Annotated in this window: 54 protein-coding genes, 1 tRNA gene and 2 riboswitches (2 of these 57 running past the window's edge); of the genes, 23 read left to right on the top strand and 32 right to left on the bottom strand. The window is 58.6% G+C overall.

Going from position 1 to position 56,413, the window contains the following annotated elements:
• Positions 1-17: the 3' portion of a FecCD family ABC transporter permease gene (locus tag YBN1229_RS12620; protein ID WP_046479011.1), read on the top strand. Its footprint begins 1,030 nt before the window's first position; only the last 17 of its 1,047 coding nucleotides appear in the window; its start codon lies beyond the left edge, outside the window; the stop codon is at positions 15-17.
• Positions 14-826: an ABC transporter ATP-binding protein gene (locus YBN1229_RS12615; protein ID WP_046480613.1), complete on the top strand. Its 813-nt coding sequence runs from the start codon at positions 14-16 to the stop codon at positions 824-826. Before YBN1229_RS12620 ends, YBN1229_RS12615 begins: the two co-directional genes overlap by 4 nt.
• A 39-nt stretch (positions 827-865) precedes the next feature.
• Here the strand turns inward: YBN1229_RS12615 and YBN1229_RS12610 are convergent, their stop codons facing one another.
• From YBN1229_RS12610 to YBN1229_RS12565, 10 genes are all read right to left on the bottom strand, one after another.
• Positions 866-1,078: a TOBE domain-containing protein gene (locus YBN1229_RS12610; RefSeq protein WP_046479012.1), complete on the bottom strand. Its 213-nt coding sequence runs from the start codon at positions 1,076-1,078 to the stop codon at positions 866-868.
• A gap of 167 nt (positions 1,079-1,245) precedes the next feature.
• Positions 1,246-2,772 carry a PepSY domain-containing protein gene (locus tag YBN1229_RS12605; RefSeq protein WP_082101127.1) on the bottom strand — a complete coding sequence of 509 codons (1,527 nt, stop codon included), beginning with the start codon at positions 2,770-2,772 and terminating at the stop codon, positions 1,246-1,248.
• Between the two features lies 1 nt (position 2,773).
• On the bottom strand, positions 2,774-5,038 hold the full coding sequence (locus tag YBN1229_RS12600; protein ID WP_046479013.1) for a TonB-dependent receptor: 2,265 nt from the start codon (positions 5,036-5,038) through the stop codon (positions 2,774-2,776).
• 241 nt (positions 5,039-5,279) lie between these two features.
• A riboswitch (cobalamin riboswitch) is annotated at positions 5,280-5,503 on the bottom strand.
• 80 nt (positions 5,504-5,583) lie between these two features.
• Complete coding sequence (gene cobF, locus YBN1229_RS12595) at positions 5,584-6,351, bottom strand: precorrin-6A synthase (deacetylating) (protein ID WP_046479014.1); 768 nt, start codon at positions 6,349-6,351, stop codon at positions 5,584-5,586.
• A gap of 60 nt (positions 6,352-6,411) precedes the next feature.
• Entirely contained in the window at positions 6,412-7,089 is a 678-nt protein-coding gene (locus tag YBN1229_RS12590; protein WP_046479015.1) for an energy-coupling factor ABC transporter permease, read from the bottom strand.
• Positions 7,090-7,209: 120 nt separating this feature from the next.
• Positions 7,210-7,968, bottom strand: coding sequence for a uroporphyrinogen-III C-methyltransferase (cobA, locus tag YBN1229_RS12585; RefSeq protein WP_046479016.1), 759 nt, complete (start codon positions 7,966-7,968; stop codon positions 7,210-7,212).
• Positions 7,965-9,296 carry a cobyrinate a,c-diamide synthase gene (locus tag YBN1229_RS12580; protein WP_046479017.1) on the bottom strand — a complete coding sequence of 444 codons (1,332 nt, stop codon included), beginning with the start codon at positions 9,294-9,296 and terminating at the stop codon, positions 7,965-7,967. The genes cobA and YBN1229_RS12580 overlap by 4 nt, the downstream gene beginning before the upstream one ends.
• Positions 9,296-10,078: a precorrin-4 C(11)-methyltransferase gene (gene cobM / locus YBN1229_RS12575; RefSeq protein WP_046479018.1), complete on the bottom strand. Its 783-nt coding sequence runs from the start codon at positions 10,076-10,078 to the stop codon at positions 9,296-9,298. Before cobM ends, YBN1229_RS12580 begins: the two co-directional genes overlap by 1 nt.
• Complete coding sequence (locus tag YBN1229_RS12570; protein ID WP_046479019.1) at positions 10,075-10,452, bottom strand: cobalamin biosynthesis protein; 378 nt, start codon at positions 10,450-10,452, stop codon at positions 10,075-10,077. Before YBN1229_RS12570 ends, cobM begins: the two co-directional genes overlap by 4 nt.
• Positions 10,449-11,630 (bottom strand): bifunctional cobalt-precorrin-7 (C(5))-methyltransferase/cobalt-precorrin-6B (C(15))-methyltransferase, encoded by a 1,182-nt coding sequence (locus tag YBN1229_RS12565; RefSeq protein WP_046479020.1) that lies wholly within the window; start codon positions 11,628-11,630, stop codon positions 10,449-10,451. The genes YBN1229_RS12570 and YBN1229_RS12565 overlap by 4 nt, the downstream gene beginning before the upstream one ends.
• Here YBN1229_RS12565 and YBN1229_RS12560 point away from each other — a divergent pair.
• On the top strand, positions 11,629-12,375 hold the full coding sequence (locus tag YBN1229_RS12560; RefSeq protein ID WP_046479021.1) for a cobalt-precorrin-6A reductase: 747 nt from the start codon (positions 11,629-11,631) through the stop codon (positions 12,373-12,375). The two genes, YBN1229_RS12565 and YBN1229_RS12560, sit on opposite strands and share 2 nt — an antisense overlap.
• Here the strand turns inward: YBN1229_RS12560 and cobJ are convergent.
• From cobJ to YBN1229_RS12525, 7 genes are read right to left on the bottom strand one after another with little or no spacing between them, the layout of a single operon-like run.
• Positions 12,351-13,100 (bottom strand): precorrin-3B C(17)-methyltransferase, encoded by a 750-nt coding sequence (gene cobJ / locus YBN1229_RS12555; protein ID WP_046479022.1) that lies wholly within the window; start codon positions 13,098-13,100, stop codon positions 12,351-12,353. The two genes, YBN1229_RS12560 and cobJ, sit on opposite strands and share 25 nt — an antisense overlap.
• Positions 13,097-13,822: a precorrin-2 C(20)-methyltransferase gene (gene cobI / locus YBN1229_RS12550; RefSeq protein ID WP_046479023.1), complete on the bottom strand. Its 726-nt coding sequence runs from the start codon at positions 13,820-13,822 to the stop codon at positions 13,097-13,099. The genes cobJ and cobI overlap by 4 nt, the downstream gene beginning before the upstream one ends.
• Positions 13,823-13,827: 5 nt before the next feature.
• Positions 13,828-14,457 carry a precorrin-8X methylmutase gene (locus YBN1229_RS12545; protein WP_046479024.1) on the bottom strand — a complete coding sequence of 210 codons (630 nt, stop codon included), beginning with the start codon at positions 14,455-14,457 and terminating at the stop codon, positions 13,828-13,830.
• The gene (gene cobG / locus YBN1229_RS12540) at positions 14,457-15,623 is read right to left on the bottom strand and encodes a precorrin-3B synthase (RefSeq protein ID WP_046479025.1); all 1,167 of its coding nucleotides are present in this window, start codon (positions 15,621-15,623) and stop codon (positions 14,457-14,459) included. Before cobG ends, YBN1229_RS12545 begins: the two co-directional genes overlap by 1 nt.
• Positions 15,620-18,853, bottom strand: a complete 3,234-nt coding sequence (cobN, locus tag YBN1229_RS12535; RefSeq protein ID WP_046479026.1) for a cobaltochelatase subunit CobN — start codon at positions 18,851-18,853, stop codon at positions 15,620-15,622. The genes cobG and cobN overlap by 4 nt, the downstream gene beginning before the upstream one ends.
• 5 nt (positions 18,854-18,858) lie before the next feature.
• On the bottom strand, positions 18,859-19,893 hold the full coding sequence (cobW, locus tag YBN1229_RS12530; protein WP_046479027.1) for a cobalamin biosynthesis protein CobW: 1,035 nt from the start codon (positions 19,891-19,893) through the stop codon (positions 18,859-18,861).
• Positions 19,893-20,252: a DUF1636 family protein gene (locus tag YBN1229_RS12525; RefSeq protein WP_170832473.1), complete on the bottom strand. Its 360-nt coding sequence runs from the start codon at positions 20,250-20,252 to the stop codon at positions 19,893-19,895. The genes cobW and YBN1229_RS12525 overlap by 1 nt, the downstream gene beginning before the upstream one ends.
• A 96-nt stretch (positions 20,253-20,348) precedes the next feature.
• A riboswitch (cobalamin riboswitch) is annotated at positions 20,349-20,569 on the bottom strand.
• A 42-nt stretch (positions 20,570-20,611) separates the two neighbouring features.
• On the opposite strand from YBN1229_RS12525, the gene cobO reads away from it, so the two are divergent.
• Together cobO and YBN1229_RS12515 are read left to right on the top strand one after the other, a co-directional pair.
• Positions 20,612-21,226, top strand: a complete 615-nt coding sequence (gene cobO, locus YBN1229_RS12520; RefSeq protein WP_244464934.1) for a cob(I)yrinic acid a,c-diamide adenosyltransferase — start codon at positions 20,612-20,614, stop codon at positions 21,224-21,226.
• A 54-nt stretch (positions 21,227-21,280) separates the two neighbouring features.
• Positions 21,281-22,714, top strand: a complete 1,434-nt coding sequence (locus YBN1229_RS12515; RefSeq protein ID WP_197540920.1) for a cobyric acid synthase — start codon at positions 21,281-21,283, stop codon at positions 22,712-22,714.
• Between the two features lie 16 nt (positions 22,715-22,730).
• Here YBN1229_RS12515 and YBN1229_RS12510 read toward each other — a convergent pair whose 3' ends face one another.
• Positions 22,731-25,376, bottom strand: a complete 2,646-nt coding sequence (locus YBN1229_RS12510; protein ID WP_046479031.1) for an arylsulfatase — start codon at positions 25,374-25,376, stop codon at positions 22,731-22,733.
• Positions 25,377-25,964: 588 nt separating this feature from the next.
• Here YBN1229_RS12510 and YBN1229_RS12505 point away from each other — a divergent pair.
• A complete protein-coding gene (locus tag YBN1229_RS12505; RefSeq protein ID WP_076605414.1) occupies positions 25,965-26,861 on the top strand; it encodes a hypothetical protein in 897 nt (298 codons plus the stop codon).
• A 104-nt stretch (positions 26,862-26,965) separates the two neighbouring features.
• Here the strand turns inward: YBN1229_RS12505 and YBN1229_RS12500 are convergent, their stop codons facing one another.
• Positions 26,966-27,205: a DUF4145 domain-containing protein gene (locus tag YBN1229_RS12500; protein WP_046479033.1), complete on the bottom strand. Its 240-nt coding sequence runs from the start codon at positions 27,203-27,205 to the stop codon at positions 26,966-26,968.
• A gap of 600 nt (positions 27,206-27,805) precedes the next feature.
• Between YBN1229_RS12500 and YBN1229_RS12495 the strand changes: the two genes are divergently transcribed.
• On the top strand, positions 27,806-28,456 hold the full coding sequence (locus YBN1229_RS12495) for an outer membrane protein (RefSeq protein WP_052743917.1): 651 nt from the start codon (positions 27,806-27,808) through the stop codon (positions 28,454-28,456).
• Between the two features lie 207 nt (positions 28,457-28,663).
• Here the strand turns inward: YBN1229_RS12495 and YBN1229_RS12490 are convergent, their stop codons facing one another.
• Both YBN1229_RS12490 and YBN1229_RS12485 read right to left on the bottom strand, forming a co-directional pair.
• Positions 28,664-29,980 (bottom strand): tyrosine-type recombinase/integrase, encoded by a 1,317-nt coding sequence (locus YBN1229_RS12490; protein WP_046479034.1) that lies wholly within the window; start codon positions 29,978-29,980, stop codon positions 28,664-28,666.
• Between the two features lie 117 nt (positions 29,981-30,097).
• Positions 30,098-30,189 (bottom strand) — tRNA-Ser (locus tag YBN1229_RS12485).
• A 224-nt stretch (positions 30,190-30,413) separates the two neighbouring features.
• Between YBN1229_RS12485 and YBN1229_RS12480 the strand changes: the two genes are divergently transcribed.
• On the top strand, positions 30,414-31,046 hold the full coding sequence (locus YBN1229_RS12480; protein WP_046500850.1) for a hypothetical protein: 633 nt from the start codon (positions 30,414-30,416) through the stop codon (positions 31,044-31,046).
• Positions 31,047-31,074: 28 nt separating this feature from the next.
• Here the strand turns inward: YBN1229_RS12480 and YBN1229_RS12475 are convergent, their stop codons facing one another.
• The gene (locus YBN1229_RS12475; protein WP_052743916.1) at positions 31,075-31,356 is read right to left on the bottom strand and encodes a hypothetical protein; all 282 of its coding nucleotides are present in this window, start codon (positions 31,354-31,356) and stop codon (positions 31,075-31,077) included.
• A 469-nt stretch (positions 31,357-31,825) separates the two neighbouring features.
• Here YBN1229_RS12475 and YBN1229_RS12470 point away from each other — a divergent pair, with 469 nt between their 5' ends.
• Entirely contained in the window at positions 31,826-32,146 is a 321-nt protein-coding gene (locus tag YBN1229_RS12470; RefSeq protein ID WP_046479036.1) for a hypothetical protein, read from the top strand.
• Positions 32,147-32,230: 84 nt separating this feature from the next.
• Here YBN1229_RS12470 and YBN1229_RS12465 read toward each other — a convergent pair whose 3' ends face one another.
• Entirely contained in the window at positions 32,231-33,793 is a 1,563-nt protein-coding gene (locus YBN1229_RS12465; protein ID WP_046479037.1) for an ArnT family glycosyltransferase, read from the bottom strand.
• A 20-nt stretch (positions 33,794-33,813) separates the two neighbouring features.
• Positions 33,814-34,788, bottom strand: a complete 975-nt coding sequence (locus YBN1229_RS12460; protein ID WP_046479038.1) for a quinone oxidoreductase family protein — start codon at positions 34,786-34,788, stop codon at positions 33,814-33,816.
• Positions 34,789-34,949: 161 nt separating this feature from the next.
• Between YBN1229_RS12460 and YBN1229_RS12455 the strand changes: the two genes are divergently transcribed.
• Positions 34,950-35,396, top strand: a complete 447-nt coding sequence (locus YBN1229_RS12455) for a hypothetical protein (protein ID WP_244464935.1) — start codon at positions 34,950-34,952, stop codon at positions 35,394-35,396.
• 59 nt (positions 35,397-35,455) lie between these two features.
• A complete protein-coding gene (locus YBN1229_RS12450; RefSeq protein ID WP_046479040.1) occupies positions 35,456-36,130 on the top strand; it encodes a hypothetical protein in 675 nt (224 codons plus the stop codon).
• A 75-nt stretch (positions 36,131-36,205) separates the two neighbouring features.
• On the opposite strand, the gene YBN1229_RS12445 is transcribed toward YBN1229_RS12450, so the two are convergent.
• From YBN1229_RS12445 to YBN1229_RS12430, 4 genes are all read right to left on the bottom strand, one after another.
• Positions 36,206-36,742, bottom strand: coding sequence for a CoA-binding protein (locus tag YBN1229_RS12445; RefSeq protein ID WP_046479041.1), 537 nt, complete (start codon positions 36,740-36,742; stop codon positions 36,206-36,208).
• Positions 36,739-37,182 (bottom strand): VOC family protein, encoded by a 444-nt coding sequence (locus YBN1229_RS12440; RefSeq protein WP_046480617.1) that lies wholly within the window; start codon positions 37,180-37,182, stop codon positions 36,739-36,741. The genes YBN1229_RS12445 and YBN1229_RS12440 overlap by 4 nt, the downstream gene beginning before the upstream one ends.
• 5 nt (positions 37,183-37,187) lie before the next feature.
• The gene (locus YBN1229_RS12435) at positions 37,188-38,030 is read right to left on the bottom strand and encodes an enoyl-CoA hydratase (protein WP_046479042.1); all 843 of its coding nucleotides are present in this window, start codon (positions 38,028-38,030) and stop codon (positions 37,188-37,190) included.
• 134 nt (positions 38,031-38,164) lie between these two features.
• Positions 38,165-38,704 (bottom strand): hypothetical protein, encoded by a 540-nt coding sequence (locus YBN1229_RS12430; RefSeq protein WP_052743915.1) that lies wholly within the window; start codon positions 38,702-38,704, stop codon positions 38,165-38,167.
• Positions 38,705-39,237: 533 nt separating this feature from the next.
• Here YBN1229_RS12430 and rplM point away from each other — a divergent pair.
• The 4 genes from rplM (at position 39,238) to argC (ending at position 42,231) form a co-directional block, all read left to right on the top strand.
• Positions 39,238-39,714, top strand: a complete 477-nt coding sequence (gene rplM / locus YBN1229_RS12425; RefSeq protein WP_046479043.1) for a 50S ribosomal protein L13 — start codon at positions 39,238-39,240, stop codon at positions 39,712-39,714.
• Positions 39,707-40,186, top strand: a complete 480-nt coding sequence (gene rpsI, locus YBN1229_RS12420; protein WP_046479044.1) for a 30S ribosomal protein S9 — start codon at positions 39,707-39,709, stop codon at positions 40,184-40,186. The genes rplM and rpsI overlap by 8 nt, the downstream gene beginning before the upstream one ends.
• A 232-nt stretch (positions 40,187-40,418) precedes the next feature.
• Positions 40,419-41,195: a TerC family protein gene (locus tag YBN1229_RS12415; RefSeq protein WP_046479045.1), complete on the top strand. Its 777-nt coding sequence runs from the start codon at positions 40,419-40,421 to the stop codon at positions 41,193-41,195.
• A gap of 106 nt (positions 41,196-41,301) precedes the next feature.
• Positions 41,302-42,231, top strand: a complete 930-nt coding sequence (gene argC, locus YBN1229_RS12410; RefSeq protein ID WP_046479046.1) for an N-acetyl-gamma-glutamyl-phosphate reductase — start codon at positions 41,302-41,304, stop codon at positions 42,229-42,231.
• Positions 42,232-42,292: 61 nt separating this feature from the next.
• Here the strand turns inward: argC and YBN1229_RS12405 are convergent, their stop codons facing one another.
• Both YBN1229_RS12405 and YBN1229_RS12400 read right to left on the bottom strand, forming a co-directional pair.
• A complete protein-coding gene (locus YBN1229_RS12405; RefSeq protein WP_046479047.1) occupies positions 42,293-42,598 on the bottom strand; it encodes a hypothetical protein in 306 nt (101 codons plus the stop codon).
• A 200-nt stretch (positions 42,599-42,798) separates the two neighbouring features.
• Entirely contained in the window at positions 42,799-43,908 is a 1,110-nt protein-coding gene (locus YBN1229_RS12400) for a COX15/CtaA family protein (RefSeq protein WP_046479048.1), read from the bottom strand.
• 137 nt (positions 43,909-44,045) lie between these two features.
• Here YBN1229_RS12400 and YBN1229_RS12395 point away from each other — a divergent pair, with 137 nt between their 5' ends.
• On the top strand, positions 44,046-44,273 hold the full coding sequence (locus YBN1229_RS12395) for a DUF2842 domain-containing protein (RefSeq protein ID WP_046479049.1): 228 nt from the start codon (positions 44,046-44,048) through the stop codon (positions 44,271-44,273).
• Positions 44,274-44,281: 8 nt separating this feature from the next.
• Here YBN1229_RS12395 and YBN1229_RS12390 read toward each other — a convergent pair whose 3' ends face one another.
• A complete protein-coding gene (locus tag YBN1229_RS12390; protein ID WP_046479050.1) occupies positions 44,282-45,358 on the bottom strand; it encodes a polysaccharide deacetylase family protein in 1,077 nt (358 codons plus the stop codon).
• Positions 45,359-45,466: 108 nt separating this feature from the next.
• Positions 45,467-47,656 (bottom strand): GumC family protein, encoded by a 2,190-nt coding sequence (locus YBN1229_RS12385; protein WP_046479051.1) that lies wholly within the window; start codon positions 47,654-47,656, stop codon positions 45,467-45,469.
• 165 nt (positions 47,657-47,821) lie between these two features.
• Between YBN1229_RS12385 and YBN1229_RS12380 the strand changes: the two genes are divergently transcribed.
• The 7 genes from YBN1229_RS12380 to YBN1229_RS12350 form a co-directional block, all read left to right on the top strand.
• Positions 47,822-48,484, top strand: a complete 663-nt coding sequence (locus YBN1229_RS12380) for a polysaccharide biosynthesis/export family protein (protein WP_046479052.1) — start codon at positions 47,822-47,824, stop codon at positions 48,482-48,484.
• A 33-nt stretch (positions 48,485-48,517) separates the two neighbouring features.
• A complete protein-coding gene (locus YBN1229_RS12375; protein WP_076605343.1) occupies positions 48,518-49,711 on the top strand; it encodes a glycosyltransferase family 4 protein in 1,194 nt (397 codons plus the stop codon).
• 99 nt (positions 49,712-49,810) lie between these two features.
• Entirely contained in the window at positions 49,811-51,313 is a 1,503-nt protein-coding gene (locus tag YBN1229_RS12370; RefSeq protein ID WP_046479053.1) for an undecaprenyl-phosphate glucose phosphotransferase, read from the top strand.
• Between the two features lie 30 nt (positions 51,314-51,343).
• Complete coding sequence (locus tag YBN1229_RS12365) at positions 51,344-52,645, top strand: O-antigen ligase family protein (protein WP_052743914.1); 1,302 nt, start codon at positions 51,344-51,346, stop codon at positions 52,643-52,645.
• Positions 52,646-52,801: 156 nt separating this feature from the next.
• Positions 52,802-54,211 (top strand): sensor domain-containing phosphodiesterase, encoded by a 1,410-nt coding sequence (locus YBN1229_RS12360; RefSeq protein ID WP_082101125.1) that lies wholly within the window; start codon positions 52,802-52,804, stop codon positions 54,209-54,211.
• Between the two features lie 288 nt (positions 54,212-54,499).
• A complete protein-coding gene (locus YBN1229_RS12355; protein ID WP_046479054.1) occupies positions 54,500-56,212 on the top strand; it encodes a sensor histidine kinase in 1,713 nt (570 codons plus the stop codon).
• Between the two features lie 25 nt (positions 56,213-56,237).
• A protein-coding gene (locus YBN1229_RS12350) for a 2-hydroxyacid dehydrogenase (RefSeq protein WP_046479055.1) crosses the window boundary here: on the top strand, positions 56,238-56,413 show its beginning. The gene runs 790 nt beyond the window's last position; the window shows 176 of its 966 coding nt (coding positions 1-176); the start codon lies at positions 56,238-56,240; its stop codon lies off the right edge, out of view.

Raw genomic sequence — 56,413 nt, 5'->3', positions numbered from 1 at the left:
GGGACGGATGGTCATGAACCAAGCAGCTCCCCTTCGCACACCCATCATCGTCACGCGCGAGCTCGGCACTGGATATCCGGGCTACGCTGTCGGCCGAGACATCTCTTTGGGCATTGCTCCCGGTGAGGTCCTTTGCCTGCTAGGCCCTAACGGCTGTGGCAAGACAACATTGTTCAAGACAATGCTGGGATTGCTACCGGCACAAGCCGGCGAGGTGCTGATCGACGGGCAACCAATCATCTCTCTCGCTCGTGCCGACATCGCACGTCGTGTTGCCTACGTACCGCAGGCGCATGCCGCTCAATTCCCTTATCGGGTCATCGATATGGTGGTGATGGGGCGCACGGCCCACCTCGGTCTCTTCGCCGCGCCGTCTCCCGCAGATCGCAGCAAGGCCCATGAAGCTTTGGGCGCGCTTGGCATCGATGAACTTTCCGAAGTGGAATACACACGCATCAGCGGTGGGCAGCGGCAGCTCGCTTTAATCGCGCGGGCCCTGGCGCAAGATGCTCCGGCGATCGTCATGGATGAACCGACGGCGAGCTTGGATTTCGGCAATCAGGTTACCGTGCTGTCGGAAATCAAACGTCTCAAAGGCCTTGGCCTTGCCATCGTGCTTTCCACCCATGATCCCGATCATGCCTTCAGCGTCGCGGACACCGTCGCGTTGATGCATAACGGAGGCCTCATGTCACAAGGACCGCCTGCGGCAGTGCTTACACCGCAGGCATTGCAAACCGTCTATGGGGTCAACGTGTCCCTTGTCGACCTGGATGGCGGACGCACCCTTTGTGCGCCCGATTACGAAACGGGCCGCCTGCGCTAACACGCTTTGCCAGGGCTTCTTATCGGAAAGCCGAGCACTCTAGCTATCGATACCGAGGATCACCTCGCTGGCTTTGATGACGGCTTTAACCGGCTTGCCCGGTGCCAGTCCGAGGTCTTCGACAGCATCAACCGTGACCGTCGAGGTAATGGTGTTGCCGCCACCGACATCGATTTTGACCTGTGCGGCCACGGCACCCTTCTTAATCTCGGTGACTGTGCCGGAAAGCACGTTACGTGCGCTCAACTTCATGAGGTGGTCTCCTGCGGTTAGAGGCTTTCGAACGTTCCGAACCGGAGCGGAGCCAAAGCGCCGACCGGTTTTGCGACGATAGCGCCAGTACGCGCCGTTAGACAATCCGTCGGCGCAACTACGGGAAACTAGGGCTAACCCGCGTTCTTCCCCTCTCAGCCACCTGGTCAAGAGCGCTTTGCGCTGCGTCTAAGCGTTCGCCATCCGATCACAATGCCCGACACCGAAATGACGAGTCCGGCGAGGGACAACACCCAAATGATGATGTCTCGTGCGGGCTGGTTGCGCAGCAAGATCGGCAGGTCGTAGTCATGAAAGAAGTTGAACAACCAGCGGTATATCCTGCCGCTACTGTCGCTTAGGCCCGCGATCGCTCCCGTCGCCGGATCGAGGAACAACCATGTCGCCGCAGGATCGTCGAACATCGCCCTGATGACCGGGAGCGGTCGTTGTCGGTGATGCGAATACCAATAGACGTCTTCCTGGGTGAGGACTTCCGTTTCGACGATTTGGTTCCTGGGCCGCACGTGGCGCGCCGCCTCTAATAAGACGTCATTTTCTATCTGCGTTGTGACGCCGGTTTTCGCCTCTGCGAGTGCTGTCGTGCTGTGATTGCGCGCGATTATGAAGGGCTGTCCGCCGATCCAGGAAAACGAAATGTCCGTGGGCTGCTGCCGGCCAACAGCGTTGAGGGCTTCGGGTGTTACACCTGAGGTGCTCGCCGGCGTCCAACCAGCGTAGCCCGTCCGCTGTTCCTGCGTGACTTGCGTGCGTGTGAACATTTGGAATGGATTGACGGAGAGCCATCCACTGAAGATCCAGGTTGTCAGGAAAATCCCGCCCACCAGTCCTCCGATGTGATGCCATTTCATCCAGCCGCGATAGGGCGTGACGCGGCCGCCCTTGTACGGTTTGCGTACGCGTAGTCTCAGAATGCCGATCCAGAGCCCTGTGATCGCACCTATGACGAGGGGGCCCGAGAGCCACATGACGGATTGACGCCATAGCTGCTGATCCCGGCGAATTGGCGTGAAGTAGATCCAATGCGGGATCGCCCCGAGCCAATTCCAGAAGCGTTCGGTCCGCGTCGCGTTCTGCACGATCTCGCCGGTTTGGGAGGACACATAGACGATTGTCCCCCGGCCATCATCAATGGCGAAGCGATAGAGCGGGCGGTGCGCGTCGTAGCGGCGTGTCACCGTCCACTGGTCATGGTCCAGCGTCTCCATCAGGCGGTGGGAGACGCCAGGAAAGACCTTGAACAGATGCTGCGCGGCGTCCTCTGCACTGACGCTCCCGATCTCGTCTCCCGTCTCTGCGGAAATCACGACGTGTTTGCCACCTGCCACGATGCGGTAAACCGGCGTCTCTCCGAGCATTTCAAGCCGGAAGGCGGTCGGGTAGATGTTCGTTCCCGCCTTGGCCAACGCGACGTCCGGCGTGACATTCACACGCGCCGTATCGACAGTTGGAAGTGCCGCGATGCGTTCCTGATCACTCCAATTCGGAAAGGGCACGTAGAGCATCACGAGGCCCGACAAGAACCACATGACGCAGAGCACGCAGGTCGCCACACCTAGCCAACGATGAAAGAGGTACAGCCAGCGCTTGGCGGTCTTCACCGTCCGCCGCGCGACACCATTGGGCGCGCGCGACGGAGTGGTGAAGGCGCGGGGTCCTTCAAGCCGGATCATGTCAGTACTTGATCCGGTAGCTCAATTCAGCCGAGCGCGGGGGTGCAAGTTGCCACTCGGTTGTGCTCCCGCCCGTCGTATAGACCTCGTCGAAGACGTTGAAGACGCGCAGGGAAACTGCGCTCTTTTCGGTCACGTGATAGTCGAGACCCAGGTTAACGACCGTGAAGTCGGGGCGCTCCACGAGGTTGGCATCGTCACTGTAGATGGAGCCAACCCACTGTGCGCCGATGCGGGCTTCCCAATCGGGAAGAAATGCCCAAGTCAGCCAGCTATTGATGACCTGCTCCGGCACGTTCCTCGGGCGCTTGCCGGCGTAGTTGATTCCGCCTGAGCCGATGTACTCATCATAGCGCGCCTCGAGCAATGCGACGTTGCCCTCATATCGGAGCGTGTCGGTGAGCTGCAGGGCAAGCGAAGCTTCAACGCCACGCGAAGATTGCCGACCAACCTGCTGGACGATGTCCGGATTGTCAGGGTCGCGCGAGAGAAGGTTCTTCTTCTCGATGTCGTAGCCTGCCAGGGTCCATTCGCCTCGTCCGTTCCAGAACGATTGTTTTACGCCGATTTCAATCTGACGCCCCGTTGCAAGATCGTACTCAGCGTTTGATTTGCTGAGCGTGATCAGTCCTCCAATGGGATCGACGCCCGTCGCATACTGCCCGTAAAACGCAAGCCCCGGCAGCGGGCTGTAAACCGCGCCCGCCCGCCATGTGACGTTTGAAAACTCCTTCGTGAAGCGTTCTCCGGTTATGAGATCGTGCCGCTCCATCGTCGGCCGGTCGAGGCGGATGCCAGCCACGAGCGAAAGTTGGTTGGACAGCTTCAGCCGATCCTCGGCGAAGAGCGCATACTGCGAGGTCTCGGTATCGAACTTCGGACGTGTACCGTCCGTGTTTATGAACCAGCCCGGATGCGGGTTGAACGGATCGACATCGGATGCGCCGCTGTATGGAGAATTGTTCGTGTGGCGGAAATCGATGCGGTTGACGTCAAAGCCGACCACCATCTCGTTCTTGACGCCGCCCGGAAGAGCAGTGCGGACCGTGGCATCCAACCGATTTCCGATCTGCTCCTGATCATGAAAGATCTCGATATAGGAGGACCGATCTATACGGCCCGCGTTGTACGCATAGGACTCGACGTTGCGCCAGTGACGGTTGCTGGTCAGACGGTAGGCGGTGTTGCTCAGTTCAATCCAATCTGCCGGTTTCCACTCCGTCTTGAACTGGGTCCAGTTATCCCGGTAGTGAACGTCGCTGTCGCGGACGTTGTAACTCTTGAAGCGAATGCTGTCCGGCACCGTGCCGTTGATGAGCGGCGTGCCCCAGTAGCGCAGAGGGGACTGATCGCCGTAGTCTTGTGAAACGGTGAAGGACAAGTCGCTCGTCGGGCGCCACCGCAGAGCTCCAGACACCGCGATTGAGCTGAAGTCTCCCTCGTCATCGAGCCAGCCGTCAGACTTGATGCCGCTGGCATCGAAGCGATAGGCGAGACTGTCACTGATCGGGCCGCCAGAACCAATGCCGAAGCGTTTCGTGGCTTCGGTGCCGATCGCGATCTCGGCTTCATGCGTAAAATAGTCGGTCGGCTTTTTCGGCACGACGTTGACGACGCCGCCGATTGCGCCTTCTCCATAAAGAACAGAGGCCGGACCACGGAGCACTTCAATGCGTTCGGCCGACCACGTGTCGAAGGGAAACGAAACGGTGCCCGAGCCCACATAAAGACGCGTGCCATCGTAAAGCTGCATCACCGAACCATGGCCGACGAACCCACGAGCCGTGAGACTGCTGCCGCCGTTGCCGGGAGCTGCGGCAGATGTAAAGCCGGTGGCGTTCTGGGTGACTGCTTCTGTGACAGACTGCTGTCCACGCTCGCGAATGGATTGCGCGGGAATGATCTCCACGCTCGCTGGCGTCTCCAGCGGCGTCAGCCCAAGCCGACTGCCTGTTGCAGCGGGTGCATCGAGGTTCAAGCCAGGTTTCGTTTCTCCCTGCCCCGTGCTGGCGGATGCCGTTTCGGCGAGAGTTGTCGGGATCGGTTGCGACACCGCTGTTGCCCCGGCCTGAGGCTTTTTCTGCTTTGGGTTCGCCGAAGAGGTTTGCTGCGTCGTCACTTCGATGGTGGGGAGTTCCACCGCCTCATTGGCTGCTGGCGCAGTTTGCGACATGGCTTTGCCAGCGAAGCCGGGGGCGACGACGGCAAGTGCTAATAGGCTCAAACGCGAAGCGTGTAGTGAAGGTATTCCAAGGACATTCGACATGATGATCCCGTCACAGACTATGGACGGGAGAAACGGCGGACACTTCCTAGCCCACGCAGAGCAGCCACGCTGGCCGCGGCAACAGGTTGCAACGACACAGGCGCGCGCGTGTTGAACTGCGCGGTTCTTTTAAGTCTGTCAGTGAGTTTTCAAGACCCTAGGCATGCCTGACGCTGCTCCCAATCGGTTGCACATCAGTCGCCACTCGGGTGGTCCGTTCATCCGCGCGGCCCGCACGGTGAAAGGGCGACTCGCAACGGCAGGTCTCCTGGCTCGCGGCTCGAACATCTCTCTCCGACCTTCCCGGGCTTCAACGCGAAGCGCCAGTGGCATGTTTGGAGGAGACTTGCCGCTTACAGTTGCGGGCGCAGCCACGGCGTTGATACGCTAAGGTACCTCACCGTGTTCCCTCTTCGTCATCTACATGCTCGCGCACGTAGCGAAACCGTTACGCCTCTTAAAACGCGTTAGATTGAAACGGATGTCAACGCTAAATCTGCGGTACACAGAGGCTATGAACAGAGGGGGACAGGAATGCAACGCTCCTACGCGCTTTCCCCATCACCTTCAGGCTCACGGCTCAGCAGATAGATGTCCATGATCCAGCCATGATGCGCCCGTGCGGCAGCACGCGTCTCAACGATTTCATCCATCATCTCGCGTAAGGCGCCGCTCAAGAGAATTTCTTCCCGCATGCCAACGTATGCGCCCCACCAGATCATCACCCCATCTGACGGGATATGCTGAAAGCTGCACTCCCCATCCAGCATGACCAGCAAACGATCCGCGCCATCCGGCCAGCCCTCTTCGCGCAAGCGCCGTCCCGTTGTGATCAGGACGGGCGTGCCAATGGTGTTGAGTGGAATTTTATGTGCGGCTGTCAGACCCTGCATCGAGGTGATGCCTGGAATAACGGATATCTCCGGCGCAGGTTTGAGGCGCGCGGCTATGCGCATCGTACTATCGTAAAGTGAAGGATCACCCCAGACGAGCAACGCGACACGCGCCTGATCCGGCAGGCCATCCATTGCTTCTGCCCATACCGATGCAATCGCATCATGCCAGTCGTCCACGCCTTGGCGATAATTGGGATTATCGGCGTCACGTTTCGGGAGTTCGAATTCCACGATCTGGGTTGCGGGGTTGCTGATGACCTCTTCGCATATCGTGCGTCTCAACTCCGCCAAGTCGGCTTTGTTCTTTCCCTTTCGTGGGATCAAAATCAGATCGGCGCTATTGAGCGCGCGCACAGCCTGCAACGTCAGATGTTCCGGATTTCCGGTTCCAATCCCAACGAGAAGCAATTCGGTCATAGTTTGCCTTTGGGGCCGCACGTAACGATGCCCGTGCGGCCCATATAAAGGTTTTCAATCTCAGGCCGCATGATGAAGGCGCGGCGTGACAAGGCCGGAATCCCTGAAGCCATGCAATGTCTTGGCGATGGCAAGAACGGCCAGGTCCGCCAACGGCTCAACCACGATGACCAGAAGATAAGCACCGCCAAACATCGCGATCGCGTTGAGATTGTCGGCAGCAAATCCATGTCCGTAGAGCGCCCAGAAGCCAACCCAAAGCACAACACCGCTCTGGTAGGCCGTTGAGAGCGCGAGTGTCTGACGGTATGTGAGATCAACATAGGGAGTCTTTGCTGGAATGATGCGTTCGGCCAATGCTGCTACGGCAAAGAGAGGAACCAGAAGCGTGGTCACGTTCATCCCGTACTGTGGCAAATCGAACGGTGCGAAAAGCAGTCCCTGGATCAACAGGCCAAGTGCCAATCCAATGGCAGCGGGCGCGGCTCCGAATATCAGAAAGAGCGTCGAGCCGAGAATGAAATGAACCTCGGAAACCCCAACCGGGTAATGTGGAAACACTTCAAAAAACGAGAAAACCAGCGCGGTAGCCGCGGCACTGCGCACGGCAAGCGAGGCCAATCCTTTGGTGCGCAGCGTATCGACCGCCAATTTTAGGGTGTAGGCGCCCGCGCCTGCGGCTGTGGCGTAGCTGAGCGCGATTTTCGCGCCGGTTACGATACCAGGTTCGATGTGCATGTCAGGTCTCCTAGCCGTCCTGGACGGCGATCGGTCGATCAAGGTCAAGTTGGATGCATTTCGCGTCAGCCGGCAGAGGCCTTCTGACCGTGTTGCGTGGCTTGGAAAAGATTTGCGTTGTCAGTCTGTGGCTATCTCCTCCGCTTTGGCTGTGGATAGTTCGGGGGCAAGAGCGCCGAACAGGATCAAGGCCGGCGCTGATGACTGATCTTCAGAGGAAAGCTCTTGGGCTAACTCCACGACGGTGCTGCGGTAGAGCCGCTGGTCAGGACTAGAGATTGCTTCGGCGAGAAGGGCAGGCGTGCTTGCGGGCAGACCTGCTGCAATCAACCGCTCGGCCAGAATTTTGAATGTCCGCCGTCCCATGTAGACCACTGTCGTGGCTTCTGCGTCGGCCAGCGCTGCCATGTTCAAATCCTCAGGCAACGCGCCGGTGACATCGTGCCCCGTCACGAATTGCACGCGGCGCGCGACCAATCTTCGCGTGAGCGGAATACCTGCGGAGGCCGCCGCGGCCGAAGCTGCCGTCACGCCTGGGATCACTTCGTATTCGATCCCTTCGGCGGCGAGCGCTGTTATCTCTTCTTCGAGGCGGCCGAAGATGCTCGCATCTCCGGACTTAAGCCGCACGACCCGTACACCCGTCCGTGCATAGTCGACTAACAAACGACTGACGTGATGCTGCTTGGGCGACGTGCGCCCCGCGCGTTTTCCGACACCAACCAGATCGGCGCCATCGCGAACGTGCGTCAGGATCGGACCCGAACAGAAGTCGTCGAAAAGCACGGCGTCAGCACGCCGCAGCCGATCGACCGCTTTTAGCGTCAGCAGCTCAGGATCGCCGGGGCCCGCGGATACGAAAGAGACGAAACCGCTCATGCCGCTGCCTCCGCGATAAGATGAAAGAAGCTCCCGGTTACATGCCCGCGGCGGGAGCCCGTCTCGGGAACACGCGTGCCTTCTGCGTCGACGACGTCGGCAAGCGGCTCATCGGGTTGTGTGAGAATGGTGGAATAGTGGAACTCGTGCCCACGAAGCCGCGCCCCGGGCTGCCGTCCGGGAATGGGTGCCGTCAAAGTCGCGAGCCGGTATCCGAGGTGCATGCGGCGTTTTTCGTAGGAGGTGACAAGGCCAAGTAAGCCAGTCATCTCGTGCCGTTGCCCGTCGGCGTCGATGAGAGCCTCGCCCAACGCCATGTAGCCTCCGCACTCGCCGTGAACCGGACGCGTTGCGGCGAAGTTTTTCAAAGCTTCACGGAATTTTCTTGCCTGCGCGATGCGCCCAGCATGAAGTTCCGGGTATCCGCCGGGGAGCCAGCAACAGTCGGCGTCGGGATCGGGTGTCTCATCCGCCAGAGGGGAAAACGGAATGATTTCCGCTCCGGCCTTCCGCCAGGCTTCGAGGAGGTGCGGATAGACAAAGGAAAACGCGGCGTCACGCGCTAGCGCAATACGTTGGCCGGGAGGAGAGGTACCGTTGGTGGTTTGACCGCTCTGAGGCGTGGTCACGCCCGCGGTTGCAACTAGTGCGTCGATATCCAGATGCTTCTCAATGAAGTCGGCCATTTCCGCCAAGATGGATGGAAGCGTGCTTTGTTCTTCGGCTTGCACAAGGCCCAGGTGCCGCTCGGGAACCGCGATTTCTTTCTGGCGCGGCAATGCACCAAGTACCGTGATGCCAACGTCCTTCATCCCTGCTCGGACCAAAGCCTCGTGGCGTGCGCTCGCCACACGATTCAGCACGACACCTGCGAGCTTTACATTGGCGCGCATGGTCGCGAAGCCGAGCGCCACTGCGGCTGCCGATTGCGCGTGCCCGGAGACATCGAGGACCAGAACCACTGGCCAGTCCATCATGGCCGCGAGGTCAGCACTTGCACCAGTGCCGGATGCGCCTGTGCGCGCGACACCATCGAAGAGGCCCATCGAGCCTTCCGCGAGGATAAGATCTGCTCCTGCAGCCGTGGCTACGTGATGAGATATCTCAGCTGCGCCCATAGCCCAGGTATCGAGATTGGTCGAACGCCTCGCCGCTTCGATGGCTGCTGTGTGAAAACCTGTATCGATATAATCCGGACCGCTCTTGAACGGCTGGACGTCGCGACCCCGACGGCGGAGTACGCCCAAGAGGCCTAACATCAAGGTCGTCTTTCCGCTTCCCGAACGGGGTGCGGAGATCATCAATCCAGGTGGCAACTGGCCAGCCATCACGCGCCCTCCGGGAATCTTGGGTTCGTGCCGACGGGCCGATAGCGGCGGTCATAGTCGCCTGCATAGAGGCGGCTTTCGTCGAAGCGTTCCGCCCCGATCGTGCGGCCTACAAAAATGAGAGCTGTGCGTTCGAGTTCCTCACCGATTGCACTGTCGAGCGTGGCGAGGGTCGCCCGTTCAATCCGCTGATCGGGCCAGCTTGCGCGCCATACGATGGCGACGGGACAATCCGACCCGTAATGAGGGATCAACTCCGCGACGACACGATCCAACATATGGATCGATAAATGCAGGGCGAGCGTCGCGCCGGTCGCCGCAAATGCCGCGAGCGTTTCCCCCTCAGGCATAGCCGTTGCGCGCCCCGACGTTCGCGTGAGGATCACCGACTGAGCAACGCCGGGCAAAGTCAGTTCCTGACCCAGCGCGGCTGCAGCCGCGGAAAACGCAGGTACGCCCGGTGTGACGTCGTAGGCGATGCCAAGCTCACGCAGGCGTCGCAGCTGTTCTCCCATTGCGGACCAAACAGACAGGTCGCCGGAATGCAATCGCGCGACATCCAAATCAGCCTCATCCGCACTGACGATTTCGGCAATGATCTCGTCGAGTGATAGGGGGGCCGTGTTGACGATCCGCGCGCCCGGCGGGCAGTGGCTCAACAACGCTTCAGGAACCAGTGATCCCGCATAGAGGCAAACTGGGCAAGCTGCGATGAGATCTCGTCCCCGCAACGTGATAAGGTCAGCTGCACCGGGGCCAGCTCCGATGAAATGTACCGTCATGGTCCAGCTCCTTCCGCGATTGCGGCAACCGCCATGCCGTCAGATGAAATCACCCTGGGACACACCAGCCGTGCACCCGCTCCGGCAGCAGCGAGCGCTGCCGCTTCAGCAAGGCTTCCAGTTCCAAAAAGCGCAGTGACGCGCTCGGACTGCGTTTTCGTCTGCACACTGGAAAGGGCTCGCTCATCCAGCGACAGAACCGGCAGCGCGAACTTTGACGCAAGCGCCTGGATCGCGGGATGCCCGCTCTTGCTGACGTGCGTCGCCAACGCCGCAATGGGGACCTCGCCTGCAAACGCGCGCGCCTTCTCCAGCGCGTCGGCCAATGCCATCTGCGTCGCGCCTTGTCGGAACCCGAAACCTGCCACTCTCATCGCGTTACGCTCCACTGAGTTACGGGCCGAGCGGAAACCCATCCGCGCTTCTGCCCGAGCGGCTGCACTTCCGCAGTTTCGATGCGCATGAGGGAGCCACCGCAGCGCCCGTGCCAGCCGGCGATCAGGCTTTCGCTTTCAAGCGTGACTGCATTGGCGACGAGGCGCGTTCCCGGGGACAGGACGCTCCAGAGCTTCTCCAGCAGCGCATCTGATACGCCGCCGCCGATGAACACCGCGTCGGCATGCGCCAGGTCCTTTAGCGCCTCGGGGGCACTGCCTTCGACAACTTTGACCGCTTCCGTGACACCGAATTGGGCAGCGTTCATGCGAATAATTTCCCCGCGCTCAGCTTTCGGCTCGATGGTCGTCGCGGTGCCGCCCGCTAATGCCCATTCGATTGAAACCGAACCGGAACCACCGCCGATGTCCCACAAGTGCTCACCATGCCGTGGCGCAAGACTTGAGAGGGTGACGGCGCGAACCGCGCGTTTTGTGATCTGCCCGTCGTGCGCGAATGCATCGTCCGGCAGACCGGAACTCCGCTGCCACCCTGCGCCTCCGGCGACCTCTATCGCGAGAGCTACTGGCGCACACGTATCGTTGAAAGCGAGATCGGCCGCGTGAACAGACCGAATGCGCTCATTGGGGCCGCCGAGCGCCTCCATGACCCAGAGCATCGACTTGCCAAAGCCTCTTTGATCAAGCCACTGGCCCAGTGCCGTAACGGCCGCCGCATCACGCATCAGGCAAATCAGGCGTCGCCCGCGACCTATGTGTGGAAGCAGTCGTTCAAAGGGGGCGGCGTGAAGACCAACACAGTGGGTCTCTTCCAACCGCCACCCTAGCCGGGCCGCTGCTATTGCAAATGTCGAAGGTGTGGGAAACGCGCGCCACTCGCTGGCTCCGAGACACTCTGCCAGTGTGCTCCCGGCGCCGTACCAGAAGGGATTGCCAGATGCCAGTACGGCAACGTTGCGACCGCGTAAATCAAGTACTGGTTTTACAGAGAAAGGTACCGGCCAAGGACGCCCCCGCCCACCGATTTCCGCAAGCTCCAGGTGGCGTGGTCCTCCGAAGACGACTTCAGCGCCTTCCAATGCACTGCGACTTGCATCAGACAGGCCCTTCACGCCATCTTCGCCGATGCCGATTATCGAAAGCCACGGATCAGTCATGACACGCGTCCTCCTTCTGGGCGGCACAACGGAAGCCAGTCGTTTGGCCCGAGTCTTTGCAGAGGCTGGGGTGGACGCTGTGTTCTCTTATGCCGGACGCACCAGCCTGCCGAAGGCGCAACCCCTTCCGACGCGGGTCGGTGGCTTTGGTGGTGCTGAGGGGCTGGCCCGCTATTTGCGCGAGGCTGCGATCACGCAGGTCGTCGATGCGACGCATCCATTCGCGGCGCAGATGAGCCGGAACGCGATCACCGCATGCCAAATCACGGGGGTTCCGCTTCTCGCTTTCGAGCGCGCACCCTGGGCTCCCGAAGTTGAAGATCAGTGGCAGCGCGTGCCGGATATCGAAGCGGCCGTCGCGGCTCTTCCACAAGCGCCGTCGCGAATTTTTCTCGCCATCGGGAAGCAAAACCTTTCGACGTTCGCGTCCGCCCCGCATCATCACTATCTGCTGCGGTTGGTGGACACGCCCGGCGCTCTTCCGCTGCCAGACGCCTTCGCCATTATCGCGCGCGGCCCCTTCAGCATTGCGGAAGATGAGGCGCTGCTTACCACGCATCGCATCACGCATGTTGTTGCGAAGAATTCGGGCGGCGAAGGTGCCGAAGCGAAGCTTGTTGCCGCGCGACGTCTGAGGTTGCCGGTAATCATGATTGATCGCCCGGTGCTTCCCGACCGGAATGTGACCGACAGCATTGAGGCCGTGATGGCTTGGATATATCATGGCGCGGACCTCGGTGTGTAGACGTATCGTCCGACCCGCCGGGTCGCGGAATTGCCGACGATGACAACCGTGCGCATGTCAGCCATGTCCGCTTTCGCCTCGGAGAGGGGCACGGTCACGATCCGTTCGTCAGGCGTCGTGACTGCGCGCGCGAACGTAATCAACCGATCCGGCCCACATCCTGCGCGTAAAATTTCTAGGGCGCGTGCGAACTGCTGAGGCCTGCTTGCTGAACGTGGGTTGTAGAGAGCCACAGCAAAGTCGCCTTCGATCGCCAATTGCAGTCGGCGCTCTATGAGCTCCCACGGTTTAAGATTGTCCGACAGGTTTATGGCGCAGAAGTCGTGACCAAGGGGCGCACCTGCGCGTGCGGCCGCGGCGAGCATCGCCGTGATCCCGGGCAGCACGCTGATCTCGACGTCAAGGTATTCGGGGGCGCTTTCCAACGCTTCGAACACCGCGGATGCCATCGCAAAAACGCCTGGATCGCCTGACGATACGACCACCACGTGGCCGCCATCCGAGGCGAGTTGCAATGCATGGCGTGCGCGATCAAGCTCTACTCTGTTATCGGAAGCGTGGAGCCGTAAGCCCTCGCGCGGCGGAATTCGCGCGACGTAGGAATTGTACCCAACGACATCACTAGCCTGTGCGATCGCCGCGTTGACCTCCGGCGTCATCATGGCCGTATCGCCCGGCCCCAGACCGGCGATGGTGAGCGATCCATTTAAGAATACATCGCTCATTCCCGCACCTCCGGCCGACGGCCTTTGCCGTGCAAAAGCACGATGGAGAAGTAGGGACATTCAGCGTGTTTTGCTTCCGCGAGTCGGACCTTCTTTTGTCCATCCATCGTGCCGCGTTCGACGAGCCAAGCGTCGTCCAGCCTGTCGGCTGCAGCAAAAGCGCGTCGGATCTTTGCTAGGTTGCGTCCGGTTTTCATTATGACCAGCGCATCCGCGGTTTTGATGTGCCGGGTCAGTTCGTCTTCGGGCAGCGTGCCCATCAGAACCGTCAGAACATCATCACCCCATGTGATGGGTTCGCCTGTGGCGGTCCAGCAGCCGGACATGCCCGAAATGCCCGGAACGATCTCGACCTCCGTGCGCCCTTTCAAGCGGGTGTGCAGATGCATGAAGGAGCCATAGAAGAATGGGTCTCCCTCACACAGCACAATGACTTCGCCTTCGAGGGCCGCAAGCCGAGCGGCCCAGTCGTCGTAGAATGCAGCAAGTTGTGCGACATATTCCGGACTATCGAACGCGATTTCGGTCGTGACCGGATATTCCATCGCGTGTTCGATGACGTTCTCTGGCAAGAGCCCGTTCACGATCTGGCGCGCTACGCCGGGCCGACCCTTCTTACGGAAAAAGGCGATCTGACGCGCGGACTGAATCAGGCGATATGATCTGACGCTCATCAATTCGGGATCTCCGGGCCCCAGCCCTGTGCAGATGATCCTGGCCATCGCCGCTACTCCTCCGCACTCGCAAGCGCATTGACCGCAGCCACCGTGATGGCTGAGCCCCCAAGACGCCCGTCGACGATGAGGGCGGGTGCAGGCGTGGCTGCCATCAAGGCAGCCTTGGATTCAGCTGCCCCAACGAATCCTACGGGACAGCCGATAATCGCCGCAGGTCTCGGGCACTTCGGATCTTCAAGCATGTTGAGCAAGTGGAAGAGTGCGGTCGGCGCGTTCCCTATCGCGACGATGGCGCCCTTCAGATGCGGACGCCATAATTCCAGAGCCGCCGCCGAGCGCGTGTTGCTCATCGCCTTTGCGAGCTCAGGCACCTGCGGATCTTGCAGCGTGCAGATCACTGCGTTGTCCATTGGGAGACGGCGACGCGTAATCCCCTCCGAAACCATGCGTGCATCACAAAGGATCGGCGCTCCTGCCTGAAGCGCCTTACGCGCTACCGTCGCCATGCCTGGCGTGAAGCGGACATGCTCTTCTAGTCCAACCAATCCGGCCGCATGGATCATGCGCACGACAACCGGCTCTTCGTCAGAGGAGAATGGCGCAAGGTCGGCTTCGGCGCGGATCGTCGCGAACGATTGCCGGTAGATCGCCTGACCGTCAGTTTCATATAGATGCGCCATCAGACGGCCTCGTTGATACGTGTGGGGTTCGCAATCAGCGCTTCCGCTGACACAGGGGCACCGATCGGATCATCGCCAGCGCGGCCATGATGAATGAGAGAGAATCCAGTCGGACCGGCCACGAGTGTTCGCGGCGTGGGGGTAGGCTGTGCACATCCCTTCGCGCAGCCGGACACATGAAGCTGACTGCCGTTCGGCACGTGGGCGGACAGCATGCGCGCCAGCGATCGCGTCGGTTGATGGGCTTGCGGACAACTCGGTGCGCCAACGCAGGCGACAACCCGGTTGAGGGGATCATCGGCGTCAGTGATCACGTCCTGAAGTTCAGGGCGTTGATGAAGGCCAACGATGAGCACCATTCGCCAAGGGGTCAGTTGCAGCGGCCCCAGTTGGGCGAGCGCGGCAAGCGTTTGCGCACTCATCTGACCGAAGGCCAAACCGACGAGCCAACCCTTTTCTGTCTGGCCGGGCGTTGGCTTGAAAGCCGCCTCCGGCTTGCGCGGTACGGCGGTAAAACGTTCCGGTAGAGGCGTGCCCCGGGCGATGTGCGCCGCCATACGGCCGCGTCCGTCCACCATGCCGCCAGTATCCAGGAACCATCGGCTGAGAGCGACCGCCGCCTCCACCGCTGTGTCTGGCGCAATGATCGCGCCCGTACCCGCACCATCCGCGACGCATACGAGTGATCCATCGCTAGCGCGCTCGAAACGAATGTCGGCAGGAGCGGACCGCAGGACCGGTGCTTCCTCGATATCGATCGCGAAACCAAATTTCCCAGGTAGGCGCGGGGCGTTGGGCTTGGCCAGTGCGTGGGACAGATCTTCAGCGAGGGTATGGGCCAAATCGTCCGTGACAGCGAATGGCGTGACGATGATATTTCGGTTTGCCTCTGCATCGGCATTCGCGTCGATAAGGTCGAGTTCCATCAAACCGGAGAGCAATCCGTCATAGCTTTGCTCACGCACCCCGCGCACCTGCAGATTTGCACGGTTTGAGATATCTATGACTCCATTCCCGTAGCGTGATGCGAGCTTCGCAATCTCAGAGGCCTCACGCGCGCCCAAGCGTCCGCCCGGGGGTTTGATCCGGACGATTAGTCCGTCGCCAGACGCCATGGGACGCAGCGCATTTGGACACCAGCCTTTGACGAGGAAGTTCGTGCTCATGGCTCGACCTCCAAGCTCGCTGCGATGGAGTTGCTCCGTGTTTGCCAGAGCCCTGCGTCGCGGAGCGCGCGGAACTGATCCTGCATCGCACGGAACGCGTCGGGATTTTCACGCGCAATGAAGTCGGCAACCTCACCACGGCCCAGCGTCGCGTCATGATATAAATCGAACAGGTGCGCCGGTACGTTGCGCGCGAGATGCGCGAAGGCTGCGAGGTGATCGAGTGTTGCGGCGAGTTCCGCAGCGCCGCGAAAACCGTGACGCATCATCCCCGCCGCCCACTCAGGATTTGCGGCACGGGCCCGGACAACACGCGCTATCTCTTCGCTCAATGTGCGTGCACGTGGTGTTTCCGGTCGGGTGGTATCCAGATGGTAGAGCGCGACCGAAGACCGCCCCAGCGCGGACATCGCTGCGGCAAAGCCTCCTTCGTGACCAGCATAATCGGCCGCGAGAAGGACGTCGGTTTCGGGTAAATCCTGTGCGTGCGCAAACGCGTCGGCACTTCTGAGACGGCTCTCCAGGGCTTCTCTCGCCAGGTGGCTTTCGCCACTGACATCGATCGACCATTCCGAAGCTCTGATCCATGCTTCGCCAGCGGTGCGACGCCCCTCATCAGAATAATCTTGAACGGCTGTCCCCAAGTCCAAGCCGTACAACCCTGGCTTGGGTCCGAACACGCGGGGAACCCGGTTCACATAAGGATTTTCTTCGACGGGTTCGTCGCGATCAGCAAGCGCCGCTGCCGCGGCTTCGAACATCTGTGCGAGGCCGGGAAAGACATCGCGGAAAAGCCCGGAAACTCTTAGCGTCACATCAATCCTGGGCCTGTTCAGCAGCGCCGGGGGCACGATCTCGAACCCTGTCACGCGCCCGGAGGCACCGTCCCAACGTGGCGTCAGTCCTGCCAAGTGAAGCGCCATAGCGAACTCTTCGCCCGCAGTCCGCATCGTCGCCGATCCCCACAGGTCGATTACCAGACCGCGCGGCCAATCGCCATGATCTTGTAGGTGACGACGCACCAATTCTTCCGCGTTCTTCACGCCCTGCGCGAACGCAACGCGGGTCGGCACCGCGCGCGGATCAACACTGAAGAGATTGCGTCCCGTGGGGAGGACATCGGTGTGTCCGCGATAGGGAGACCCTGAGGGTCCGGGCGGCACCCGGCGGCCGGCCAGTGCTGAGTGTAGTCCCTCTCTCTCCCCTTCGCGCGCGCCGTAGATGTGGAGACCGTCGCCAAATCCGCTGTCTTTGATGTCGCAAACGAAGCGGTCAATTCTCACAATGGCTTCGGCCGCGCTTATATTTTCGTTGATGCCCAGGTCTGCTTCCACTCCTTTGGCCTGCGCCTCCGCGCGGATCATTGCGATGAGCCGGTCGCGCCGCGCGGGATCAAGCCCGTCTGCGGTGGAATACTCATCCAAGAGCCTTTCGAGTTGAGACAAACCTTCCGGCACGGCGCTGTCGCGCATCGGCGGCGGCATATGTCCCAAAGTGACGGCACCGAGCCGTCGCTTGGCTTGTGCTGCCTCCCCCGGATCGTTGACGATGAACGGATAAAGAACCGGCAGGTCACCCAACAACGCCTGCGGCCAGCACGTGTCCGACAAGGCGACGGATTTTCCCGGCAGCCATTCCAAGGTGCCGTGCGCCCCTATGTGGATCAGCGCCGAGAAGCCCTGCGCACGTAACCAAAGGTAAAAGGCCACGTATGCGTGGCGGGGGACGCGTGCGAGATCATGATAGTCGTCATCACGGCTCTCCCTCAGTCCACGTTCCGGCTGGAGAGCAATCACCGCTTCTCCGCTCCTGATGGCGGCGAAGTGGAATCCTCCATCGACGACTGCGGGATCGTTATCGGGGTCTCCCCAAGCGCGTTGCAAATCAGCGCGCAGGCCTTCGGGGAGTTGGTCCAAGGCATTGCGGTACGCGCTGAGCGACCACGTCAGATACGATTTACTCAGTGTGCGCCCAAGGTCTGTCACCGGCTCGACGGCATAGCCTTCGCGTGCAAGGTCGAGAAGAATTGCTTCGCACGACGCCAGCGCGTCCAAACCCACCGCATGCGCCAGCTGATATTCCTTGCCCGGATAGGTGGACAATATCAGCGCCGGCTTTTGAGCCTCCGCCTTCGCCGTAGCAAGGCTGTGCCAGCGGGCGACGCGATCGGCGACCGCGCGCACGCGCGTCTCATCAGGCTGGTGAATCTTGCGAGAAAACTGCAGATCCGGATCGTGCTGCGTCCCACATTTAAAGCTCACGGCGCCCGCGAAAATGCGTCCATCGACTTCGGGAAGCACCACATGCATGGCAAGATCAGAGGGGGATAACCCTCGCTCCGAAGCCAGCCACAACGCGCGTTCGGCGGTCGAAAGCGCAACCTGAAACACTGGGCATCCCGGTCCATCGAGTGGCGAGCGCCCATCGTCGCCACGCGCTGAGAAGGCCGTCGCGTTCACGATCGCGACCGGACCCATTTGCTCTAAGGCAACCTCGACCCATATGCGCGCGCCTGCAGCTTTTAGTGACGGTGCGAACATGCCGACCGCCTGAAAACCTCGTGCCCGCAGTTCGTGTATCAGTGCATCTATCGGCGCTGTGTCGGCCGCTGCCAGATAGGCACGATAGAATATGACAGGCACAATCGCTTTGCCATCGGGCGGCGACATTTGAACGCCGCGCGCGGGCTCGTAGAAGCCGCAGTCAGGCAACCGTTTATCGCCTGGAACAGGCGCCGCGTAGAGTCCAGCGGCCAACGCGAGCTGTGCCAGGGCTGCTTGAGCAGCAACCGCGCCACCTGCATCGCAAAGCGCCGACAATCTTCGCAACGTTGAAACAGGCAACGTGGAGAGTTCATCGAGCCTGTCGTCGTCGCGACCGTCACCCGGCAAAACAGCCAAAGCAATTCCGCGCTTGCGCGCGAGTGCGTTGAGTTCCGCTAGTCCGTATGACCAGTAGCTTTCTCCGCCGATCAGCCGAACGAGTATTCCCTTCGCCCCACTCAGCGTTTGATCCACGTACGTGTCAACCGAGATGGGATGCCGCAATGCCGCTAGATTGGCCAAGCGCAGACCGGGCAGATTTGCCCGACCGCGTTGCCATCCCGCCGCGAAGGCCCCCAAGTCACTGTCGGAGTAAGACAGCACCACCAAATCCGCAGGACCTTGGCCAAGGTCTTGCGGGGTCGCAGTCTCTTCCAGATCGTGACTTTCTCGGAAGACGACATGCATGGTGATCAGGCCTCGAAAACTGCCTGGATTGCCGCCGGATCAATCGCATCATGCTCAGCGATCACAACGAGCTGGGAACGGCGCGGCTGGTCGCCCCATGGACGATCGTATTGCATGCGCACGCGCTCACCCACGGCCTGCACCAGCATGCGCATCGGCTTGTCCCGGATCGCGAGATATCCTTTCACGCGGAGAATGTCGCGCTCTCGCGCAAGGCGGCGGATCGCCTCTGCGACACTCTCAGGATCGGCCAAGATGGGCAGATCGATAATCGCGGAGTCGAAATCATCATGCTCGTGATCGTCGGCGCCGTCATGGTGAGAGGGCCGCACGTCGAGGTTATCTTCGGCCGCGGCGTTGAGCCCAAGAATGACACGCGGGTCGATCACACCATCTGTCAGCGAGAGGATCGGGAGCCTGCGCGGAGCTTCGGCTTCGATCAAAGCACGTGCCGCCGAAATCCCTTCGTCTCCCGCAAGGTCCGCCTTGCTCAACAACACGATGTCGGCGCAGGCAATCTGATCCTCGAAGACCTCGGACAGAGGGGTTTCGTGATCAATGCTCTCATCGCCAGCACGTTGTGCGGCGATTGCTTCCTCGTCCGGTGCAAACCTGCCGGCTGCAACCGCCTCAGCATCCGCGACAGCAATAACGCCATCGACAGTGATGCGCGAACGGATGGCAGGCCAGTCGAACGCCTTCAGCAGCGGCTTTGGCAGCGCCAGACCGGACGTCTCGATGAGGATATGGTCGGGCTGCTGCGGCAGCGCCATCAAAGCCTCGATCGTCGGAATGAAATCGTCCGCGACCGTGCAGCAAATGCAGCCGTTCGCGAGTTCGACGATATTTTCCTCGGGGCAATTCTCGTCCGCGCAAGATCGCAAGATCTCGCCATCCACACCGACTGTACCGAATTCGTTGACGAGCACCGCAAGACGCTTGCCCTGCGGATTGCGCATCAAATGGCGGATCAACGTAGTTTTGCCCGCGCCGAGAAAACCGGTAATAACGCTGACGGGAATTTTTGACAGGTCGGTCATTAGTCCTCCATCGGGGGAATGCGCGCGAGCGAGTTTTTGCGGAAAATTTCCGGACGTTCGCGCCACGGCACGATGCCGTCTTCGCTGGCCGCGTATTTGGATGCGCCATCGAGAATGTCCGGGACGTGTTCGGCGGGATCGAGCCGGCCGTAGACGTAAGTCCACTTACCTGGGCCGCTGAGCGCAACCGCGCACCCTTGCGAACAAGCGGAGAGGCACTGCACGGGACGCAGACGCATCCCTTTGGGTATCCCTGCGGCTTCAAGCGCGGATAGCATCAACTGCCCGGGACAAGCGTCGTCGGGTTCAATCGTCGCGCCGCGACGGCAGGTCGTGCAGACAAGGATCGTAGCCATCAGGCCCCTTCAGCAGGGACGAGAGGTGCTAAAGCCAGAAGGGGAAGACGCCCGGTATCAGGCGATTCACCTGCCGGTCGCGAAACACCCCGTTCGCCCGTTTCAGTCACGCTGTTGGCAGGTCTCCCGGCTTGCGGATGTAGGGTTTTTAATCCTGCGGACGTTCGGCCTTCCCAGCTTTTGCCAGTGGCGTTGAACGTCCTCTCCGGTCACGGTCGCGGGGGCGGCTGCGTTGTAAGCTTTTGAGCAATTCCGGCTCAAGTGCTTGTCGCATTCCCTCTTCGCCTGTCATAGACAGGACCAACAATGCCTCAACTGAAGCCGAACGCCGTCAGTTGTCAAGATGAAGGAAAAGTATGGCGATGGATGAGACAGACTTAGCCGCGCGTCACGCAACCAAAATGGCCAAGATCAAAGCTGCGCGCGATCGCATGATGGCAACGAAGGAAGGCGAGAAGGGACTGATTATTGTTCACACCGGTGCGGGTAAAGGGAAATCCTCTTCCGGCTTCGGCATGATCATGCGCTGCATTGCGCACGGTTTTCCCTCTGCTGTGGTGCAGTTCATCAAAGGCGCTTGGGACACCGGCGAACGCCGGTTGATCGAAACCCACTTTCCTCACCTCTGTCAATTTCACGCGATGGGGGAGGGCTTTACCTGGGAAACACAGGACCGCGAACGCGACATCGCCGCAGCCCGTGCCGGCTGGGAAAAAGCAAAGGCGATGATCCTCAATCCAGAACTCCGGATGGTCTTGCTCGACGAGATCAACATCGCGCTGCGCTACGATTATTTGGACATTGCTGAGGTTGTCGCCTTTCTTCGCGATGAAAAGCCGCCGCTCACGCATGTCGTCCTGACTGGCCGGAACGCCAAGGACGAATTGATCGAGATTGCCGATCTCGTGACGGAGATGTCGTTGATCAAACATCCGTTCCGCGCCGGCATCAAAGCCCAGCCGGGCGTGGAGTTTTGAGGGTTTTACCCTTGGAACTCTAGCCTACAAGGATAACCTTAAGTGAAATCCCTTATGATTCAGGGAGCGGGTTCGAACGTCGGCAAGTCACTGCTTGTTGCCGGCCTCTGCCGCGCCGCACTCCGACGCGGGCTTCGCGTCGCGCCGTTCAAGCCGCAAAACATGTCGAATAACGCCGCCGTCACAGCGGACGGTGGTGAAATCGGTCGGGCGCAGGCCTTGCAGGCGCTTGCCTCGGGCCGCGAAGCCGTTACCGACATGAATCCTATTTTGCTCAAACCTGAATCGGAGACGGGGTCACAGGTCATCGTCCAAGGCCAACGGCTCACCACTGTAAAGGCCCGCGCTTATTCAAGCCTGAAACCACAGCTTTTGAGCGCGGTACTCGCGAGCTTCAATCGGTTGAAAGGCGATGCCGACCTCGTGATTGTAGAGGGAGCCGGGAGTCCCGCTGAAGTAAATCTTCGACGCGGTGACATCGCCAACATGGGTTTCGCGCAGGCGGCGAGCGTTCCCGTCGTTCTGGCGGGAGACATCGAGCGTGGCGGCGTCATTGCCCAGATCGTTGGAACACAAGCCGTCATCGATCCCGATGACGCCGCGTTGATCTCGGGATTTGTGATCAACAAGTTTCGCGGCGATCCGCGCCTCTTCGATGACGGATATCGCTTCATCTCGGAACGCACAGGATGGCGGGGCTTTGGGGTCCTGCCCTATTTTCCGGATGCCAGGAAACTGCCCGCTGAAGATGTCCTCGACTTGCGCGAGAGCAATCTGGGCGAGGGGCTGCATATCGCCGTTCCTATTCTCTCCCGCATCGCGAATTTCGATGACCTCGATCCGCTCGCTCAAGAGCCGGGAGTTCGGCTCAGCATGATCCCTGCGGGTCGTCCTTTACCGGGCGATTGCGCTCTGATCATCCTGCCCGGATCGAAATCCACATCAACCGATCTCGCTTATCTTCGCGCGCAAGGCTGGGATATCGATCTCCGGGCGCATGTGCGTCGTGGTGGTGCTGTCCTTGGGATTTGCGGCGGTTACCAGATGCTGGGCCGCGCAATCCACGACCCGGACGGTATCGAGGGTACGCCGGGCAGCGTCGAGGGCTTGGGTCTTCTCGACCTAGAAACCGTGATGTTCCCGGACAAGGAAGTTTCGCGGACACAGGCCCGGCATGCGGCCTCCGGCACCGTGATTGACGCTTACGAAATTCACATGGGTCGCACGGACGGACCGGATCGCAAGCGCCCCTTCGCCTTTGTGAACGATCGGGCGGAAGGGGGCACTTCCCCGGACGGGCGCATTGTGGGCAGCTATATGCACGGCATGTTCGTTAACGATGACTTCCGCCGCAGCTTTTTGTCAGCGCTCGGGGCACGGACCGCTTCGTTTGCTTACGGTGCTTCCGTTGACGCTACCCTCGACGCTCTGGCGGAACACATGGAGACACACCTAGACGTCGATGCTTTGTTCGCCTTGGCGAGGTGAATACGCCATAGACGAGCTAATCTTTCTGTAAGCAATCCCGGACAAATCGAAGCCGCTCAATTGGACCGAGGTTCTGCGCATCGGCCTGCTTGCGGCAGTCCTCTCTTTTGTCAAACCGTTCTTCCAACCGTTGGACGATAGTGAGATTTTGAGAGACCGGTCCGTCTGCAGCAGCTTTCATCGCGCCTTGCAGCTTCTTTATGTCTTCGGCGGTCAAATGCGGCCGATCGATCTTGATGGTGAGTTTGTTGAGTTTGCCGGTGAACGGGAACGGCGGCTTGTAGTCAGCGTCGTTGACGCCGGTCAGCGTATCGGATCCAACGTCGAAGCTTTCATCCCACTGCAGGATCATGGGTAGCGTCTTCTGCATCTGTTTGGTGTCAACGGCTTTGCCGTCCACCTTGAGCACACCGGTACCGGGCCGGCCGACGCCGCTAAAGTTATTGAAAGCGAGCGTGCCAGGGCCCAAACCGTCATATGTGAATTCAAACTCGACTTTGTGCGCGCCCGGCGTGAGCGTGTCTTCGCCCTCCCACTTTACACGCTCCATATTGAGGAGGTTCCAGACCCACACGGGTTTGCCTTTAAGCAGATAGAAGCCGTAGCCGGCGAACCGCCCGCCCGACGTCAACATCATGCCCTCGGCACCCTGGTCGGGGATATCAATGTCCGCCGTGACGACAAACGATGTATTGAGCAAAAATGGAGAGTCGCCCTGCGGGAGCCCGACCATCGGTCGGGTATAGACGAACTCCGTGCGACCGGCCGTAATATTGGGCCTTGGCGCAACGATGCGTGCCGCGACGGATGCGTCCATCGGAAAGATCTGATATTTGCGGGCCTCGTCAATAAACTCCTGCTTCATCTCCTCGACTTTGTCCGGGTTCTTCGCGGCGATATCGTTGGTCTGGGTGAAGTCCTCGTTCAAGTTGTAGAGTTGCAAAACCTGATTGTTCAGCGGATCGGGATTGGCCGGACCAAAGGCCTCCCAAGGCGCACGATTGACCTTGGTGCTCAGGAACCAGCCATCCTTATAGAGTGCCCACTGTCCCATCATTTCGAAGTACTGAGTTGTGTGCCGGGTCGGTGTCTTGGCGTTTTCAGCGTCGAAAGTGTAGGCAAAGCTGGTGCCTTCAACGGGCATCTGCTTGATGCCATCAACCATCTCGGGCGCATGGATGCCGGCAACCTCGAGAAGGGTCGGAACGACGTCGATCACATGGACGAACTGCTCGCGCAAGGCCCCCTTGTCCTTGATGCGTTTGGGCCAGGACACCACCATGTTCTGGTTGGTGCCGCCAAGCCTTGACGCATTCTGCTTGAACCAATCGAACGGCGTGTCGAAGGCCCACGACCAGCCTGCCGACATGTGGTTGTATGTCTGTTCGGTGCCCCAAACATCATACCACTTCATCTGCTCGTCGACCGGGACCGTGACGCCGTTAAAGAAGGCAACCTCATTCGGTGTGCCCAGAGGTCCACCTTCGGCGCTCGTGCCGTTGTCGCCGTTGATGTAGATAATCAGCGTGTTGTCGAGCTTGCCGAGGTCCTCAAAGGTCTGGATCACGCGACCGATTTCATGGTCGTTGTAGGCCGCATAGGCGGCAAAGACGTCAACTTGCCGGATGAAGAGTTTCTTTTCCTCGTCGGAGAGTTGGTCCCACGGCTTCAGTGTCCCATTCGGCCAGGGTGCCAATTCGGAATTCGCCGGAATAATGCCGAGCCTCTTCTGATTTTCGAAGATGCGCTCACGCACCTTGTTGTATCCGTCGTCGAACAGATGCATCGCGCTGATCTTATCTACCCATTCCTTGGTGGGGTGATGCGGGGCATGCGTGGCGCCGGGCGCATACTTGATGAACAGCGGCTTAGATGGGTCGGTCTGGTGCATCCGTGTCATCCAGTCGATAGCGTCATCAGCCATCGCGGTCACAAGGTTCCAACTACCGGGCGGTTTGTCCTTGAAGGGATAAATCTGAGTGGTGTTGCGAAAGAGGTTGGGCTCCCACTGATTAGCGTCGCCTCCGACGAAACCGTAGAAATACTCAAAGCCCATTCCTGTCGGCCACTGGTCGAATGGACCAGCCTGGCTGGCAGCGAATGCGGGCGTATTGTGGTCCTTGCCGAACCATGAAGTCGCGTAGCCATTGTCCAAAAGGATCCGACCGATCGTGGCTTTGTCCCTTGGAATGATGCTGTTGTAGCCCGGGAAACCGGTGGACTGCTCGGAGATCACGCCAAAGCCGACCGAGTGATGGTTGCGCCCAGTAATTAGCGCGGCCCGCGTCGGTGAACAAAGCGCGGTGGAGAATACGCGATTGTAGCGGAGACCCGCGTTCGCGACACGGTCCATCGTCGGCGTTGGGATGACGCCTCCGAAGGTACTGGGAACGCCGAAACCCGCATCGTCCGTGATGATCAGCAGCACGTTGGGCGCGCCTTCCGGCGGCGCGATCCGCGGTGGCCACCAAGGCTTCGATTTCAGAGCATCCTGCTTGATGATTCCGCCGAACTTTGGATCGGGCGGTGGAAGCTGTACTCCCTGAACGCTCGTCGTCGCACTGGGAGAACCAAGGGCGCCGGTGACTTCCTGTGCTGTTGCCGGGGCACCTCCCAGAAGAAGAGAAGCAAGCGAGACAAACAAAAGTTCTCTAGTCGTCATGACCTCGTCCTTTGTTCCGAGCGAACATTCAAGTTGCCACAGTGTTTTTCAAACTCCGTGCGTTCAGACGCCTTAGAGTTTTTCAATTCAAATGCAGGAGAGGACGCGCTCATGGCGTTCTGGGCGAGCGCTAAGAAAGCGCCACATAAATAGGCATCGCTAGCTCGTCGCACTTTGTTTGCGCAAACTGCCAAAGCAATTCTTAGTTTTGATCTGACCCTGCGGAAATAGGTCCGGACTCGTGCGGCTAACCGGCGCCTGTTTCGGCCGCCGACGCAGAAGCAATAGAACATGCAATTCTCACAACGAAATGCCAGTGCTTGCCCGTCGCGCCTAGAATAATGAGGCTGCACCTCAACATATATGCTGTCAATTAAATTCCATTCTCAATTTTTTTACACCAATGAATTGGATTAGCGCATTTGAATTAGACTTAATTCCTCCAGAGTTTATGGGGGAATTTTTGCGAAAAATATCGTTTCGAGCGCACAGTAATGACCAAACAACAATTTCCGCCATCGAATCTGTTATCTGTTTGAGGTTATGACGCTAGAGATATTTGTGATGGTCTGGCCCGAGGAGGGCATCATGAAGAGTCAATGTCTGTCTGCCTCGGGTGGCGCTATTGCTCTCCTGCTCGCCTCGACTGCGCTTCCTTGTGTAGCGCGGTCCGGCGATCTCGCGACGGTGACAGAGCCGCCCGCCTCCAACAGCCGCTGGCAACTCAGCGCCACGCCCTATGGATGGTTCACCTGGTTGAAAGGCGACCAAACTGTAAAGGGTCGAACGGTCGACGTTGACGTCAATCCAATTGAACTCCTGGAGCACTTGGATGGGGTACCTTTCATGGGCTACATGGAAGCGCGCAAGGGTAGGCTCGCCTTTTACGGTGATATCGTCTACGCGCCCCTCAACCTTGGCACCGATGGCGTGCGGTCTCGCAGCATCAACCCCGCCATCAGCGGCACGCTCAGCGCTTCCGTCGGCTTGAGCATCGATCAAACCATTGTCGAGGCCGGTGGCACTTACGAAGTGGCAAAATGGCAATCCAGTGCCGGCACCACAGCAATCGATATCCTAGCCGGCGCCCGCTACTGGCATCAGGAAGCCGACCTCAGGCTGTCTTTGAACGGAAGTTTGGATATTGCCGACCTCTCCCTTGTCCGAGGTGCAGCCCTTGCACGCAGCGGCGGCGTCGACTGGGTCGATCCGGTCGTCGGCACAGTCATGCGGCACAATTTGGGGCCAGGGCAGGATCTGGTCTTGCGCGGGGATATCGGCGGTTTTGGCGCAGGCAGCAAGTTCTCGTGGAATGTGCTCGCCGCTTACAGCTTCGAGATTTGCTCCGAAGGAGGCGTCACCTATTCCGGCGTCCTCGGCTATCGATTGCTCGACGTCGACTATGAGAAAGGGTCAGGGCGCACGAAATACGAATACGACGTCCTGCAGCATGGACCTATCTCAGGGCTCTCGGTGGCTTTTTGAAACATTCCCGCCGAATATCTTAGTCGCGCCAGACGACCTAGCTCGCACGACTTCTGCTCAAGCGCTACTGATGTAACCCGGCATATGAGCCCCGTAGTCCTTGGCTAGGGGGCGACGTTGGCAGCGTTCTTTCGTGATTGCCGCCGCGCGAACTTTGCAGGCATCGTAAATACGTACTGAAGAAACGCGTCGACAAACTCAGCAATTTCGTCGACGTCTTCTTTTGCGAGTTCCGCGGCGTCATGCGCCGCGTCGTTACCGACTATTCTAATTTCGTCCGCCCATTTCGCGACATCGGCCGGGATATGGCTAGACGTCGTCAAGGCCGCTATGCGCTGTTGCAATGATGGGAAGGAGCCTCACGTTTTGTCGGATCCGGATAGATGGCGTAGATGTACCAACCGGACGTCGTGACGACGTCCACATCCCCCCTTAACCAATTGGAGTTACCGGAGCTTCCCCGTTCATGTTCAGAATGACGCAAGTGGGCTCATTGCAGGGAGGCAGATCGTGAAAACGATCACTCGCTGGTTCGTGCCACGCCGTTCAGACAGTGCTCTGGCCCGAAGCGGAACGGGGTCAGCGAGACAATGCGGACATTGGGTTGTCAGAACCGACATTGACGCAATCCTGTTGGGATACAAATAGGCTCACTCAAAATCCGCCACCATAATACTTGTTCAAAATCAATGCTCTGCAAGAAATAGATGGCGTGCCGAGAACGATGAAACGGAGAACTACGTGTACGCTATTTCCCTCCAGAACCCTCCAAAATAGCGGTGACAACACACGGGGTGGGCGGAATATAGCTGCGGGCATCGACGAAGGTATCCCTACTGGCGCGGCGGCCTCACCGTTAGAGTTTCTTAACTCTCTTTACGGATGGTTCTCCGAACGTGTTTGCGTCCACATTCGTTCATTCTGAGCATCTTGAGGGGCCCAACATGCTAAGAGCGCTCGCCATCGGTTTTGTCTTGGCTTCATCTGCGGGCAATGTATGTGCGGCCGAGCTGCTCAGGGCCCCGAACTACGATTGGAGCGGACCTTACATTGGTGCGCATGTCGGCAAGGCTTGGGGCGAGACCGGCAACTCGTGGCGCAATACGGTCATTACTGACTGGCAGCCCGATGGAGACATCTCCTACGACGGTACGGCCTCAGGTTTGCACCTGGGCTATCTGTGGCAGCGCGGCTCACTTGTATATGGCATCGAAGGCGACATTACTTGGTCCTCGTTGAACGGCGACGACAGCCAGTTTGCAGGTTTGGTCAACGCGCTGGAGATGGGCTACGTCGGCACCTTCAGGGCCCGGCTCGGATTTTCCCACAGTAACGCACTGATTTACGCGACAGGCGGCGTCGCGTTAGGCGAGATCGAAAAGAAAGACCTAACCCTCGGTTCATCCAACTCAAATGACGCTGTTGGTTGGGCAATGGGAGGCGGTCTTGAGTATGCCTTGTGGGATAGATTGCGAGTGCGCGTTGAGTATCAGTACGTCGACTTTGGCAGTGTCGTTTCCAGCCTTGGTTACGATCATCGGGCAGATGACATAAATATTCAGTCAGTGCGCGGCGGCATAAGCTACGGCTTTTGAATGCCTTGAGCGGCGGCACCTCTTCGCCTGTCTGGACTGCAAAGCGAGCAGATCGCCGTGAGCGGCGATACTCCGAGCTTGTCGCTTTCTGCGGTCGTGACGCCACGCATAGGCGTCTTCCAACGTGAACGTGCCATAGTATCTGCCCTTCGTCCGTGCTCGTCACTTAGCCGAAGATCCTGGCCGGTTCAACCTAGCGGATGCTCATCACAGGCTCGTTGGCGGCGCGAATGCAATTCGATCAAGCCATCCTTGCAGGTGCTCCAGCGTCGGCCCCTTGCCATACTTCGGGCGCTGGTGCTTGTGACCCATTAAGGTCGCAATAATCTTGTCGGGCGGATCAAGTGCCGTTAGCCGATCCTCGAAACTATGCCGCAATGAGTAGAGCGAGTGCGCTGGCGTCGGCCGCATGCCGTGGTTTCTAAAGAACTTGTTGATGTTCGCTGATAGCGTCGCGCCCTTATCGAAGTAGCGGGGAAATCCTTTCGGTTGAAGCTTCATCGCCTCCAGGGCGCAGCCCATGAGAGGCATCACTCGTTCGCTGTCGTTCGTCTTGAGCTTCCGGCCTTCCGGCTTGATCTCCAGATGCGGCACGTCTGCATCGAGGTGGATGTGGCTGGGTCGGAGGTTCACGATCTCGCTTGGGCGCAAGCCGGTATTCGCCATAACAAAAACCACGCGCCGGGCTTCGGGGTGAAGCGCGTCGAGCGCCCCGTCAGCCAAGATCACCTCCTGAATAAACTCCGGATCAAAGGGAGCACGCGGCACCGTCTTCTCGCCTTCCAGGCGTAGCTTGGCGAATACATCCAGCGGAATGCCGATCTGCTGCGCGTTCTCTAACGTGCGCAGCATCTTTCCGATGTGGCCGAATTGTTTGTTTGCGGTGCCGATCTCGGCCTTACCGTTGATGACGCGCTCGCGCCAATGGTCACGAAAAGCGAGCGCATCGGCGCGAGTAAGCGCTGTGACGTTCTTGTCTCCGACGATCTTAATGAGGTCGTTGACGGCGCGGTTCTTGGGGTTCCGCCAGCGTTTGAGCTGATCCGGTGAGAGGGCTTTCAGGCTCGCCGCTCGCTCTTTTTCAAATGCCGCGACTAGCCTGCTCAGTGTCAACGGAGGCGGTGAGACAACGCCAACGACGGCGTCGTAAACCGCTGAGCTGGGCTTCGGCTTGAACCTCTTGATGAGGGCCACACGCTTTTTAATTTCGATGGGACCGGCTTGCGCGAGTTCCGACTTTTCAATGTAGCGAATGCCGAGTTGATGAGCGGTGCGACGTGCGCGTTCGTACCGCTCTTCATGGTTCGGCTCGCGCCCTTGCTCTAATTCCCTCCAGCCTTGTTCAAGCACCTCGTTGAGGTGCGCGACCACCTGCGCGGCACGGATGCCGCGTGGATCATCCACAACTGGAATGCGCGTCGTGAGATAGACGAAACTTCTGGTGTCTAGGTGGCGATATTTCTTTGGAACTCTGCGGATCAGATACCAGATCCCGCCACGGTTGAACGGCTTCGGGGGTCGCATGATGTACCGCAAATGTTATGCAAGATGTTATGCAGTTTACGGTATTACACTGCCGAACCGTTGGCAATTTTTTGGATTTTTATCCTGCACACTCAATGTCTTAGGTGTCAGGGTTCCTGGCGGAGACGGAGGGATTCGAACCCTCGATACGCCGTTGAGCGTATAACGATTTAGCAAACCGCCGCCTTCAGCCACTCGGCCACGTCTCCGGAGGTCGAAGGCATCCGTATAGTTGGGCGACTCGGCGATTGCAACCCGCCTGATAGATATCTTGTTCGAAGGCCTCGCCGGACCTGCTCTTTCGCGCTAGGCTGAGGCCGGGCACCAGGACTTTGAATGCAGGTTTCAACCCAATAAAGCACATGCGATGTACGGATCAGCACACGTTATAGTTCTGCGTTTTTGGCTGTGCCGCCGGTGGGCGTGGTCAATTATGGTGCTTGCCATTTTATCGAGCGCTGCTCTCCCCGCGGCCGCAGAGGAGCAGTGTGTTACTTGCGAAGAGCCGTTTGCGGTCTACCGCTGCGCGTTCGATCCGCAAAGCTCCCTCTCGATGACCGCTTCTGCGGCCCCCTTGGTTTGTGCCAAGGAGTTGGCGCAACGCGGCGGGCATGCGCGATGCAGCATCAGGCGCAACGCGTCTGGCCCCTGCGAGGGAGAACTTGTGGTTGTGGCCCCCTCTGCGGATACTCAGATGCCGGTTGCACCGCCCGCGAACGTCGTAGTGCCCGGAACTGTGCCGCCCGCTATAGGCACTGGCCAGAAGGACCCCAAGCTTGCGCCCATAAAGCCAATCGAACCGGCCGCGGCACCGGAAGATGCGTCTCAGGACGTTCCATCCAAGCAAGAAGAGGCCGAAGCAGAGCCAAAGGGGCCTCCAAAGACGGTGGAGGAGCTTGCGAAGCGCACGGCCAAGTCGTCCAAGAAAGGCCTTGAGGACGCAGGCGATGCGGTCGTTGGCGTTGCAAAAAAAACTGGCGAGAAACTGGGTGAAGCCGGTGATGCCATTGGCGGCGCCGCCAAATCGACATGGCGCTGCCTGTCATCATTCTTTTCAGACTGCTAGCCAGCGCCTCTCCAGGACGGCCAGACGCTTACTGGCGCGCCAGCCACGCGCGCGCTTGGCGCTGTGCCTCGGCAATCTCGCTCCGCGTCATCTCCATCGCGACTTCGCTGCGATAGATGCGTGCTTCGCGATTGCCGCGAAGCGCAGCAATATTGAACCACTTGTGCGCCTGGATCAGATCGATGTTCCGGCCGCTGCTGTACCTCAAGCCACGCGCAAAATAATCCGGCGTCTCAGCTTCCCAACCGATCGAGACCAACGCAATGGCGTCCGTTGAGATGTCCTCGAAATAGATTTCTTCCCTAAGCATTTGTGCTCTCGCTATCTGCTCTAGTGCCCCTCGAAAAACGCTTGCAGGAGCCGTTGTCAGTAATGCCGGGAGATCCTCCTTGAAGGACCGCCCCTCCCGGTACTGATGATGTCGCCGAAGAAATGATAACTGGTAAACGCCAAGCAGCTTTATCCATTTGAATGCGCAGGAAAATTGTTGATCAACGAGTCCTTGTTGTTCCGCCTTGGGACGAATGTTTCAGAGCGTTCCGCAAGATAAGATTTTCTTCACAGACAGCCCATGCCAATTGGCAACGGTTCAAACCCGGAACCTGGGGTGCGGCAATTCGCGCCATCTATTCGCCACAAAGTCAGAGTGGGCGCGGCGCTCAGCGACCTGTTGTGTCAAATGATCCGTTCAGCGCCAATTCATACGAGATTGTTTACTACTTGCGTCAGCTCTGGAACGCTTTACCTTGGCGAAACGGTCGGTGGGGAATGCGGGCCGCATGGGACAACTGCCAGCGAATTGGCGTCAGCTAGAGGGGGGCAATCTCGTGATTTTGCGTGCGTTTTCGACGACGACTGCCGCCGTTTTCTACTGCCTGTTGGGGCAAACCGCATTGGCGACACCTCTCGAGACGGGCAGCATTCGTCAAGCCGTGTCTGTCGACATCCTCGACGGCACTGATGCTTCGCCGTCCAAAGACTACGATGTCGCAGATCTTGTCCCGCGGAAAACGCTCGCCGGCAAGATTCTCGCTGCGATCGCTCTGGAACGGGTTACCGGCCGGAAGCCTGATCCGAGCCGTTTTTCAGAACTCAACTGAACCGTTTCCTTGCCTGCGCGCTGACCGTACAGCGCGCTCCTCTCACGGTCAGTTCCTTCGTTCCCGCTATCTGTCGCAGCTTCCTTATGGTACATCGTTAATTATCAAAAGCTTCCATTCGGTGGTTCGGTAGCCGTCCTCCCGCCACAGATGGTGCCACGGCACCGTCAGGGTGTCCGCTTCATCGACTGATCGTCCCTCCGGCAGCATCCGTCCCATGAACGTGTGAGCCTGCTTTTGTGGAATGTTGGCGCCCCACACGTAGGCTCGGGAGCCGCGCGACCAGTCGGCGCCTTCCGGCGTAAACGTGGGGTAGCGGCGCGTTACAATCATCGCTTCGGGGAATTGCGAACGCAGGTTGCCCGCCAGTTCGTCATCTATGCTGATGATCGTTCCCTTGGGATCGAAGCCACGGTCCTGCATGCTTTGAGCAAGAGTTGAATACGGGATACCCCAGCGGCAGGTTTTACACACCGGATCGAGGATGAACATGTTGGCCATACGCGCGACAAAGGCGATCACGGCGATCAGGATCGCCAAGCGCGTGAAGCGCTTCACGTGCAACGGCGTGCCTGAGGCTCGCCGCGCGACGCCAAAGAGCCAAATCGTGCTCGTTATATAAAGCGGCATCAGAACGTGGACCGCCAGCCCATGGATTGCGAACGCGAGCGCTCCCACAATCGAAAGCGCGTAAGCGACCAGTGCCGTATGCAATATCCACTGTTCGAGATCGGGGGGATCTGACTTGGTCGGCGCACGGCCTAAGTCCACCCACGCGGTCGGCAAGTACCGCGGAAAAATCAGCGGCAGAATAATTATCAATGGCGAGAGGTAGGCGAGCGGGCCTCGCAGTGCATCTACGAAGCCATCAAGCGCATACTTCCAGTTGTATGGATCTGCGTTCGTCAGCCAGCGCAAGCGCCGCGGATCTGAAAGCAGCCACCAAAGATAGGGTGATGCAATTGCCACCGCGATGACCAGCGAAAGCAAAAGGGGCGCGCGGAATAGTCGTCGGCGCAGTCCCGGCTGCAGCGAAGCGGCGAGGCAGAGGCTCGCCAAAAACACCGTGTAGGCAGGCTCGGTGAGAAAGCCCAAGCCTGCGATCACGCCCAGCAGGATGAAGTTACCGATCCCGCCGTCCTCAGCGATGCGCAGAAACACCCACAGCGTCGCAGTGACCGCGACCATAGCGCCGACTTCGTGGGTGAAGCCTTCGTGGAACCGCCAGCTGATCTGATAGATCAACGCCAGCGACTCGACAGTCAGGATCGCAAAGAGACGGTCTTTAAATACACGCAGCGCGGATAGATACAGAAAGCCTGCCGTCGCTATGAGTGCGGTGTACTTGATAAGCAGGAAGCTCTCGATGTGCGGGCCCATGACCTGCTGCACACCCCAGAGCACCCAGTCGTATAGCGGTGGCTGGCGCGGGAAGGCGTCGTACCCAGCCTGGAGATTTTGGACGAGGATGTTGTCGACTACGTCATCTTCGCCGAGCACGTTGGACGCCAGAAGCCGGAAGCCGACATGCAGGAACGAGTAGGTGAGGACAGCGAATAAAACCAGCGCCAATCCTTGAAGCGCCCGCCGGTCCTGTTGCACGCCAACGTTTGCCGCGTTGGCCTGAGCTTCTTGCGATTGTGCCAACGAGGTCTCCCCGAACGAATTTAAGGTACCAGAACTGTAGAGCCGGTCGTTTTTCGCGCTTCGAGATCACGATGCGCGTCGGCCGCTGCGCTCAGCGGGTAGGTTTGATTGACGTTGATCTTGACGTGCCCCGCCGTCACGACGTCGAACAGGTCGTTCGCACAGGCTTCAAGATCTTCGCGCGTCGAAGTGTAGGCGAACAATGATGGGCGCGTGGCAAAGAGAGAACCCTTTTGACCGAGCAAGCCGATGTCAAAGCCGGTCACAGGACCGGAGGCGTTGCCGAAGCTCACCCACATGCCGCGCGGGCGAAGGCAGTCGAGCGATGCAGGGAAGGTATCCTTGCCGACTCCGTCATAGACGACATCGCAGCCGCGCCCATCCGTGATTTCCTTCACGCGATCCACAAAATTCTCGGTGCGGTAGTTGATGACGTGCGTGCAGCCGTGCGCTTTGGCCAGTTCGGCCTTCTCGTGCGACCCGACCGTTCCTATTATGGTGGCACCGAGATACTTTGCCCACTGACATGCAATAAGCCCAACACCACCCGCCGCGGCATGGAACAAAAGGGTGGTATCGGCGTCGACCGGGAACGTCATCCGCAGCAGATAGCGCGCAGTCATCCCCTGCAGCATCATGGCGGCGGCCGTCTGGTCGTCGATGGTATCAGGCACCTTCACAACGCGGTTCGCCGGGATCACGCGCTCCTCCGCATAAGAGCCCATAGGATTGGCGTAGGCCACCCGATCTCCGACCTTCAGTCCCGCGACATTGGGACCGATCGCAGTCACTTCACCTGCTCCTTCCATGCCAATAACGGCAGGCAGGTCGCCCACGGGGTACAACCCGGTGCGATGGTAGGTATCGATGTAGTTGAGACCGACGGCGGTATGGCGGATGCGGACCTGTCCGTCACCGGGCTCACCAACGTCGACGGCTTCCCACTTCAATTCTTCCGGGCCGCCGTAGGCGTGAATTCGGATTGCATGGACCATCGCTCAACTCCGCTAGGGTGTGAACAAGTGCTGAGAAACGGCTCCGCCAAAATTGGCTGGCCGGACGGATCGACGCTTTTGAGTTACACTCCCGCCACGCACATGCCTTGACCGCGCCATTCCCGCCTTCTATGGGCTCGTGCTCAGCTTCACAAGGGGCGATGATGGCAGCATTGTGTTCGACCATGGGCTCGGCGAGATTTCTATTGGCTGGCATCGTACTGCTGGCGATGGCTGGCTGCGCGGGGCAAGGGCCGGGCGTGAGCTCTCCGACGGCAGGCTTATCCTGCGTCGATGACTCGCCTGATTGCGTCGCCAAGCGGCAAGCAACTCTGGAACATTTCAAGAAGGACGATCAGCGGGCCTGGATTGGGCAGTCGGCGACGCCGGAAGCCTATGCGTCAGGCGTGAGATTGTTCGCCTACAGCCAAAAGAAAAAGCAACTGTCGTGCGATGAGCTCAAGCGGGGCAAGATAGAGGCCGATGCGGCGCCACGGATCTTGCAAGGTGCCAGCGACAAGCTCTCGCTCAATCAGATCTCGCGCGGCAAGATGCTGGCGCATGAAGTCTCGCGGGAACTGGGCCGCGAGATTAAGAGAAGGTGTTGAGGGTAGAATCCCCCGCAGGCAGACGATCCACCTCATTTAATGTTCCGGTTACTCGAACAATGCAACGCGACGAAATTGACTCGCCCCAAATTATCGATGCAATCGAATGCTGTGGCTACCGCAGGACTGGGCGCAGACGTTTCCTTGCAAATTGGAGCACAAAATTAGTCAAGCAGAAATTACTCTTGAACGTGGGTCGTGTTCCCGTACTAACGCTTGGCCACAGTATTTCCAATAAAGAAGTTTTCGATTTTTCAGCCCGAGCGCTGCATAAATTCGGTGGAAACATATATAAGAATAGTCGCCCGCAAAAATACTCTCTAGAAAAAGGATACATGCAATTTTCCTTACTGGAAGATCATGGAAAATGGCCTCTTTCCATATATCTCGCTGACGCAACCGTAGATACCCTCGCCGCCACTTTAGAACGAAAAATCAAGACAGAACTGTCAATTGAGGCGAGGGCGATCACGAACATACAAAATTTATATCTGGCACTCGTGGCCGACGTTGAACCCTTTAGCTGGGCCAGAGTTCATGGTGGCTTACGAGCCGCTCAAGTTGCCGCCCTTGGGTGTCGACTTGGTTTGAGCGAAAAGGAAATTATTTCCGCCGTGGCGCCAATGCAGAAATACATATCTTCGGGTATATCGCGCGAAATTGACGACAGGCCTCTTCAATTTGTGAAGGACTGCGTGCGCTATTGGCACAGAGAAGATGACTTCCAACAGTAAGGAACTACAGAATAGCCTTGCACCTTCTTTGCCTTTGCCCCACGAACCGATGCCGCTGGTGCCTTTGTAGCGTTCCTAATCCCCCTCCCTCAACACATGGCTCTGGACGCCGAATTTCGACAGCTTCGGCCGGCGGCTGGAGATGGTGCGGGAATTGACGCCAGCCCAGGCAATCTCGCCTGACAGGCGGCCGTATTCGATCTTGGGGCAACGGTTCATCACGACCTGCAAGCCTGCTGCCTCTGCTTCCGCAGCGGCGGTGTCGTTGCGTACACCCAGCTGCATCCAAATCACTTTGATGCCGAGCCTGTCTTTCTCCGCGATGGCCTGCCGCGTGACGTCTAGCGCATCGTCAGAATTGCGGAAGATATCGATGACATCCACCGGCGCGGGCAGATCCGCGATCGTCGTGTAGGCGAGGCGGCCCAGGATCTCTTTGCCGGCTTGGCCCGGATTGACCGGGTGAACAATGTACCCCTTGCCCAGCAGATACTTCATTGCGAAGTAGCTAGGCCGGCTTTTATTGGCGCTCGCGCCGACGAAGGCAAAGACCCGAGCCGCGGCAAGAATGCCCTCGATGTAGTCATCCGAATAGTGTTCGTCGTGATTCATGGCGCTTTCTTCGGTTTCGGTAGCTGCATGCGGCCGTTTTCATCCAGGGGACACAATGGATTGTAGGCGACTTCCCAAAGATGCCCATCGGGATCAGCGAAATAACCGGAATAGCCGCCCCAGAACACTTTGCGCGCGGGCTTGATGATCGTTGCCCCGCAGCTTTCGGCGTGCCGGAGAGCTTCGTCGACCTCGCCTTCGCTGGAGAGATTTATCGCAAGACTTACACCGCGGAAGCCTGCACCGTCATGCGGCACACCGGCATCCTCGGCCAGATCCTCCCGGCCGAAGACGGCCAACACGGAGCCCTCGAGTTGGAAGAAAGCAACCGACTCCTCCTCGATCCCCGCCGCCTCGAAACCCAGCCGTTCGTAGAAGGCCCGCGCTTGGGCGACATCGGCGACGCCCAGCGTCACCAGCGTCAGTCGCTTCGGCAGCATGCCGCTTAGCATCCCTGCCAGGTTGGCGGGCGCTTCTCGAGGAATGCACCGATTCCTTCTTTCGCGTCGGCGGTCATCATGTTGCGGACCATGACGTCGGCTGCGTAGTCGTAGGCTTCCGGTAAGGACATTTCGATCTGGCGATAGAAAGCCTCCTTGCCGATCGCAACGGTGGCCGAAGACTTGGCCGCGATGCGCCGCGCCATATCGAGGGCTGTCGTCATGACATGCTCGATGGGAACGGCTTGGTTGACTAGGCCATAGTCAGCAGCCTCGGTGGCCGGCAACATCTCGCCCAGTAGCAGCATTTCCATGGCGCGCTTGCGCGGCACGTTGCGAGATAGAGCGACCATGGGTGTCGAGCAGAACAAACCGATGTTGACGCCGGGCGTGCAGAACTGCGCTTCGCGCGCGGCGACCGCCAAATCACAAGTAGCCACGAGTTGGCATCCCGCTGCGGTCGCTGTCGCGTGCACGGCGGCGATCACCGGCTTGGGGCAAGCAACAATTGTGAGCATCATGTCGGCGCAGGCTCGCATCGTCTTTTCATAGAAGGCGCGGCCGCCGTCGGGATCGTTGCGGTGGCTTGTTAATTCTTTGAGATCGTGTCCGGCACAAAAGGCTGGTCCTTCCGCCGTCAGAACGATCGCACGGACATCGGCATCGGTACCGAGCGTCTTAAATGCTGTCGTCAACTCGGCGAGCATCTCCAAGGATAAGGAATTGCGCGCCTTCGGGCGGTTCATCCGCAATATCGCAATTCCTGTTTCGGGCTTCTCGACAACGAGAAGAGATGACGTCTCGCCAGTTGCTGCGTCAGTAACGCTGGTCGAAGCGGTGTTTTGCATGCTGGCCTCCTTCACGCATTTTAGTACAGCGTTTCAGCATTTAAATTCCAACGAAAAGCGCCGGTCCTGCGAGAACCGGCGTTTCCGAAATCCCGATCCTTGCGCGGATCTAAGTGTCCGCGCGGATCTTGAGGCTATTCGAGCGACTTCTCGATTTCCTTGCGGTGCTTTTTCACCAGATCAACGTTACCGGGATATTTCAGCTCAGGCGTCGCCGCGATCGCGTCCTCGATTTCCTTGATCATATCTTTCTTTTCTTCCTCAACCAGCTTCTTGTCCGCTTTCACCTCAGCAAGCTCAGCGTCGAGCTGCTTGCGAGGATCGGAATACTCGCCAGTCTCGTCGTCAATACCGGCTAAAACGAGGGCAATGTTCGCAGCAACGTCATCAAGTTCCTCGTAGTCCTTGAAGCCGTGCTTGGCCGCGATAGCATCCAGCTCTTTCTCAAGCTTTTCATCAACGGCTGCGTTATCGCCCTTGGCATCTTCTGCAGGCGCTTCCGTGTTTGTGTCGACCTTCGCCAAGTCTCCTTGTGCCGCGATGAATTTCGAGATTTGTTCTTCCGTCAGCTCAATCTGCTGGAATTCCTGCGCCGTTGCCGCCGTGGCAAGGGTTGCGCAGGCCACAAATACCGACATTGCCATCGTTCGAATGATCGAATTGACTTGCGGCATACGCCTTCCTCCAAAAAGTTCTGCCGCACCGTCCGGCGGCATTTTTTCCCATGATCACCTCGGCCGTAAGCCAAGGTCTGCCTACATCACTCATCGACGTCGGCAGGAGACGGGGTGATGTCCCGAGTCCTGCAACCGCTGAACGCGGCTCCGGGTTCGGACCCGTCGCTTTTTTTGTTTGGAACATGTTTGCGGCAGCCGCAAGTCAGCTTACGTGCAATCCCGTCATCCTCGCTGGCTTACTTTAGTCTCTCTGTCTGCGGGGTTAGTGGCCGCGGGACACGATTGAAATTGTTCGCAGCTCAAATGTATAAGGTATCTTTATACCACAGCATGACGGTATCATGATACCTCAAACCCAAGGCATTGTATTTTCGTCATTTCTCTTGGTTCACATACCATTTTAGATTGACATGAAGCTATGATTCACGTAGTAAACGCGCATCATACAGGCGTTTCGTGCGCCCGATGCGCATGGTCCTTGGGCCATGCGCTTTGTTTTTCAACATTCCGACAGGCAGGAGTTCTGCCCCATGAAAACCTTCGTCGCCAAACCCGGCGAGGTGGACAAAAAATGGATCGTGATTGATGCGGAAGGCCTCGTCGTCGGCCGTCTCGCGGTCCTCATCGCCACCCGTCTCAAAGGCAAGCACAAAGCGCTCTACACACCGCACATCGATTGCGGCGATAACGTTATCGTCGTCAATGCCGATAAGGTTGTGTTCACGGGACGCAAGTTCGAAGACAAGCGCTACTACTGGCACACCGGCTATCCCGGTGGCATCAAGCAGCGCAGCCCTCGCCAGATCCTTGAAGGCCGCTTCCCGGAGCGCGTTATTGAGAAGGCGGTCGAGCGCATGCTGGCGCGCGGTCCGCTTCAGCGCAAGCTCATGCGTAACCTCAAAGTCTACAAGGGTGCGACCCATCCACATGAGGCGCAGAACCCGGAAATTCTGGATGTTGCAAAACTTAGCCGCAAGAACGCGAGGGCTTTGACGCACAATGGCTGAAGAAACAAAAACCCTCGAAGATCTCGGCGCTCTAGCGACGGCTGGCGCGAGCGAGACACCCGTTCACGTGCAGAAGCTCGACCAGTATGGCCGCGCTTATGCGACCGGCAAGCGCAAGGACGCCGTCGCGCGCGTCTGGTTGAAGCCGGGTCGCGGGCTGATCACCGTCAACGACAAAGACTTCAAGGCCTATTTCGCACGGCCGGTGCTGCAGATGCTGCTTCAGCAGCCTATCAATGCCGCCGAGCGGGCTGATCAGTACGACATCATGGTTACAGTGATGGGCGGCGGGCTTTCCGGTCAGGCTGGTGCTGTTCGGCACGGCATTGCCAAGGCGCTGACCTACTACGAGCCGGAACTGCGCACCGTGCTTAAGCGCGGCGGATTCCTGACGCGTGATAGCCGTACCGTTGAACGTAAGAAGTATGGTCGTGCGAAAGCTCGCCGTAGCTTCCAGTTCTCGAAGCGCTAGCGAGCCCCTCCAAAGAGGGGTTCTCAGACTGGCATACGAAGGTCACAGTTTTGTATGCGTGGAGCATTTTTGCCACACGCTCTTACACTGAGGTAAATGAACTCACAAATGTGCCCCAGCGCGGCTCCGCATAGCAGAGCTGCGCTGGAACGGCCGGTGGGTTGCCAGCACCTTGTATTGGCGCGGTACCGGTAACGGAGGGCCCAATGATGCAATCGAGGTGCTTTAAAAGATGGACTTTCTACTTAACGTAGATCCAATCGCAATTGCGCAGTTTATCGGCGTTGAGTTCTCGCATCTGGTGTCACCTCAGTGGTACCGGGAGAACTACGCGGCCCTGTTGCAGATCATTATGATCGACGTCGTGCTGGCGGGAGATAACGCCATCATCGTCGGCTTGGCCGCCTCACGTGTCGCGCCGGACATCCGAGGACGGGTGATCTTCTGGGGCATCGCGGGCGCCGTTGTTCTCCGAATTCTGTTTGCATCCGTCACGACCCAGATTCTCGCGATCGTCGGCCTGACGCTGGCGGGTGGCATTCTTCTCCTTTGGGTCTGCTGGAAGATGTACCGGCAGATTACCGGCGGAGAAGAGCACAACATCGACGAGATCGAGAAAAATCTCGATGCGAAGAGCACCACTGGTCCGCCCGTCAGCTTCTGGGCTGCTGTTTCGCAGATCATTGTCGCTGACATTTCCATGTCGCTCGACAACGTTCTCGCGGTTGCAGGTGCTGCGAAGGGCGAGCCGCTGGTTCTTGTTGTTGGTCTTGCGGTCGCGATCGTCTTGATGGCGCTTGCTGCTCATTTCATCGCCAGACTTCTGGTCCGCTACCCCTGGATTACCTGGATTGGTCTGCTGATCATCGTTTATGTTTCGTTGGACATGATCTATAGGGGCTCGCACGAGATTACCTGTGAGGTGTTCAATTTCGGCTGCAGCTTAGATCTGTTCAGTGCAATTCTGCACCGATTGGGCCTTGGGCCAGGCGTTAGCGGAACACCATAGGCAAACTGATTGATCGGTTACGTTTAGAAGTCATCCGTGGCGTATCCAGTGCAAGCTGGATACGCCATTTCCACACCACCTATTTCTCGGGATCTTTTTGCAGGATATGGCCAAGCAGCCGAAAGTCTTCATAGACGGTGAAGCTGGCACCACGGGTCTCCAGATCCGCGAGCGGCTCAGCGACGGTATCGATGTCGAAGTCATCAGCATTGCGCCAGAGAAGCGCAAAGACGCTGAAGCACGTCTCGACATGATGCGCGCTGCCGATGTCATTATCCTATGCCTGCCAGACGATGCTGCGCGTGAAGCCGTGTCGCTGGCAGATAATCTTGGAGACAATGCGCCCCGCATTATCGACGCCTCCAGCGCACACCGGACGGCTGACGATTGGACCTACGGTTTCGCGGAACTTGTCGGCGGGCACGCTGATCAAATTCAGAATGCTCGACGGGTGACGAACCCCGGCTGCTATCCGACAGGCGGTATCGCGCTGATCCGCCCCCTGGTCGACGCCGGGCTTATCCCTTCCGACTTTGGCATTAGCGTCAACGCTGTCTCGGGGTATTCCGGCGGCGGGCGGTCTATGATCGAAGCCTATGAAGCAGGCACGGCCGAGCCGTTCGAGCTTTATGGCCTTGGCCTATCGCACAAACACGTCCCTGAATTGATGCGGTATTCCGGCCTGACGCGCCGGCCGATCTTTGTACCGTCGGTTGGAAATTTCCGGCAGGGCATGCTCGTAAGCATCCCTCTCCATCTCGATCTGCTTCCGGGCAAACCGAGCCTGCGCGATCTCGAACTCGCTCTCACCAAGCATTATGACGGCAGCACGATCGTTTCCGTGGTGCATGAGCCGCTTGAAACGGTTGGCCAGCGCATTGGTGCGGTTGCACTCAATGGAACAGACAAGATTGAGTTGTTCGTGTTCGGCAGTGAGACGCAGAAGCAGGCCGTTCTTCTGGCGCGTTTAGACAACCTCGGCAAAGGTGCGGCGGGTGCTGCCGTTCAAAACCTGAAGCTCATGTTCGGTCTGTAGACTGTAATCCGCCTTAAGCGCGGGACGACAGTCGCGGCGGCAACCATCGCTCGTACTTTGTTCAATACAGGCGGGCGTAGAGCGTCGCCGTGTGCGTTGGGCGCATCCGCGATGTATCGACGTAGCGTGAAAGCTCACGCAAGCGCCGACGCGTGAGAGCGAAATGAACCTGGCTGCGCTGGCATTGGAAAACGCCCGCGCAATTTGGCTTCGGAACAAATGAGAGACGGTAGTGCTTCGGCATGAAAGCGCAGGCGCTCTTGCCCGATGTCAACGTCCAACAGATCATGTCGCGATTATAACCGGCGGACACCGATACCGACATTGCGGCGAGCAAAACAGCCGCAAGGACAAATACAATACGCATGTACAAATGCCTCCCGAGACGCGGCAACGAAAGCTTTTCCGCACTCGTCTTAACGGGAGGTGGGGGCAGGCACCAGTAACAGGGCCTCATTCATCAGCATATCCTGCAACGGGCGCTGCAAATGAGGCACAGTTTCAATCACTCACCGCAGTTTTCTTTGGCCCGCGGTGAGCAAACCTCTCCCGAAGATTACGCGTCAATCATTGCGCGTTGGTCCGAGTCATATTGTGGAGATGCCAAACGCAGGCCACGACGACAATCGCCGCTCCAGCCTGATGCAGCAATCCTAGCGAGATCGGAATATGCCCCGCTACGCCGGCTTCCAACAGGGTCCAGATTCCAAGTCCCGCTTGGCAGAGGAGCGCAATTACGAAGAGCCGTGACGACGCAATGATCCGTTCGTCGTCCTCACTCAATGCCAATCGGATCGCCTGATACCCTGCCAAAACGAGCAGGAGATACGCCAATGTGCGATGGATGAATTGCACTGTGGTGACGTTTTCGACGACGTTCATGTACCAGGGGCTGAGCGTACCCAGGCCATTCGGGATCAGCCGACCATCCATGAGCGGCCAAGTATTGTACGTCATGCCGGCGTTCATACCTGCCACGAATGCGCCAATGATCACCTGAACCAGTAGGAGTGCACCCATGGTGTACGCTAAGCGTCGTTGACCGGATGTCACTGTTTGAAGGCGGATGCGATCCGTGTCGCCAAGTGTGGACAGGTCGAGTACAAGCCACGTTAGAAGCGCGAGAATAACAAGCGCGGTCGTAAGGTGGAGTGCGAGCCGGTAGTGGCTGACATCAATCCGTTCCACGAGACCGGATTGAACCATGTACCAGCCGAAGAAACCTTGCAGTGCTCCCAACGCCAACAGACCCCAAAGCTTTGGCACGAGGACCGGGCGAAGGCGTCCCGTCAGCCAGAACAAGATCAGCGGGAGCGCAAACACCACGCCGATGAAGCGACCGAGGAAGCGATGGGACCATTCCCACCAATAGATGAACTTGAACTCGGCAAGAGACATGCCGTGGTTCAAGAGCTCGTATTGCGGGATCTGCTGGTACTTCGCGAAGGCATCCGCCCAATCTGCGTCATTGAGCGGCGGAATGGCGCCGAGCAGTGGCAGCCATTCGGTGATAGAAAGACCGGAGTCTGTGAGCCGTGTCGCACCGCCGACAACGATCATGGCAAATACGAGGAGCGCAACCACGATCAGCCATAGGCGCACAGCCCGATCAGAAGCCGGAATGGCTTCATGAGCTGGACGCGCGCCAATATTTGACAGGGCTGAGCGTTGCGTCATTGATCATCCTCCACAAGTCGCTAGCCTTTTGTTATGAGGCGGCACCTGCAAGATCAACGCACCAAAGGCCGCAGGCTCGTCGTCACCGGTCAAATGCCAGTGAGACGGCGCCCTCAACGCATATATGGAACGTTTTTATGACTAGCCGAACGCGGAAGCTGATCGGGGCAATCGTCTTACTCGTGTTTCTCGCGATCTACGCCTTATTGGCGCTTGCCGTCGCTATCGTTCTTCAGGTCAACACTACGAGCAAGTTTGTCGAACTCGCATTCTACGTCATCGCAGGATTGATCTGGGTTATCCCGGCTGCGTTTATCGTCTCGTGGATGTCTCGTTCGGACGATGATCTGAAGGCCGGCAACTAACGTTAAGGTTAAGCCCGGCGCCGGAAGGTCCCGATGCTCGATGCCTGCCGCGCTGCGTCGATTAGAGCGAAGGGGAGACCGGACAAGAGCGTCCGGACAAAACCGATCTCCTGGTAGTCGCCATTTAGCGAAACTCGGGGCAAAGCGGTCAGCTGCGTCGCGTGGCTCGCGTGGATGAGACCCTTGCGCGTGGTTACCGCAGTCAACATTCCCAGCTCACGCGCCAGATCAAACTCACGTTGACCCGCCGCGGCGTCGTTTCCGTAAGGGTAGCTAAAGTGGCGGCAGGGTCGGTCGAGTTCACTCTCGATCCGGGCGATGCTGCCCGCCATTTCGCGGCGTGCACGCTCGATGGGTAATTTTGCCAGAGCGTAGTGACCGGTTGTATGGGCTCCGATCGTCACCAACGGATCGGCTGCGAATTCGCGCAATTCGTCCCATGACATGACAAGGTTACGACACAGGCCTGCGGGATCATAGCCTGCGCGCTCAGCCAAGCCCGCTACAATGCTTCGTGCATCATCTTCTGCGACAGCACGGAGAGCCCAATACAGCTTGTGGAACGCTGCGTTTTTCTCAGCGTCAGTGCGTGTGGCCAACGCAAAGGTTCGACCATCGATGTCGCATCGCACCGAGGCAGCTTTACGGATGGCGCTTTCCAGGACGAGCCACCACAAGTCGCCCTTTCCATCGGCGAAGTCTTCCGGCACGTAAACGGCCATGGGAAGGTTGCGCGACTTGAAGATGGGATAGGCGAGATCCCGATTATCACGATATCCGTCGTCGAATGTGAAGCACACGAACGGTGGAGCGCCTTCGTGTTCCGAGATGCGGGCGGGGACCTCATCCAAAGAGATGATGTCGTAACCCCATTCGCGAACCTGATCGACAACGGCTTCCAGAAATTCCGGCGTTAAAGAGAGAATGCGATTTGGCGCAAAGCCTTCACCAGTATCGGGCGTTACCCGATGCAGCATAAAGATTGCGCCGATACCGCCGGTGAGCGGCTCAGCGAGGCTGTCCGTGCGCGTTGTCCGCAACGTCCGCAACGCAGCTTGGAGGAGCTTTGTGTTGGTACGGCTCATATGCTTTTCCCGGCTCTTTGAGAGCGCACACCATGGCCCAGAAAATCAATCTGCACAGTGATTAATGCCAAACTCATAAGAAGAAAACCCGCTTCTCATCACAAAGCCTCAGGCGATGCTCGCGGCGCGCAGCGCTTGGTTCCATCGCTTCTCCGCCTTACCGCCGCGGCCCTCCACCACCTCTGTCTCATAACGCAAGAGTTCGATGTCGCTCACGGTGAAGCCCAGAAATGTTCCGTGCTCAGAGAATGCGGTGCGCCTCGTCTCCGCGTTGTCCATAATTATCGCGATATCGAAACGCCCCTGTATCGTTTCGAAAATGGCCCGCGCGGCCTGCGCGCGTGCGACGACGAGGATCTGGTCATATGCCTCATCCAGGGCATCGAGGATCATGTTGAGCTGATCGGCGTCGACGTTTCCGTCCGATGCATTCACTGCGCCGCAGGCGATGATATGTACGCCGCTATCCGGCAAACTGCGCACAACATCGCTGAACGTCACGGCCCCGCTGATCAACTCTGTAAACCCCGGCGCGTGTGACATCTGGAACGCGTCCGCTAATCCATCGCCATCGAAGCTGCCGTCGATAATGAGGGTTTGGGCTCCAGCTTCTGTCATAGCGTTCGCTGCATCACGCACAACGGCCACCGTCGTCGCTGGGTCGGCGTGACTTGCCAGGATCGTCCGCTGTCCTGTCCTCGCTGTTCCGGCGCTATGGACAAGATGTTCGGCCAGTGCATCTGGGGAGCGGAATGCAGGCGCCAAGTCGGCTGCCTCGGCTGTTTCCGGATTTGGCCTTGGGAGAGGTGGCGGACTAGCTTCGACGGGTACTGGATCGGACGCGGCGACCACGGCGATTTCCTCACGCAACCGACGCTCGCTCTCGTCACCTTTACGCGCACCTGCCGCGAGGCCAGCCGTAATAACGATGGCCGTTCCGAGGAGAAGTGTGCCGACCATTACCAGGACGGTGTACGGCACCTTGCGTGGAAAGACGGGGACACTCGAAGGCCGTGCCAACGCGATGATCTGAGCTTCAACCGGAACGACCCCGCCGTCGGCCCGGGCACGGTTGGCTTCGAATTGTGCTTGCAGCCGCTCGAGTTCGCCGCGCTTTGCCGCGGCCCTGGCCTCGAGTTGCCGCAGCTCGACATTGTCGGCGCCGCTGTCTGCGACTTCGATTTTGACGGCGTCCAGACGTTTACGGATCGCGGCTTCCTGCTCTGCAGCGATGAACGCCTCACGGTCGAGGCCCGCTACCAGATTAGCGACCTCGGCTGATATTTGCTGTTTCACCGCGTTCAGGTCAGCGTTGAGTTGGCGGATCACTGGATGGGCCGGCTTCATTGTTGCCGAGAGCTTCAGAAGATCGCGCTCAACCGTCACCCGTTGTTGAATGAGATTCTGAATGATCGGAGAAGCTTGGACTTCCGGGATGGCCTCGGGTGCCCGTTTTGACAGCAGCTGCCGCGCCGCCTTCGCCCGTGTCTGAGCCGCAGACGTCGTTGCACTTGCCCTAGTCAGCTCGGATGCGATGTCACCAAGTTGCTGCTCATTCAGCGGCGTCTGCTGCGCGCCACTCCGCAGCAAGCCGGCTTTGGCCCGGAAGTTTGCGACCTCGGATTCGGCCTTGCTAACTTCCTCGCTGAGAGCATCGATCCTTGGAGCCAGCGACTTTTGGACGGTGTCCGTTTCGGCGACCGTCGCTTGCGCCAATTCCTCGCGATAGGTCTCAGCAACAGTGTTGGCGACCTTGGCCGCTAGCCCCGGATCAACCGAGGTGAACTGTATGTTGATCACGCGGCTTTCCGCCGGGCTGTAAACGTCCAGCCGACTGAAGAACTCTTTTAAAGCTTCATCTTCGTCGGAGATTCCAGGACGACTACCGCCAAGACCAACCAGACGCATAACGGTATCGAGGGAATCTACCGGCCCCAACGAAGCGTTGAACTCTCTGCGGCTGTCGAGTTGCAGCTCCTTGATGACCCTCGCTGCGAGATTGCTCGAGAGCAGCGCATGGACGTGCGTGTTCACCGCTTCCTTGTCCATGCGTGAGGGTAAGGTGTCGAGGCCAGCAGTTGGATTGTTGGGATTGCTGAACGGATTGGCCGTTCCCTTGGCGACAATCGCCATCTCCGCCTGCGAGGTGTAGCGCGGTGCCATCATTGACAGCACGACATAAGTGAGGATCCCGGCGGCAAGCGTCAGCACAAGCAGCTTCGGCATGGCGCGACGCAGGGTCGCCCATAAGGCCATCAGGTCAATATCGTCTGGGGAGGCGAAGCTCTTGTCACGCATGCGGTATCCATCGGGCGATTAACGTCCAATACGTCAACGGGATTAGACCGTGCGTGAGTAAGCAATCTCTTAACCGTTCAGAAATTGCACATGAGGTGAGTCTTTCTTAACCCGGTGCGGGCTACACCCGAGCTAAACGAGTTTTATTCGACAAGGTGACAAGTGATGTCGTTGCGTCTTTCCTGTGTGCCAATGGCTTTTGCACTGCTGCTTGGCGGCTGTGCCAGCGGTCATGGCCCAGCGCCTTTCGGCGAGGACGTGCGCGCAGCTATCAGTGAGCCCGACGCCCGAGTTGAGTATGTCACTTGGGGCGAACCGACTGTTCAGCCCGGTGATTTTGCCGGTCCGCAAGCCGTTGCTGACAGCGACGGGCCTTACCTGCTCGATACCGGCGATCGATTGCGTATCTTTGTCTATGGCCAGCCAAATCTTTCGCGGATTTACGTTGTGGACCATGCCGGACGGATTTCGGTGCCACTGATCGGCAACGTCAGCGCTCGGGGGTTGACCACCGACGGCCTTACGCGGGTGATCACACGCCGGCTTGGTGCCGAATACGTGCGCGACCCGCAGGTCACGGTCGATCTGCAGCAGAACCGGCCGTTCTTTATTCTGGGCGAGGTCCGGAACGCAGGTCAGTTTCCGTACGTATCGGGCATGACCGTCGAGACGGCGATCGCGATTGCCGGCGGTTATAGCGAACGCGCAAGCACGCGCACGTTCCGTGTGACGCGTCGGATCAACGGCTTGGTCGAGCAGCTTGAGACATCCGCGGACTATGTCCTCAAGCCCGGCGACACCGTGTTCGTTTACGAGCGGTTTTTCTGAGGTTTGGAGAGCTAAAGCGTTTGAGGTGAAACAATGATGGGCTGGCCGTTACGTATCCTGCACATCCTACGCGCGCCCGTTGGCGGCCTATTCCGCCACGTCCGCGACCTCGCCCTTGAGCAGGCAGCCCTTGGTCACGAGGTCGGCGTTCTTGTTGACTCCACGAGTTGCGATGGGCTCACGGGTGACCGGCTCGTGTCACTCGAAGCGTCTCTCTCTCTTGGGCTGCATCGGACGCCCATGCCACGTTCGCCGGGACCGGGAGACCTTCCCGCTGTCCTTTTCACCCGTCGCCTCGCACGCAGCTTGGACGTCGACGTCTTACACGGACACGGCGCCAAGGGTGGACTCTATGCGCGCCTCGGCGGCCGCATCTTGCCATGGTCACGCCGCGCGCCTGTTCGGTTTTATACACCGCACGGTGGAAGTCTTCACTACTTCGGCGGCGGCCTGAAAGGCCGCGCGTACGTTTATACGGAGGCCGCCCTCGCACGGATGAGCGAAGGCGTCATTTTTGAAAGCGCCTTTGCGGAAAACATTTATACGCGCGGTGTCGCATCTGTCGGCGTCGCGCAGCGCGTCATCCCCAATGGCCTAAGCCCGGAAGACTTTGATGTTGTTGTCCCCCATGAGGATGCGGCCGAGTTTGTATTTGTCGGTGAGTTGCGCGACCTGAAGGGCGTTGACCTGCTCCTGCGCGCCCTCTCGCGGCTACGGTTTGCCAAACCGCCGCGTGCCGTGATTGCCGGCGACGGGCCGGATGCGATGCCGCTGCGTGCCCTTGCGCGCGAGCTTGGACTAGGCGCGCGGGTTTCGTTCACAGGAGCTCTCCCTGCGCGGCAAGCGTTCACGATGGGGCGCGCGCTTGTTATGCCGTCACGCGCTGAGAGTCTGCCTTATGTCGCCTTGGAAGCTGCCGCCGCGGGGTTGCCGCTGATCGCCAGCAATGTCGGCGGCATGCCCGAGATCGTTCGCGGAAGCGCCACACGCCTCGTAGCTCCAGATAACGTCGAGGCGTTGGCCTGCGCCATGGCGGCAACACTGGACGATATGGAAGATTCACGTAGCCGCGCAATCCAGCTACGCGGCCTCGTTGCTCAACGCTTCACCGTCGCCAAAATGACAGGTGCGGTTCTCGACTTCTATCGTGAACAATTGATACGCACGGCCATGTTCGATGTGCCAGGTCGAGTCGCGTTGTCAGATGATCTTTACCCTAATCGATAACGTTGACGCGGACTCCGGTATCAGCGGCTGCTATGGCACAATCACTGCTTGCCTTCAGGGCAGTTGTCCAAATTGGGACAATGCCCAGAAGAGAAGATCATGTCCAAGTCTGTTGCCCGCGTTTGCACCGATACACCAGTCACCACGCTCAAAGCGCCGCGTTTATGGGATTTTTCAGTAGACGCAAAGTCGCCGCTGATCTCCGCTAACGTTGTCAGCGATAGCGTCCGCTTCATCGAGTTCACGTTGTGCGCTCTGACGGGGCTCATTGTTGCAGCGGCATATGTCTCAGATTTGAACACCGCCATGCACGCGAGCTATCTGATCGCTGCTTTTGCGACAGCTGGTATCTCCATTTTAAGTTTTCACTACCTGGGTTTGTATCGAATTGACCGGTTGGTCGCCGGCGTCCGCAATTTGCCGCGTATCGCTTTGGGATGGATGGTTGCGTTTGCATTTCTTGCGGCTGGTTTGTTCTTCGCAAAGCTGGGTGGCGAATTTTCCCGCTTTTGGATGGCCGCTTGGTTTGTCGCCGGTGGCGCACTCCTTATTGCCGAACGGCTCGTTGTCGCTTCGCTCGCACAGAGCTGGCATCGTAGCGGCCGCCTTAGCCGTCGTGCCATTATTTACGGAACAGGTCCCGTTACGGAAGCGGCGATTGCTCAGCTTGAGGACGACCTGAATAGCGATATCCGGATCTGTGGTCTGTTTGATGAGCGCGGTGACGGTCGTGCGCCGTTGAGCACGAATGGCTATCCCCTGCTGGGTAAACTGCAAGATCTCGTGCAATTCACACGCTCGACAAGGGTTGACCTGATCATTGTTGCACTGCCGATCACGGCAGAGGCACGCATCGACCAACTCCTGACCGAGCTCTCTCAGCTTCCCGTCGATATCAAGATGCCGGCTGGCGCCTCGCGGCTGCGCTTTGCGCCGCACGCGTACTCGCGGATTGGCGACGTGGCCATGATCGACCTTATGGATAAACCGATTGCAGCCTGGGGCGGCATCGCGAAATCTGTGTTCGACAAGGTGATCGCCGTTGCGGCTCTTGTCGCCTTGGCCCCGGTCATGGCTGCGGTGGCAATCGCCATCAAGCTCGACAGCCGCGGCCCCGTGCTGTTCCGCCAGAAGCGCTATGGCTTCAACAACGAGTTGATCGAAGTTTTCAAGTTCCGCTCGATGTACACTGACCTTTGCGATGCGACAGCGAGCAAGCTCGTCACGAAGGGGGATCCGCGTGTTACCCGCGTCGGCCGCTTCATTCGCAAGTCGAGCCTTGATGAACTTCCGCAGCTGTTCAACGTGCTAAAGGGCGAGCTTTCGCTCGTCGGGCCGCGTCCCCATGCATTGTCTGCAAAGGCTGGGACCGAACTCTACGACGACGTCGTGAAGGGCTATTTTGCCCGACACAAAGTCAAACCGGGCATCACCGGATGGGCTCAGATCCATGGCTGGCGGGGTGAGACCGATACTGAGCTCAAGATCGTCAAGCGCGTCGAGCATGACATCTATTACATCGAGAACTGGTCGGTATTTTTGGACCTCTACATCCTCGCTAAGACGCCGTTTTCGCTTATCAAAACCGAAAACGCATACTGAGGATCTGGTTAGGTATTGTAGAGCGTATTCATGGCACCCGCAGACGCAGCGTTTATCGGCAGAAGGCCGCTCCCACAGTCGCTACGTTTCGCGCCTAAGGAGCGGTCTGCGAGCGTCGTTCATAAGTTATCTCTCGTCTGCGTCTGGCTCGCGATCGGCAGCAGCGGGCTGGTGTTTAGTGAGCCTGCGCCGGTCGATGCGCTTATGATGGGGCTCATCGTGCTTCTTCCGGTCGTCGGCTTGGTGAGGACTACGCCGGTTCTCGTGCTCTATCTGTCAGCATGGCTGTTTGTGGCGGCAGGCGGATACATATCTTCTGCGACCATTCCGGATATCCAGGCCTCAGTTACCTTCACGACGATCTCGCTCTACCTGAGCCTCGCCTCGTTCGTCTTCGCTGGCTTTGTTGCCAAGCGTCCGGATGCCCACACACGTCTCATCCTGAATGCCTGGACTTGTGCCGCGTTGGTGGCCGCCTGCGCGGCTATTGTCGGCTATTTCTCCGTCATGCCGGGCGCCTATGATCTCTTCACGAAGTACGGCCGCGCCGCCGGAACCTTCAAGGATCCGAACGTGTTCGGCGCGTTTCTGGTTGCGCCTGCCTTGTTCATGCTGCACCTCGTGATCAATCGCCCGCTCCGCTCGGCAATTGTACCGCTCGCTATCGCGGGAATTCTGGCGCTCGCCATTCTTCTCAGCTTTTCCCGAGGTGCTTGGGTTAACCTCGCGATTGCCGTTCTCATCTTCGGGTATCTGGCCTTTGTCACGGCGCCGACCAGCGGCCAGCGCGCCCGCGTCATCCTGCTTGGCTCAGCAGGCGTGGCTGCTCTCATCGCCATCGTAGCCGTCGCCGCTCAGTTCGATGGCGTTTCAGACCTTCTCAGCCAACGCGCCAGCCTCAGTCAGAGCTACGATTCCGGCCCAGACGGGCGCTTTGGCGGACAGGCGAAAGCGCTCAAGCTCATCGCTGAAAAGCCATTGGGTATCGGCGCCTTGACGTTCAGCACGCAATACCACCGTGAGGAAGTGCACAACGTCTATCTGAGCATCTTTCTCAATGCCGGATGGCTTGGCGGTAGCGTTTACTGGCTCATTGTTGCTGTTACAGCCGCATTTGGGCTGCGCCACGCCGCGCGCAAAAGCGAAATGCGACCGCTATTCCTAGTGATCTATGCCGCCTTTCTGGCAACCATTCTGGAAGGTATTATTATTGATACTGATCACTGGCGGCACTTTTACCTGCTCACAGGTATGACGTGGGGGTTGATGGCCGTGGGACGAGGGCACTGCGCGTCTGATATCAGCAACAGGCGCTCACTTGATCATCCATAATTCGGAAAACATACCGTTTTACGGGACTTTCTGAGGTATACTCATCCAACCGGAGATATCGGAAGGGGGCCGGTCCGAGCAGATAGTTACAATTTAACTTAATGCTCAGACATGCCTTTCATACTGTCTTAAACATGTGTTTGCCCGGATTGACTTATGGCCTCGTACAGATCGCGCATCGACATTGAGCCCCTGCGGGCGTCGACCGGTCGCCCAGATGTGGAGGCCGAACGCGCGCTTGCAGCATTGTGCGAAGTTGCCTCCAACATCAGCGGATGTCCCCTCGCAGCCATTTCGTTGGTTGATTCCGACCGAGAGCACTTCGTTACGGGTGTCGGCCTCGATGCGCTGGCGCACCCGCGCAAGAACCCGTTTTGCGCTTATACGCTTACTAATCGCGGCAGGACGTTCGTCGTTGGCAATGCGGCGAAAGACGAGAGATTTCGTGCAAGCGCGTGGGTCCGTCACGATCCCAACATTCGATTTTATGCCGGACTTCTTTTGGAAACCGGCGCTGAAAATGGCGCTGCGATCCTTTGTGTGATGGATACGCGGCCTCGGCGTTTGTCTGCCGCAGCGCTGTCGGTTTTGCAGCGTCTGGCCGAAACGGCTTCCGGCATCCTGAAACTCCGCCAACAGGCCAACCGTTCGCCCAAAAGCCGTCCAGTTCCTGCGGCACCGACAATGAAGTCCGCTGCACTTGTTGGAAGGGCCTCTCAAGCCCCAGAGACGAAAGATCGTCCAGCGCCTCGTCCGCGTGCCGCGCGCGCTCAAATTTCCCGCGCGCTGAGCGACGGTGAGTTCGTTCCTTTCTACCAGCCGACTGTGGAGTTGAAGTGGGGCCGCACCGTCGGCTTCGAGGTCCTGGCCCGCTGGAAGCACCCAACGCGCGGCCTGCTCGCTCCTAAAGACTTTAACCAGGCAATTTCGGATCGCTCACTCACGCCTCTTTTGACGCGTGCGATGTTGAATTCCGCGTTGAAGGACTACGCTGTGTGGCGCGCGCAGGGCCTTGCACCCGGACGTCTTGCCATTAACGTCACATCTGCAGACCTCATGAATAAGCGCTTTGCCGACGAAATCAGCAAAGCGCTCGATATGTACCGCTTTAACCCACGTGACCTCGTCGTTGAAGCGACGGAAGGCATCGCGATGGGGGCACCTGAAGGCCAGATCCATAAGAGCCTTTCGGAACTCCGCAGCCAGGGCATTCACATCGCGTTGGACGACTTCGGCACCGGCTTCGCAAGCCTTCAGCATCTTCGCAACTGGCCGATCGATGGCTTAAAGCTTGACCGCGGCTTCGTGCGCAACTGCCTTTCGAATAAAGAAGACCAGATCATCATTCGCGGGATCGTTCAGATGTGTCGCGCGCTTCGGCTGAGTATTGTCGCCGAAGGTATCGAAACCAATGCGCAGTACCTTTTCCTGGCGAATGTCGGTTGTGACTATGGCCAGGGCTTTTATTTCTCAAAGCCTATACCGGCTGCTGATGTCCCGAATTTACTGAACGGTGCCTTTGCCTCGTCGGCCGATCTCATGCCGAAAGCCGTCAAGATACCTTGAGCATTGGTGAAGATATTCTTAATTTATGTATTTCCATTGGTTATCCTATTTTCTTTCAAAATTTGTTGAAGTTCGAATTGAAAGACCAGAAGAGACTGGTCATCAAATATTCTCAATGCCCATGCCCCTAACGTCGCGACGTTCGTTTCGTCAGTAGGCGACCGGTTGTCGGCTACTCGATTACAATAGTGCTTGGCACGGTGTGATCTTCGTTGAGATAATGGTACCGCACTTCCGCGCTCTGTTTTGCGCGCGGAACGCAATGACTGATTCAATTGGGCAGACGGGATGTCTCAAGGAAGCGAGTACCGCTCGCGATCGCTCACCGCTCATCTCGTCGGCTTCGCTCTGGCGCTGGTAGCACCGCTCCTGCTTTTCGCAGCACTCGGTGCCATGGTGTTCACGCGTGCAGAGATGTCGGCCAATGAGGAACGCCTGAAGCGTCTATCGGTTGATGTCACCAATGACGTTGATCGCGAGATTAAGGGCTTTGTGACTTTGCTCAGCGCGCTGGCGCTCTCTGAAAGTCTCGCGCAGGATGATTACGCAGCGTTTCATGCGCAGACTAAGGCTGCCCTGCGTCATGCTCGTACATATGTCCTCCTGTTGGACACATCGCTGAAGCCCATCGTCGATACGCGCGTGCCTTACGGGGCACCATCTCCACGTCCCTTCGATCGCAACGTCGCACGTCATGTTGGTGAGACTCCGGGAGTTCATGTGTCCGGACTCGTTGGTATGGGCGCGCCCGGTGATGGAGATGCCATCGTCATAGGACTTCCCGTGATGCGGGATGGCGCTCTGCATTGTATCCTTATGATGACGATTACGACTGCGCGCGTGCACGAGACCATCGCTACGACTGCTTTACCTACCGGGTGGGCGATCGCAGTAGCGGACAAGAAAGGAGAGGTCATCTCCCGCTCCCCCGATGACGGGAGCGGGCCGGACATTGACCTTGTGAGGCATCCCGCCGGCGTCATGGTGGAGAGGCGAGATACGGATGGGGTTACCCGTCTTGAGATGCAGGACACCTCTACCCTGACTGGCTGGCGTACGATCATCAGCGCGCCCAAAAATTTGCTTGAAGCTTCGCTTTGGCAATCGCTCGGCTGGCTTGCGTCCGCCGCCGTTCTCGCCGGCATCCTGACGACGCTTCTTGCGATATTGGTGGGACGGCGTATGGCTCGATCAATGGGGCGTGTTACGCTCGCGACACGCAAGCTCGCGTCCGGCGGTGTCGTTGAGGCAGAAGGCTTACCACTTACCGAAGCCGATCAGGTCATGAAAACGTTGAGCCTCGCTTCGATGCTGATCCATGAACGTACGGAAGCGTTGAAGATCAGCGAGGAACGCTCGCGAGAACAGGTTGAGCACATCAAGATGCTGATGCGTGAGCTTGCGCATCGCAACAAGAACCAGCTTGCCGTTATCCAATCCATGGCCCGCCAAGTCGGCAAGGGCAGCGCGAGTATCGACGACTTCCTCGATGGCTTTACGTCGCGCCTGCATTCCATGATTCAGTCTCAGGAACTCGTATTCGGTCGAGACCGTGGCGACGCTCCTCTCGCGCGGCTCATTCGCGAACAACTTAAGCCCTTTACTGACGTGGAGGATGGCGGGCGCGTCGTCATAGAAGGGCCAGAGGTCTCATTGACGGCGGATGCCGCCCAGACCATAGGCCTAGCGCTCCACGAACTAGCAACGAACGCGACGAAGTATGGCGCCCTTCGTGGTCAGGAAGGGACAGTCTACATCGACTGGTCTCTTCCTAATGAAAACAATGTGGGCTTGCGCCTGAGCTGGCGCGAAAGCAACGGTCCGGACGTTGAGCAACCGCAGCGATGGGGCTTCGGGCGTATAGTCATCGAACGGCTTGCAGCTCAGACACTCGATGGAAAAGTCGTTTATGAGTTTCCTTCGACCGGCGTGGTGTGGATACTGGAAGCGCCGCATACTGTCATTGCACCATCCCACCATCTCAAGCGGCGCATCTCCTAACCTGGCAAAGAGGGCCGGATAGACCGTGAGCGATAAACCTGTTCTTTGGATCACCCGCAAACTTTCGCCAGCTACGGAAGCGCGCGCCGCACGCGACTATGACGTTCGGCTCAATCCCGAGGATCGGGTTTATTCCGGCGATGAGATCGTCGCCATGAGCAGTGAGGTCGACGCAATCCTGCCCTGCCATTCAGAGATCTT

This window comes from Candidatus Filomicrobium marinum, from assembly GCF_000981545.1.
GTDB lineage: Bacteria > Pseudomonadota > Alphaproteobacteria > Rhizobiales > Hyphomicrobiaceae > Filomicrobium > Filomicrobium insigne.
The sequence above is the reverse complement of the archived record's forward strand: the minus strand, read 5'-3'. Positions and strand labels throughout refer to the sequence as shown.

Bases quoted from the DNA above. Each gene is read 5' to 3' on its own strand.
- cobG (WP_046479025.1), bottom strand. From the start codon at position 15,623: ATGAGCACGAACTTCCTCGTCAAAGGCTGGTGTCCAAATGCGCTGCGT.
- YBN1229_RS12455 (WP_244464935.1), top strand. From the start codon at position 34,950: ATGATGGCAGCATTGTGTTCGACCATGGGCTCGGCGAGATTTCTATTG.
- YBN1229_RS12405 (WP_046479047.1), bottom strand. From the start codon at position 42,598: ATGCGTATTGTATTTGTCCTTGCGGCTGTTTTGCTCGCCGCAATGTCG.
- YBN1229_RS12450 (WP_046479040.1), top strand. From the start codon at position 35,456: ATGCAACGCGACGAAATTGACTCGCCCCAAATTATCGATGCAATCGAA.
- cobO (WP_244464934.1), top strand. From the start codon at position 20,612: ATGGATGAGACAGACTTAGCCGCGCGTCACGCAACCAAAATGGCCAAG.
- YBN1229_RS12610 (WP_046479012.1), bottom strand. From the start codon at position 1,078: ATGAAGTTGAGCGCACGTAACGTGCTTTCCGGCACAGTCACCGAGATT.
- cobJ (WP_046479022.1), bottom strand. From the start codon at position 13,100: ATGAGCGATGTATTCTTAAATGGATCGCTCACCATCGCCGGTCTGGGG.
- YBN1229_RS12580 (WP_046479017.1), bottom strand. From the start codon at position 9,296: ATGGCTGGCCAGTTGCCACCTGGATTGATGATCTCCGCACCCCGTTCG.
- YBN1229_RS12565 (WP_046479020.1), bottom strand. From the start codon at position 11,630: ATGACTGATCCGTGGCTTTCGATAATCGGCATCGGCGAAGATGGCGTG.
- YBN1229_RS12435 (WP_046479042.1), bottom strand. From the start codon at position 38,030: ATGCAAAACACCGCTTCGACCAGCGTTACTGACGCAGCAACTGGCGAG.
- YBN1229_RS12430 (WP_052743915.1), bottom strand. From the start codon at position 38,704: ATGCCGCAAGTCAATTCGATCATTCGAACGATGGCAATGTCGGTATTT.
- YBN1229_RS12390 (WP_046479050.1), bottom strand. From the start codon at position 45,358: ATGAGCCGTACCAACACAAAGCTCCTCCAAGCTGCGTTGCGGACGTTG.
- cobN (WP_046479026.1), bottom strand. From the start codon at position 18,853: ATGCATGTCGTCTTCCGAGAAAGTCACGATCTGGAAGAGACTGCGACC.
- YBN1229_RS12360 (WP_082101125.1), top strand. From the start codon at position 52,802: ATGGCCTCGTACAGATCGCGCATCGACATTGAGCCCCTGCGGGCGTCG.
- cobF (WP_046479014.1), bottom strand. From the start codon at position 6,351: ATGACCGAATTGCTTCTCGTTGGGATTGGAACCGGAAATCCGGAACAT.
- YBN1229_RS12605 (WP_082101127.1), bottom strand. From the start codon at position 2,772: ATGATCCGGCTTGAAGGACCCCGCGCCTTCACCACTCCGTCGCGCGCG.
- YBN1229_RS12505 (WP_076605414.1), top strand. From the start codon at position 25,965: ATGAAGAGTCAATGTCTGTCTGCCTCGGGTGGCGCTATTGCTCTCCTG.
- rplM (WP_046479043.1), top strand. From the start codon at position 39,238: ATGAAAACCTTCGTCGCCAAACCCGGCGAGGTGGACAAAAAATGGATC.
- YBN1229_RS12590 (WP_046479015.1), bottom strand. From the start codon at position 7,089: ATGCACATCGAACCTGGTATCGTAACCGGCGCGAAAATCGCGCTCAGC.
- cobA (WP_046479016.1), bottom strand. From the start codon at position 7,968: ATGAGCGGTTTCGTCTCTTTCGTATCCGCGGGCCCCGGCGATCCTGAG.
- YBN1229_RS12495 (WP_052743917.1), top strand. From the start codon at position 27,806: ATGCTAAGAGCGCTCGCCATCGGTTTTGTCTTGGCTTCATCTGCGGGC.
- YBN1229_RS12400 (WP_046479048.1), bottom strand. From the start codon at position 43,908: ATGACGCAACGCTCAGCCCTGTCAAATATTGGCGCGCGTCCAGCTCAT.
- YBN1229_RS12515 (WP_197540920.1), top strand. From the start codon at position 21,281: ATGATTCAGGGAGCGGGTTCGAACGTCGGCAAGTCACTGCTTGTTGCC.
- YBN1229_RS12415 (WP_046479045.1), top strand. From the start codon at position 40,419: ATGGACTTTCTACTTAACGTAGATCCAATCGCAATTGCGCAGTTTATC.
- YBN1229_RS12570 (WP_046479019.1), bottom strand. From the start codon at position 10,452: ATGAGAGTGGCAGGTTTCGGGTTCCGACAAGGCGCGACGCAGATGGCA.
- YBN1229_RS12510 (WP_046479031.1), bottom strand. From the start codon at position 25,376: ATGACGACTAGAGAACTTTTGTTTGTCTCGCTTGCTTCTCTTCTTCTG.
- cobW (WP_046479027.1), bottom strand. From the start codon at position 19,893: ATGACCGACCTGTCAAAAATTCCCGTCAGCGTTATTACCGGTTTTCTC.
- YBN1229_RS12480 (WP_046500850.1), top strand. From the start codon at position 30,414: ATGGTGCTTGCCATTTTATCGAGCGCTGCTCTCCCCGCGGCCGCAGAG.
- YBN1229_RS12445 (WP_046479041.1), bottom strand. From the start codon at position 36,742: ATGAATCACGACGAACACTATTCGGATGACTACATCGAGGGCATTCTT.
- YBN1229_RS12385 (WP_046479051.1), bottom strand. From the start codon at position 47,656: ATGCGTGACAAGAGCTTCGCCTCCCCAGACGATATTGACCTGATGGCC.
- YBN1229_RS12600 (WP_046479013.1), bottom strand. From the start codon at position 5,038: ATGTCGAATGTCCTTGGAATACCTTCACTACACGCTTCGCGTTTGAGC.
- YBN1229_RS12365 (WP_052743914.1), top strand. From the start codon at position 51,344: ATGGCACCCGCAGACGCAGCGTTTATCGGCAGAAGGCCGCTCCCACAG.
- YBN1229_RS12545 (WP_046479024.1), bottom strand. From the start codon at position 14,457: ATGGCGCATCTATATGAAACTGACGGTCAGGCGATCTACCGGCAATCG.
- YBN1229_RS12370 (WP_046479053.1), top strand. From the start codon at position 49,811: ATGTCCAAGTCTGTTGCCCGCGTTTGCACCGATACACCAGTCACCACG.
- YBN1229_RS12560 (WP_046479021.1), top strand. From the start codon at position 11,629: ATGACACGCGTCCTCCTTCTGGGCGGCACAACGGAAGCCAGTCGTTTG.
- YBN1229_RS12395 (WP_046479049.1), top strand. From the start codon at position 44,046: ATGACTAGCCGAACGCGGAAGCTGATCGGGGCAATCGTCTTACTCGTG.
- YBN1229_RS12460 (WP_046479038.1), bottom strand. From the start codon at position 34,788: ATGGTCCATGCAATCCGAATTCACGCCTACGGCGGCCCGGAAGAATTG.
- cobI (WP_046479023.1), bottom strand. From the start codon at position 13,822: ATGGCCAGGATCATCTGCACAGGGCTGGGGCCCGGAGATCCCGAATTG.
- YBN1229_RS12355 (WP_046479054.1), top strand. From the start codon at position 54,500: ATGTCTCAAGGAAGCGAGTACCGCTCGCGATCGCTCACCGCTCATCTC.
- cobM (WP_046479018.1), bottom strand. From the start codon at position 10,078: ATGACGGTACATTTCATCGGAGCTGGCCCCGGTGCAGCTGACCTTATC.
- argC (WP_046479046.1), top strand. From the start codon at position 41,302: ATGGCCAAGCAGCCGAAAGTCTTCATAGACGGTGAAGCTGGCACCACG.
- rpsI (WP_046479044.1), top strand. From the start codon at position 39,707: ATGGCTGAAGAAACAAAAACCCTCGAAGATCTCGGCGCTCTAGCGACG.
- YBN1229_RS12470 (WP_046479036.1), top strand. From the start codon at position 31,826: ATGGGACAACTGCCAGCGAATTGGCGTCAGCTAGAGGGGGGCAATCTC.
- YBN1229_RS12375 (WP_076605343.1), top strand. From the start codon at position 48,518: ATGATGGGCTGGCCGTTACGTATCCTGCACATCCTACGCGCGCCCGTT.
- YBN1229_RS12380 (WP_046479052.1), top strand. From the start codon at position 47,822: ATGTCGTTGCGTCTTTCCTGTGTGCCAATGGCTTTTGCACTGCTGCTT.
- YBN1229_RS12490 (WP_046479034.1), bottom strand. From the start codon at position 29,980: ATGCGACCCCCGAAGCCGTTCAACCGTGGCGGGATCTGGTATCTGATC.
- YBN1229_RS12475 (WP_052743916.1), bottom strand. From the start codon at position 31,356: ATGCTTAGGGAAGAAATCTATTTCGAGGACATCTCAACGGACGCCATT.
- YBN1229_RS12440 (WP_046480617.1), bottom strand. From the start codon at position 37,182: ATGCTGCCGAAGCGACTGACGCTGGTGACGCTGGGCGTCGCCGATGTC.
- YBN1229_RS12615 (WP_046480613.1), top strand. From the start codon at position 14: ATGAACCAAGCAGCTCCCCTTCGCACACCCATCATCGTCACGCGCGAG.